We start from the raw sequence: 56,838 nt of genomic DNA on the forward strand, positions 1-56,838 counted from the left end.
TCGTGCTCTTTCTCTACGGGCCGCTCTCGGCGATCGTCATCCTCTCCTTCCAGGGGCCGGATGGCGGCCTGACCTTTCCGCTGAACGGTGTCTCGCTGCACTGGTTCTTCAATCTGTTCGAGAAACAGGCGGTCGGCGATTTCGGCGCCTCCTTCCAGCGCTCCTTCATCCTCGGCCTGATGGTGATGGTTGTCACCGTCGTCGTTTCGCTGATGGCGGGGCTTGCCTTCCGCCGGCGCTTCCGCGGCTCGTCGGTCTTGTTTTACGCGACGGTCGCAAGCCTCGTCGTGCCGTCGATCATCATCTCGCTCGGCATCGGCGTCGTCTTCCAGCAGGGCGGGCTCAGGCCCGCCTGGTATTCCTCCGCCTTCGGGGCGCATCTGACCTGGACGCTGCCTTTCGGCGTGCTGATCATGTTTGCCGTCTTCAACCGTTTTTCGCCGGCATATGAGGAGGCCGCGCGCGATCTGGGCGCAACCTCGTGGCAGACCTTCCGCCATGTCGTTCTGCCGATGATCGCGCCAAGTCTCATCGGCGTCGGCCTGTTCGGCTTCACGCTCTCCTATGACGAATTCGCCCGCACGCTGATGACGTCTGGCACCTACAATACGCTGCCGCTCGAAATCTACGGCATGACCACGAATGTCACGACGCCGGTGCTCTATGCGCTCGGCACGGTCACGACGCTCTTCTCCTTCACCATCATTCTCGTCGCGCTCGGCATCATGACGATGCTCGGCCGGCCGCAGGCAAAGACACGCTGACATGCGCATATTGATCGTCAATCCCAATACAACTGCCTCGATGACCGAGAAGGCGGCAGGTGCGGCCCGCGCGGTCGCGGCTGGCGGCACCGAGATCATCGCCGCGACCTCGCGCATGGGCCCGGTCTCCATCGAGGGGCATTATGACGGGGCGCTCGCCATTCCCGGCCTGCTGACGGAGCTGAAGGAGCGGCAGGAGGCAGGTTATGACGCGGCTGTCATCGCCTGTTTCGACGATACCGGGCTCGATGCGGCGCGCGCCTTTGCCGATGTTCCGGTTCTTGGCCTCTGCGAATCCGCCGTCGCCACCGCCGGCTTTCTTGCCCAGCGCTTCACGGTCGTGACCACGCTGGAACGCTCCCGGGTGCTGATCGACAATCTCGTGCGCCGCTATGGCATGGGCGGGCGGGCGAAGGTGCGGGCATCGGACATTCCGGTGCTGGAACTGGAGGACGCCGCATCTGGAGCGATCGGCAAGCTGAAAGCGGAAATCGAGAGAGCGCTTTCGGAGGACGGTGCCGAAGCCATCGTGCTCGGCTGTGCCGGCATGACCGATCTGGCGCGCGAGCTGCAGGAATTCTACGGCGTGCCCGTCATCGACGGGGTCGCCGCCGCCGTCAAGCAGGCGGAAGCGCTGGTTTCGCTCGGCCTTTCCACCAGCAAGCGCGGCTCCTATGCCTCGCCGCTGCCGAAGCCCTTTGCCGGGGCCATGAGCGGCTTTGCGCCGATGCGGGCGGCCGGCTGAGCATGGCCGTTTCCTTCGATTTTACCGCGCTGACCGGGCGTGAGCGCTACAAGCTGATGATCGGCACGATCATTCCGCGGCCGATCGCGCTGGTGACGACGGTGGATGAAGACGGGCGCAGCAATGCCGCACCGTTCTCCTTCTTCAACTGCCTTTCGGCCGATCCGCCGATCCTTGCCATCGGTGTCGAGAACCATCCGGACATGTCCTTCAAGGATACGGGCCACAATATCCGCATGACCGAGGTCTTCACCGTCAACATCGTTTCCTTCGCGATTGCCGAGGCCATGCATATCTGCGGCGCCAAATATCCGCGCGGGGTCGATGAACTCAAGGAAGCCGGGCTGACGGCGATGCCGGGTGTGAAGGTCGCTTCGCCCTGGATCGAAGAGGCGCCCGCCGCCTTCGAATGCCGCCGGCATGTGACGCTCGAACTCGGCAGATCGCGGCAGATCATCATGGGCGAGATCGTCTATGCGCATTACCGCGATGGGGTGGTCGATCCCGAGCGGCTGCATGTGGATCCGGCCATGGTCGATGCCATCGCGCGGCTCGGCGGCGATACCTGCTCGACCATCCGCGACCGTTTCGAGATGCTGACGCCGAAACTTTGAGCGGTGCATAGCGCCAAGTTTTGACTTTACTTTTTCCCCTCGCATGAGAATTGTCACAGCCGATCATCACGCTGAGAGGAGAGCTGCGCCATGTCGATCGAGGACGATCTGATCCGTATCGCGGAACAGGAAAAGGCGCTGAGCTTCGATGCCTTCGATCTGACAACCGCCTGGCAGCTCGGCAAGCTGCTGCAGGAACTGGCGAGCGAGCGCGGCCTCGGCATCGCGATCGATATCACCCTTCATTCCATGCCGGTCTTTTACGCGGCATTGCCGGGTGTCACGCCTGACAACGTCAATTGGGTGCGACGCAAGCGCAACATGGTCTTCCGCTATTTCCGCAGCAGCTATGCTTCCGGCCTCAAGCTGCAGAAGGAGGGCAAGACCGTTGAGGACAACGGGCTTTCACCCGCCGACTACGCCTCGCATGGCGGCAGCTTCCCGATCAACGTCAAGGGTACGGGCTGTATCGGCGCCGTTACCGTATCGGGCCTGCCGCAGCGGGACGACCACAATCTCGCGGTCGAGGCCCTTGCGCTGATGCTGGCGAAGGATCTCGATACGTTGCGGCTTGCCTGATCTGCCGCATTTTCGACAAATAAAAGCCACGAAAACCGCAAGATCGCGATCCGTTCCCGGTGACGCTTGTATTTCGTGACGATAAGGTGCGCCCGGTTTTATGACTTGCTGCCGGGACACCATGTTACGTTTGCTCTTTGCCTTTGCCGCTATCGGTTTCAGCCTTTTCCTCGCCTCCTGCAATACGCTCTCGAAGGAAGAATGCGTCGCCGCCGACTGGCGGGTGATCGGTGAGTCCGACGGCGCTGCCGGCTACGAGCCGCAGGAGCGTTTTGCCGCGCATGCCAAGTCCTGCGAGCGGGTGAAGATCGTTCCGGACCAGACCGTCTGGTACCAGGGCTACCAGGCCGGCCTCGTGCGCTATTGCACGCCGATGAGCGGCCTGATGCACGGGCAGGCAGGTCACGGCTATTCCAACGTCTGCCCGGCCGAAACGGCGCCCGGTTTCCTGCGTGGCTATACGCTCGGAAACCGCCAGCATTCGCTGCAATCCCGGCTGAATTCGCTGCAGGGCGACTATGGCACGAAGGAAGCCTATATCGACGACCTGTCGCACAAGCTCAAGGATGCTCCGGATGCCGACCGGCGGGATATCCGCCGGCGGATGGACGATCTCGAGGACGATCTGCGCCGCAATCGCCGCGAACAGCGGGACGTGCAGGACGAACTGGACAATACCAACGCCGAAGTGCAGTGGTTCCAGCAGAACCCGAACGCAGCGCCGCCGGTGCCGGGCTACTGAGGCTTTTGCCTCAGAGCTTGCCGCCGGCTTCGAGGATGCCCTTGGTCAGGCTGCCCGTTGCCGGGAAGAGCGGGATGAGGCAGGCCTGCAGGGCGTGGTAGATATCGCCCTTGCCGGGGAAGAGCGAATGCGAGGGAACGAGGTCTTCCGTCAGTTCCTCGTGCCAGCCGCCGTTCGCGTGGTCGATAAAGGCGCGCTCGATCACGTTCCAGATCTTGCGGTAGCATTCTTCGTGATAGTCGCTCGGCAGGTGCTCGTTGAGGAAGTGCGCGGCGGCCGCACCCTCGCAGGCCGGCCACCAGAGCTTGTTGCGCTTGGCCGGCTTGTCGGCCCAGTCGAGCGTGTAGAAGAAGCCGCCCTTGTTCTTGTCCCAGCCGAGCAGCATCGATTGCTCGAAGAGGGCCTTGGCAGCATCCGGCATCCATTCGATCTTCTTGCCGCCGAGCGCCCAGAGCTGCAGGATCAGCCGGGTCCATTCCAGCCAGTGGCCCGGCGTCGTGCCGGCGGGGCGGAACATTTCGTTCGGATGGTAATAGTCCTTGTCGAGCTTCCATTCTGCATCGAAATGTTCGGCGACGCGCCAGCCGACCGAGCCGGCCGAACGGCGGATGACGAGATCGGCGATGCTTTCGGCCTTGGTGAGATAGTCCCGGTCGCCGGTCGCTTCAAAGGCGGCCATCAGCGCTTCGGTCAGATGCATGTTGGAATTCTGGCCGCGATAGGTGCCGCCGTCGAGCGGCTGCCAGTCGGCGGTGAATTCTTCCGCAATCGCGCCGTGCCTGGCCTCCCAGAATTTCGTGTTCAGGACTTCGGTAATGTCGGCCAGCATGCCATCTGCCAGCGGATGACCAATTGTTTTCGCCGAGGATGCGGCGAGCAGCACGAAGGCATGGCCGTAGCCCTGCTTGTTGGAATCGACGGGGCCGTCATTGTCCAGCGACCAGAAATAACCGCCGTTCTTGCGGTCGCGGTGATGGTTCCAGATATAGTTCATGCCGTGGTCGACGACATCGGCGGCACCCGGACGGCCAAGCAGCGTGCCGATCGAGAAACAATGGACGGCGCGCGAGGCAATATGGAGCGGCCGCACCTGGCCATGGGCATCGAGCGGCTTGCCGGCATCGTCGAGATCGTAGAAACCGCCCCTCGGGTTGATGGAATTGTGCTGGAAGAAATCGAAGAGGCCGTTGGCCTGCGAGAGCAGCCAGCCGCGATGATAGGCGCGGGTGGACCAGTTGCCGAGTGCAGGTGCCATGATACTCCTCCGAATTCGTGCACAGTGCCTTTAGGAAAAGGCCTATATAGAGGTCGGGCGAGTCTGTCATCCGCCAAGGCTTGCAATGGCCTAAACCGATCGGCATATGTTGACATAAAGATATCTTTATGTGATTTGTCGTTTCCGATCTTATGATGTCAAGGAGCCTTCCCGTGTTCGATAGTCTTTTTGGTCCCGAAGGGGGCAAGCGTGATGGCAGTGAAGTGTTTGCGGCGCTGAGACAGGCCGCCAGCGAACGCATTCTCGTTCTTGACGGCGCCATGGGTACGCAGATCCAGGGCCTGGGCTTCGATGAAGACCATTTTCGCGGCGACCGCTTCATCGGTTGCGCCTGCCACCAGAAGGGCAATAACGACCTCCTGATCCTGTCGCAGCCGGACGCGATCGAGGAAATCCACTATAAATACGCCAAGGCCGGCGCCGATATCCTCGAAACCAACACCTTCTCCTCGACCCGCATCGCGCAGGCCGATTACCAGATGGAAGGCGAGGTCTATGCGCTGAACAAGGAAGGTGCCGAGATCGTGCGCCGCGCCGCCCAGCGCGCCGAGCGCGAGGACGGCAAGCGCCGCTTCGTTGCCGGCGCCATCGGCCCGACCAACCGCACGGCCTCGATCTCGCCCGATGTCAACAATCCGGGCTTCCGCGCCGTCACCTTCGACGACCTGCGCGAAGCCTATGCCGAGCAGATCGACGGCCTGATCGACGGCGGCGCCGATATCATCCTGATCGAGACGATCTTCGATACGCTGAACGCCAAGGCTGCGATCTTCGCCTGCGAGGAGCGTTTCGAGGCCAAGGGCATCCGCCTGCCGGTGATGATCTCGGGCACGATCACCGACCTTTCGGGCCGTACGCTTTCCGGCCAGACGCCGAGCGCTTTCTGGAATTCCGTGCGCCACGCCAACCCTTTCACGATCGGCCTCAACTGCGCCCTCGGCGCCAATGCGATGCGCCCGCATCTGCAGGAGCTTTCGGGAGTCGCCGACACTTTCGTCTGCGCCTATCCGAATGCCGGCCTGCCGAACGAATTCGGCCAGTATGACGAAACGCCGGAATCCATGTCGGCACAGATCGAGGGCTTTGCCCGCGATGGCCTCGTCAATATTGTCGGCGGCTGCTGCGGTTCGACGCCGGAGCATATCCGCGCGATCGCCGAGGCCGTTTCCAAGTACAAGCCGCGCCCGATCCCGGAACACAAGCCGCAGATGTCGCTGTCGGGCCTCGAGCCCTTCCAGCTCACCAAGGACATTCCCTTCGTCAATGTCGGCGAGCGCACCAACGTCACCGGCTCGGCGCGTTTCCGCAAGCTCATCACCAATGCCGATTTCACGGCAGCGCTCGATGTGGCCCGCGATCAGGTCGAGAACGGCGCGCAGGTGATCGACATCAACATGGACGAGGGCCTGATCGATTCCGAAAAGGCGATGGTCGAGTTCCTGAACCTGATCGCCGCCGAGCCCGATATCGCCCGCGTGCCCGTGATGATCGACAGTTCGAAATTCTCGATCATCGAAGCCGGCCTGAAACGCGTACAGGGCAAGCCGATCGTCAACTCGATCTCGCTGAAGGAAGGGGAGGAGAATTTCCTCGCCCAGGCCCGCCTGCTGCGCAACTACGGCGCTGCCGTCGTCGTCATGGCCTTCGACGAGACGGGGCAGGCCGACAGCTACGAGCGCAAGGTGGAGATCTGCACCCGCGCCTACAAGCTGCTGACGGAAAAGGTCGGCTTCCCGCCCGAAGACATTATCTTCGACCCGAACATTTTCGCGGTGGCGACCGGTATCGAAGAGCACAACAATTACGGCGTCGATTTCATCGAGGCGACGCGCACGATCCGCAAGACCATGCCGCTCGTCCATATTTCGGGCGGCGTATCGAACCTCTCCTTCTCCTTCCGCGGCAACGAGCCGGTGCGCGAGGCGATGCATGCCGTATTCCTCTACCACGCCATTCAGGCGGGCATGGACATGGGCATTGTCAATGCCGGCCAGCTGGCGGTCTACGACCAGATCGATCCGGATCTGCGCGAGGCCTGCGAAGACGTGGTGCTGAACCGCCGCTCCGACGCGACCGAGCGGCTGCTCGAGGTTGCAGAGCGCTTCCGCGGCGCCGGCGGCAAGGAAGCCAAGGCGCAGGATCTTTCCTGGCGCGAATGGAGCGTCGAGAAGCGTCTCGAACATGCGCTGGTCAACGGCATTACCGAATATATCGAAGCCGATACCGAGGAAGCCCGCCAGCAGGCCGCGCGCCCGCTGCATGTCATCGAAGGCCCGCTGATGGCCGGCATGAACGTGGTCGGCGACCTTTTCGGCTCGGGCAAGATGTTCCTGCCGCAGGTGGTCAAATCCGCCCGCGTCATGAAGCAGGCCGTGGCCGTTCTTCTTCCCTACATGGAAGAGGAGAAGCGGCAGAATGGCGGCGAGGAACGCAAGGCTGCCGGCAAGATCCTGATGGCGACCGTCAAGGGCGACGTGCACGATATCGGCAAGAACATCGTCGGCGTCGTGCTTGCCTGCAACAATTACGAGATCATCGATCTCGGCGTCATGGTGCCGGCCACCAAGATCCTCGAAACGGCGGTTGCCGAAAAGGTTGATGTCATCGGCCTTTCGGGCCTCATTACGCCGTCGCTTGACGAGATGGTGCATGTGGCGGCCGAAATGGAGCGGCAGGGCCTCGACCTTCCGCTGCTGATCGGCGGGGCGACGACCAGCCGCGTGCATACGGCCGTCAAGATCCATCCGGGCTACAGCAAGGGCCAGACGGTTTATGTGACCGATGCCAGCCGCGCCGTCGGCGTCGTGTCCGCGCTGCTGTCGCCGGAGGGCCGCCAGACCTATATCGACGATATCAGGGCCGAATATGCCAAGGTCGCTGCCGCACATGCGCGCAGCGAAGCCGAGAAGGTGCGCCTGCCGCTCGCCCGCGCCCGCGAGAATGCACAGAAGGTCGACTGGGCGGCCTACACGCCGACCAGGCCGAGCTTCCTCGGAACCAAGGTATTCGAAGATTACGATCTGGCCGAGCTTGCCAAGTACATCGACTGGACGCCGTTCTTCCAGACCTGGGAACTGCGCGGCCGCTACCCGGCGATCCTCGAAGACGAGAAGCAGGGCGAAGCCGCCCGCGCGCTCTGGGCCGACGCCCAGGCGATGCTGAAGAAGATCATCGACGAAAAGTGGTTCCGCCCGCGCGCCGTCATCGGCTTCTGGCCGGCCGGTACCGTCGGCGACGATATCCGCCTGTTCAAGGACGATGCGCGCAAGGAGGAGTTGGCGACCTTCTACACGCTGCGCCAGCAGCTTTCCAAGCGCGACGGCCGCCCGAATGTGGCGCTGTCGGACTTCGTGGCCCCTGTCGACAGCGGCGTGCAGGATTATGTCGGCGGTTTCGTCGTCACGGCCGGTTTCGAGGAGATCGCCATCGCCGAGCGTTTCGAGCGCTCGAACGACGACTATTCCTCGATCCTCGTCAAGGCGCTTGCCGACCGCTTCGCCGAAGCTTTCGCCGAGCGCATGCATGAGCGCGTGCGCCGCGAATATTGGGGTTACGCCAAGGACGAGCACCTGTCCAACGAGGAGCTCATCACCGAGGCCTATGCCGGCATCCGCCCGGCGCCCGGCTATCCGGCGCAGCCCGACCATACCGAGAAGAAGACGCTTTTCGGCCTTCTCGACGCGGAAAATACCGCCGGCGTGAAGCTGACGGAGAGCTACGCGATGTGGCCCGGCTCGTCGGTCTCCGGCATCTATATCGGCCACCCCGACTCCTACTATTTCGGCGTTGCCAAGGTGGAGCGCGACCAGGTGGAGGACTATGCCAAGCGCAAGGGCATGGAGATTTCCGAAGTCGAGCGCTGGCTCGGGCCGGTGCTCAACTATGTGCCGCGCAAAGCCGACGAGGATATCGAAGACGCGGCCTGAAACTTAAGTCTTTTCCATCGTTTGGAGCTGCAGACTTAGTGATTGATTCAATGAATGATAAAGCCGGGACGTGTTTCGCGTCCCGGCTTTATCCTTTTGAAATAAAAGATTATTTCCTATTGCCATGTCCGTCGTAATCTGACGGCCGCCGTAGAAAACGCCAAGGATCATAACCCTGTCGTCATTCACCTGAAAGGCGATGCTGACACGGCTTCCATATCCGATTATGCGCAGACCCTCCCGAAGCTCCGTGCGTTCGGTGCCGCGTTTTGGAAAGGTGTGAAGTTCAAGGCAGAATGTCCGGATGCCGGAAATGAAGTCCCAGGCGATAACGGGGCCGGCTTGCTCTGCGATATAGTCATAAAGCTCCGCGAGTTCGCGTTGCGCCTCGGGATGAAAGACGACGCGATATTCAGGTATCATTGATCCTTCGCAACGCGCGTTTTATGTCGGATCTCTAATTCTTCAAAGACCGTCTCCAGTGGAACGGCTTTTTCAGGCTTCTGCTTCAGATCGTCCATGCGCGGGACGATCTCATTGCGCAGCCAATGTTCCCGTGCATCTTCGTAGTCTTCAAGCATACGAAGGCCCGCTCGTACGACTTCGCTGGCATTATTGTAGCGCCCAGATTCGAGCTGCTTCTTGATGAACTGTTCGTAGCGTTCACTCAATGCGATGCTTACCATATCCGCCTCCGGATAATAAGCTCGGGCCCGGATTGTAGCAATAGATGTTACTGATGAACAATCAAGTCGCCCCGATCGTCAGTTCGGCAACGAAGTCATAGGCGTCGCCGCGATAGAGCGAACGGGTGAATTCCACCGCGCGGCCGGAGCCGAGATAGGAAATACGCTCGATGGAGAGCCCGGCCTGGCCGACGGGCACGCCAAGCAGGTGGGCGTCGGCTTCCTTCATGTTGGTTGCGGATATCCTCTGGACGGCGCGCACGGGGCGCACGCCGCGACGTTCCAGTTCGGCATAGAGCGAATTGGTGACGGCGGAGGGGTCCGGCAGGAATTCGCCCGACACGCTCGCATGCTCGATCGCCAGCGGTTCGTCGTCGGCGATGCGCAGGCGTGAGAGGCGCGAGACCTTGATGTCGGTCCCCAGGCCAAGGATCATCATCTCGTCCGGGGAGGGCGTGTGGATGCCCTTGTGCAGCCATTCGGAACGGGCGCTCATGCCGCGCCTTGCCATGTCCTCGGTAAACGAGGTCAGTTGCGACAGGCGCTGCTCGACCCTGGAAACCGGTTTGGCGACGAATGTGCCGGAGCCGTGGCGTCGCACCAAGAGCCCGTCGGCCACAAGCTCGTCGATCGCCTTGCGCACGGTGACGCGGCTGACGGCGGCGAACTCGGCAATGTCGCGTTCCGGGGGCAGGGCATCGCCATGGGCGAGCGTGCCGGTGCGCACGGCATCTTCCAGCGTGCGGCGCAGCTTGACGTAGAGCGGGCCGGTGCCGCCGGCCTGCAGGCGCTCGGGCGAGAGGATGGTGGCGAGATCGTCGGTCATGCCGCGCCTCCCGTCCGTCCGTTCACGAGCTTGACGGCGAGATCGACCGCACCCTGCAGCGCATCGGCCTTGGGTTCGGCAAGCAGCGCCTTGTGCCGCTCCGCGATCCAGGGACGATAGGCCCTGGCGAGCCCGCCAAGCAGGCAGATGGACGGGCATTCCGGCCAAAACAGCGCGTCGAGACTTTCTTCGATCGCGCAGGCGGCATCCCTGACGATTCCGAGTGCGGTCGCATCGCCAGCCGCAGCACTTTCGAAAACCATGGGCGCGTAGCGAGCGAAGTCCGCCGGACGCGCCGTATGGGCGAATTCGACGACGCGCTCGGGATCGTTGCCGTATTCGGCCATGAGCCTATCCGTCAGCGCCGAGGCGGGGCGGACCTTGTCATGGGCAAGCAGCGACTTTTCCAGGAGGTCGCGGCCGAGGCGGGCGCCGCTTGCCTGATCGCCGACGATCGAACCCCAGCCGCCGATGCCGTGCAGTCTGCCGTCCCGGCGGGCATTGTAGACGGAACCGGTGCCGAGCGCGCCGACAATGCCATCGGCGTCACCCAAGGCGCCCTGCAGCGAAATCCGCGCATCGGTGACGACCTGCCTGTTTCTGAAGGGCAGGGCCTTTTCGATACGTTTGCCGTAATCGCCGACATTGGCGCCGGCCAGGCCGATCACCACGGAGACCGTGGAAACGGTTTCACCTTCGAATCCCGCATCGCGCAGAGCCGCCTGCGCACATTGGACGATATTGACGAGAGAGTTTTCCAGATCGGAAAGGATATTGGCAGGGCCTGCCTTGCCGCGGCCGATGACATTGCCCATTCTGTCCGCAACTGCGGCCCGGCAGCTTGTTCCACCGCCATCTATGCCGATTGCAAGTTCCGTCATCGGACCTCCGGATATGCAGTTCCCTTATGTTTTTTAATACCATACCAAAAAAATACCATTTACCAAGCGGAAATGGTTCGAAAATCATCTCTTTTTATCATGTTGATTTTGTTCAATAAAATTTTTAGGTGAATTTTCTCGGGGCCAGAAGTTAATTTCGGCTGGACAATTGGTATTTTTTTGGCCTTAATTCCGGAAAAGGGAACAGCGTATCGAGGCATGTGAAAACCGGCAAAGACAAGAGCGCCGGCCAGGCTTCGAGAAAGGTGCAGACAGCAATCCGCATGGCCGGCGTGGCTGGCGGACGGCGCGGCATCTTCCCAGGCTTTCCCTCATTTTCTGGCGCCCGGTTCAGCGTATCGGGAGGGCGCAGCGTCCGGCGGCAGGCTAGCGCCTTGTCTGCCGGCAGAGCTTCGGGGCCGGCAGTCTTGGCGGCTCCAAAAGGGGCGTTGGGTGTTTCCTCAGACACGCCAACTGCTTGTTTCAGATCAAAAACAGCGCCTAACGGCGCTTAAAACAGGAGAGGGAAATGAAAAACACTGCTCTGAAAAGCTTGCTGCTGGCTTCCAGCCTGCTGTCGTCGGCGGGTCTCGTTCATGCCGCCGACGTGACGCTCACGGTCGAAAGCTGGCGCAACGACGACCTGCAGATCTGGCAGGAAAAGATCATCCCGGCTTTCGAAGCCAAGAATCCGGGCATCAAGATCGTCTTCTCGCCGACCGCTCCGACCGAATACAACGCTTCGCTGAACGCCAAGCTCGATGCCGGCTCTGCGGGCGACATCATCACCTGCCGTCCGTTCGACGCTTCGCTCGAACTCTTCAACAAGAAGCAGCTCGTCGACCTGACCAGCCTGTCCGGCATGGAAAATTTCTCGCCGGTCGCCAAGGCCGCCTGGTCGACGGACGACGGCAAGTCGACCTTCTGCGTGCCGATGGCTTCGGTCATCCACGGCTTCATCTACAACAAGGATGCCTTCGACAAGCTCGGGATCGCTGTTCCGAAGACGGAAGACGAGTTCTTCGCCGCCCTCGACAAGATCAAGGCCGACGGCACCTATATCCCGCTCGCCATGGGCACGAAGGATCTCTGGGAAGCCGCAACCATGGGCTACCAGAACATCGGCCCGAACTACTGGAAGGGCGAAGAGGGCCGCGAAGCGCTGATATCCGGCAAGCAGAAGCTGACGGATGCCGAATGGGTCAAGCCCTATGAAGAGCTTGCCAAGTGGAAGCCCTATCTCGGCGACGGTTTCGAAGCCCAGACCTACTCGGACAGCCAGAACCTCTTCACGCTCGGCCGCGCCGCCATCTATCCGGCCGGTTCCTGGGAAATCGCGCTGTTCAACACGCAGGCGCAGTTCAAGATGGGCGCCTTCCCGCCGCCGGTTCCGAAGGCCGGCGACCAGGGCTACATTTCCGACCATCCGGATATCGGCGTCGGCCTGAACGCCAAGAGCACCCACCAGGAAGAAGCCAAGAAGTTCCTCACCTGGGTCGCTTCGCCCGAGTTTGCCGATATCTATGCAAACGCACTGCCGGGCTTCTTCAGCCTGAATTCCAACCCGGTCAAGATGAGCGATCCGCTCGCTCAGGAATTCGTTTCCTGGCGCGGCCCGTACAAGTCGACCGTCCGCTCGACCTATCAGATCCTGTCGCGCGGCACGCCGAACCTCGAAAACGAGACCTGGGTTGAATCGGCAAACGTCATCAACGGCACGGATACGCCTGCCGCTGCTGCCGAGAAGCTCCAGAAGGGTCTGGACAGCTGGTACAAGCCGGCAAAGTGATGTGAAGGAAAACCCCTCCGCAACCCCTCCCCACAAGGGGGAGGGGCTTCGCGCGCCGCAGGTGTTGCGGTTCCGGCAGGGAGGGGATCGCGCCCAAAAGTCTTCTTCCCCCTTGCGGGGAAGAGGTCCGGCTGGCCGGAAGGGGTCTTTTGTCATGTCACAGGCATGGCAATTCGCTATAGCGAAGCGACACCTGAGAGATGGACAAAGTTCAGCTTTTCGGCCCCAGTTTCGATCCGTGCTGTGCTTCCATGCCAGTCAATAACAACAAGGCGAGTGCTAATGAGCGAAGCCGACAACGCAGTCGACGTGGTCCCGATCAAGCGTCCGATACGCTGGCATATCGGGATTTTCCTTCTTCCGGCCTTCATCGTCTATTCGGCGATCATGATCCTGCCGCTGATCGAAACGCTCCGGCTTTCCTTCTACAATACGGTCGATGGGGCCTCGACCTTCGTCGGGCTCGCCAATTACAAGGTTCTCTTCGGCGATCCGCGCTGGGTGCATGATTTCTGGAATGCGCTGCGCAACAACGTGATCTTCTTCATCATTCACATGTGCGTGCAGAACCCGATCGGTATTGCGCTGGCGGCACTGCTTTCGACGCCGCGCCTGCGCTTCGTCGCTTTCTACCGCACGGCGATCTTCCTGCCGACGCTGCTGTCCTTCGTCATCGTCGGCTTCATCTGGAAGCTGATCCTGTCGCCGATCTGGGGTGTCGCGCCCTGGCTGATGAGCCTCGTCGGCCTGAAATGGGCCTTTGCGCCCTGGCTCGGCCAGTCCGGCCCGGCGCTGATCGCGGTCTCGCTGATCTCCAACTGGCAATATATCGGCATCCCGATGATGCTGATCTATGCCGCACTTCTGAGCATTCCCGAGGAAGTGATCGAGGCTGCCGAATGCGACGGCATTACCGGCTGGGCGCAGTTCTGGAAGATCAAGCTGCCGCTGGTGCTGCCGGCGATCGGCATCATCTCGATCCTGACCTTCGTCGGCAATTTCAACGCCTTCGACCTGATCTATACCGTGCAGGGGGCGCTTGCCGGCCCCGATATGTCGACGGATATTCTCGGCACGCTGCTCTACCGCACCTTCTTCGGCTTCCAGCTGCAGCTCGGCGACCGGTCCATGGGGGCGACGATCGCCACTGTGATGTTCCTCATCATCCTTGCCGGCGTGTCCTTCTATCTTTTCGCCATCCAGCGGCGCATGCGTCGCTACCAGTTCTGAGGAGTGTGAGCCTATGTCGAACAGAGCGCGCACATCCCCCATCCGCACCGGCCTCGTGCATCTGGCGCTGATCGCCTATACGCTGATTGCCGTCTTCCCGGTGTTCCTGACGATCGTGAATTCCTTCAAGGACCGCAACGCGATCTTCCGCTCGCCGCTGCAGGTGCCGACACCCTCGACCTTCAGCCTGATCGGCTATCAGACCGTGCTGGGGCAGGGTGACTTCGCCACCTATTTCCAGAACAGCTTCATCGTGACGATCGTTGCGATCTTCCTCGTGCTGCTGTTCGGAGCGATGGCGGCTTTCGCGCTGTCGGAATATCGGTTCAAGGGTAACACCCTTATGGGCCTCTACATGGCGATCGGCATCATGATCCCGATCCGCCTCGGCACGGTCGCCATCCTGCAGGGCATGGTGGCAAGTGGCCTCGTCAACACGCTGACGGCGCTGATCCTCGTCTATACGGCGCAGGGCATCCCGCTTGCGATCTTCATTCTCTCGGAATTCATGCGCACCGTCTCCGACGACCTGAAGAATGCCGGGCGCATCGACGGGCTCTCGGAATATGCGATCTTCTTCCGCCTCGTGCTGCCGCTGGTGCGGCCGGCCATGGCGACGGTCGCGGTCTTCACCATGATCCCGATCTGGAACGACCTGTGGTTCCCGCTGATCCTGGCACCGTCCGAAGCGACCAAGACCGTGACGCTCGGCTCGCAGATATTCATCGGCCAGTTCGTGACCAACTGGAACGCGGTTTTGGCGGCGCTGTCGCTGGCGATCCTGCCGATCCTCGTTCTCTACGTCATCTTCTCGCGGCAGCTGATCCGCGGCATAACCTCGGGAGCCGTCAAGTGAGCCAATCCGAAAAGCCGATCCGCGTACTCGTTGCCGGCCTCGGCAATATGGGCCGCAGCCATGCGCTCGCCTATCACAACAATCCGGGCTACGAGATCGTCGGTCTCGTCAATCGCTCCAAGCCGAGCCAGCTGGCGCCCGAGCTGGAGCAGTACACGATCCATTCCGATTTCAAGACGGCGCTTGCCGAGCTGAAGCCGGATCTCTGCTCGATCAATACCTATTCCGACAGCCATGCCGATTATGCGGTTGCCGCCTTCGAGGCCGGTTGCGACGTCTTCGTCGAAAAGCCGCTGGCAACGACGGTTGCCGATGCCGAACGCGTCGTTGCAGCCGCGAAGAAGGCGAAGAAGAAGCTGGTGATCGGCTATATCCTGCGCCACCACCCCTCGTGGATCAAGCTGATCGAGGAAGCGCGCAAACTCGGCGGTCCCTATGTCTTCCGCATGAACCTCAATCAGCAGTCCAGCGGCCCGACCTGGGCGACGCACAAGTCGCTGATGCAGACGACCTCGCCGATCGTCGATTGCGGCGTCCACTATGTCGACGTCATGTGCCAGATCACCGATGCCAGGGCGGTCGAAGTGCGCGGCATGGGCCTGCGCCTGTCGAACGAGATCGCGCCCGACATGTATAATTACGGGCACCTGCAGGTGCTCTACGAAGACGGTTCCGTCGGCTGGTACGAGGCCGGCTGGGGGCCGATGATTTCGGAGACCGCCTTCTTCGTGAAGGACGTCATGTCGCCGAACGGTGCCGTTTCGATTGTCATGGACCCGAAGGCGAAGTCCGACGATATCGACACGCATACCAAGACCTCAGTCATCCGGCTGCACACGGCAGAAACGGGGCCTGACGGCAAGTTCATCCGTCCCGATCAGGACATGACCATGACGGGCGAGCCCGGCCACCAGCAGCTTTGCGACCTGGAGCAGGCCTTCGTGCTGCGCGCCGTGCGCGAGGATATCGACCTTACCCGCCATATGGAGGATGCCGTGGCTTCGCTGCGCATCTGCCTTGCCGCTGACGAAAGCGTGCGCACCGGCCGACCGGTTAGACTATAAGGAAAGACTAGTGGGATCGCTTCAACTCAAATCCATCCGCAAGGCCTACGGCACGCATGAAGTGCTGAAGGGCATCGACCTTGAGGTCAAGGACGGCGAATTCGTCATTTTCGTCGGCCCGTCCGGCTGCGGAAAATCGACCCTGTTGCGCAGCATTGCCGGCCTGGAAGACGTCACCTCGGGTGCCGTCATCATCAACGGCAAGGAGGAGACGCTGACGCCGCCGGCCAAGCGGGGCATCGCCATGGTGTTCCAGTCCTACGCGCTCTATCCGCACCTGACGGTGAAGGACAATATGGGCCTTGGCCTCAAGCAGGCGGGTACCGCCAGGGACGAGATCGAAAAGCGCGTTACCAGGGCCTCGTCGATGCTGTCGCTCGAACAGTATCTCGCCCGCCGCCCGTCCGAGCTTTCGGGCGGCCAGCGCCAGCGCGTGGCAATCGGTCGTGCGATCGTGCGCGAACCGGAACTCTTCCTGTTCGACGAGCCGCTGTCCAACCTCGATGCGGCGCTGCGCGTGCAGACGCGCCTTGAAATCGCCCGCCTGCACCGCAGCCTCAAGGCGACGATGATCTACGTCACCCACGACCAGGTCGAGGCCATGACGCTCGCCGACAAGATCGTGGTGCTGAATGCCGGCGCGATCGAGCAGATCGGCTCGCCGATGGAACTCTACAATCGCCCGGCCAATGTCTTCGTTGCCGGTTTCATCGGTTCGCCGCAGATGAACTTCATCCCCGGCGACAAGGTGGGCGACGGGCAAGCCAAGACGGTCGGCATCCGGCCGGAGCATCTGACGCTCTCGCGCGACAGCGGCACCTGGAAGGCGAAGACCGTGCATGTCGAGCATCTCGGTGCCGACACCATCGTCTACCTGGAATCCGAGCAGTGCGGGCTCATCACCGCGCGTCTCTTCGGCGAGCATAAGTATGAGCCGGACGAGATCGTCTATGCGACGCCGGATGGCACGCATATCCATCGCTTCGATGCAAACGACAGGGCGATCCGCTGATCGCTGGTCGAGTGAGGAAGCCCCGCCATCGAGCGGGGTTTTCTGTTCTTGAGACGCAAGCGCCTTCAACCGGGAACCGGGCGCATGACGCTGCGCTCGCAGCAAACGAAAAAGGCGCCGTGCGGCGGCGCCTTCATCGCGAGCCATTCTGTCCGATCAGTCGCGGATAACGAGCAGGTCGGCGGCCATGAAGCGCAGCGTTACGGTTTCGCCGGCCGACGGCGGGGTGACGCCGGGGCTGTTGAACATGTCGAAGGAGATGACGTTGCCGCCGACATCCATGCGGGTGCGGATGACCGAACCGAGGAAGTGGGCGGAGACGACCTGACCGGTGAGCGCCGTATCGCTGCGCGCGCCTTCGGCGAGCGAGCCGGCTTCCGGACGCAGCGCCAGCTGGACGGTGTCGCCGGCCTTGTAGGTCTGGACCGACTGCTTCAGCGTGACACCCTGATCGCCAATCTGGATGCGGTTGCTGTCGGGATCGACCACCTTGGCTTCGATGAGGTTCAGCGTGCCGACGAAGGAGGCGACGAAACGCGTTGCCGGCGTGTTGTAGATCTCGTAGGGCGTGCCGATCTGGTCGGCCTTGCCGGCGTTCATGACGACGATGCGGTCGGAGATCGACAGCGCTTCTTCCTGGTCGTGCGTGACGAAAACCGTGGTGATGCCGAGCGACTGCTGGATCTGGCGGATTTCCTCGCGCAGCGATACGCGGATCTTGGCGTCGAGAGCCGACAGCGGCTCGTCGAGCAGCAGGACCTGCGGCTTGACGGCCAGGGCACGGGCAAGGGCGACGCGCTGCTGCTGGCCGCCCGACATCTGGTAGGGGAAGCGGTCGGCCAGATGCTCCAGCTTGATGAGGCCGAGCATTTCCTTGACGCGCTTGTCGATTTCCGGCTTTGCGGCGCCCGCGACCTTCAGGCCGAAGGCGACGTTGTCATGCACCGTCATGTTCGGGAAGAGGGCATAGGCCTGGAAGACCATGCCGATGTTGCGCTGGTTCGGCTTCAGCGCCCGCTGGTCCTTGCCGTCGATGGTCAGCGTGCCGCCGGTCGGCGTTTCGAAACCGGCAATCATGCGCAGAACGGTCGTCTTGCCGCAGCCGGAGGGGCCGAGGAAGGAGATGAACTCCCCTTTCTCGATGTTCATGTTGAAGTTCTTGACGACCTGTGTCTGGCCGAAGGATTTCTGAATGTTGGTCAGCGTAAGAAAAGACATGAGCCAAATACCTTATGCTTTAGCCGGGCGGGCTTTGCCAAAGCGTGAAACGAGGTTGAGCAGGCCCATGCTGAGCCAGGTGATCGAGAATGCGATAACTGCGAGCGCAGACGGCTCATAGGCCTTGTTCGCACCGACGAGCTGCAGGTAGGGGCCGAAGGCCGGGCGGTTCAGAAGGGCTGCGAAGGTGAATTCGCCCATGACGATCGCGAGCGTGATGAACGCGCCCGAGAGCACGCCGCTCATGACGTTCGGGAAGATGCATTTGAACATGATCGTCGTCCAGCTGGCGCCGAGGCTTTCGGCCGCTTCCGTCAGCGTGCGCACGTCGATGGCGCGCATGGCGGTATCGACCGAGCGGTACATATAGGGCAGCGAGAGCGTGATGTAGGAGATGACGAGCAGGATGTTCGTTCCTGTCGTGAAGCCCGTCAGCGGCAGGATCGAGGACGAGTTGTACATGCGCAGATAGCCGAAGACGATGACGATCGCCGGGATGACGAGCGGCAGCAGCGTGATGAATTCGACGATCTGGCGCATCTGCGGAACGCGCAGGCGAACCCAATAGGCCGTCGGCACGACGAGCAGCATGCCGAAGACGATGGTCAGCAGCGCCATCAGCATCGAATAGCCGAAGGTTTCCTGGAACTGCGGGTCGGAGAAGACGGAGCGGTAGGCATCGAAGCTGTAGACACCGCGGCGCATACGCAGCGAGAATTCCAGCGTGCCGAGGAGCGGTACGAAGAAGTAGATCGCACCGATGATGATGGCGATCCAGGCGCCGATACGTTGTCCGGTCATTTCTGCCACCGTTCGGCGCGCATGCGCAGCATGAGATAGAGGACGTTCGAAACGCCGGTGATGACGATCATGCCGAGCGCGATCGCGTAACCGAGGTTCGCGTTGTGAAGCACGTCGCCGCGGATCTGCGCATAGAGCAGGATCGGGACGATGTTGAGCGACGAACCGGTCAGCGCGTAAGCCGTGGCGATAGCACCGAAGGCGTTGGCGAAAAGCAGCAGCGTCGTGCCGAGCAGGCTCGGCCACAGGATCGGCAGGGCGACCATGGTCCAGTACTGGCGGTTGGTGGCGCCGAGGATCTGGGAGGCTTCGCGCCATTCCTTTTTCATGCCGTCGAGAGCCGGCGTCAGGATCAGCACCATCAGCGGGATCTGAAAATACATGTAGGTGATGGTCAGGCCGAAGAAGGACAGCAGGTTGAAGCCCGTGCCGTAGAGATTGAAACCGAAATAGTCGCGCAGGATGACGGTCGCGAGACCCGTGCGGCCGAGCGTTGCCAGGAAGGAGAAGGCGAGCGGGATGCCGGCGAAGTTGGAGGCCACGCCGGAGAAGGTGAGCAGCGTCGAGCGGACCCAGGTCGGCAGGCCGCCGAGCACGACGGCCCAGGCAAGGAAGAAGCCGATCAGCGCGCCGCCGAGGGCGGAAGCCACCGAAACCTTGATACTGATCCAGTAGGCGCTGAGGATCGACGGCGTGAAAAGGTCGCCGATGTTCCTGAAAGTGAATTGTCCCTCGGGCGTAAAAAACGCGCCCACGACCAGGTAGAGCGTCGGTATGATCAGGAATAACAGCGAGAATATAATGAAAGGCGCAATGCCCAGCCAGTCGATCACTCTGTCTTTGTTGATCAAGGGCGCGGCGCTGACCATAGGCGTTGAAACTGTGCTCATGGAAAAGCTCTTCCTGGGGCCACGGAACGAGAAAGGCCTCCCCGTCGATTAGAGACGGAGAGGCCGGGTCAGTCAATTACTTGACGTTGGCGCCTACAACGCTGTCCCACTGCTTGGTGATGACGGCAGCACCGGCGTTCTGTTCTTCAACAGAGGGGAAGACGGCCTTTGCGTAGCCTTCAGCCGGCGGCAGCTTGTCGAGCAGTTCCTTCGGAACCAGGCCCTTCTGGGCGAGGTCGTTGAAGCGGATCGGGTGGCAATAGCCCTTCAGCCAGCCGATCTGGCCTTCGTCCGAGTACAGGAATTCCATCCAGAGCTTGGCAGCGTTCGGATGCGGAGCGAAAGCGGAGATTGCCTGGACGTAAACGCCGGCAACAACGCCCGTCTGCGGAACGACGACTTCGACCGGCGGGTTGCCGTTCAGGCTGTCGCGCCATGCGAGGCCGTTATAGTCCCAGCCGATGACGATCGGGGTGGAGCCCTGAGCGAGCGAGGCGGACTTGCCGATAACCGGAACGAGGTTGCCGGCCTTGTTGAGGTCGCCGAAGAACTTCAGGCCAGCTTCACCGGCCTTGGCGGCATCCTTTTCACCGGCAGCCAGGCCAGCGGCGTAAACAGCCTGGTAAGCCTGGTTGGAAACGCGCGGGTCGCCAGCGAGCGAAACGGTGTTTGCGTATTCCGGCTTCTTCAGGTCGGCCCAGTCCTTCGGGACGTTCTTGACGATGTCGGTGTTCACGATGAAGGTCAGGGCACCGTAATAGTCGCCGTACCAGTAGCCTTCGGCGTCCTTGGCGGAGTCCGGAATGGAATCCCAGGTGGAGACCTTGTAAGGCTGGATCAGGCCGTCCTTCTTGGCGGACGGACCGAAGGAGAGGCCGACGTCGACAACGTCGGGAGCCTGCGGGCCGGTGTTGCCCTTGTTGGCCTTGATGGCTTCGATTTCGTCGCCCGAACCGGCGTCCGGGTTCAGTTCGTTGACTTCGATGCCGTACTTTGCCTTGAAAGCAGCGATCAGATCGCCGTAACCGCACCAGTTGTGCGGCAGAGCGATCGTCGTCAGCGTGCCTTCCTTCTTGGCGGCAGCGATAAGATCGGCGCTCGGTTCGGCGGCTGCGATCGCAGTCGAAGCTACGATCATCGCAGTAGAAAGCGAAAGCAGTCGAGAAATGTTAGAGATCACTGTTGTTCTCCTTCGGGTTTTCAGTGTCCGATGTGCTGTTACTGTCGTTAGATGAAGCTTGTATGACAGTTGCATGACGTTAATTTTGCCATGAATAGCAGGCGCTTGCGGCAGATGTTTCGTTTGCGACAGGCTGTTCTGTTTCCGCGAAATCCGTCATTGTTTTTGCCCTTGTTTTAGTTCTCCCTCCTAACCGGGTTTGCGGAAAAGCCGGGTCTGTTCGAACAGGCCTTCCAGCGTTTTCATGCGCTCCTTCGTCTCGTCCCAGGTCGAATTCTGCACCGCTTCGATGAGCGCCTCGACGATGAAGAGCGTGACGACGGAGGAATCCCATGCCGACGGCGCCTCGATCTGCACGCGAAAGGCGTGGCGGGCGAGCTTGGCTGCGGGCGAGGCCCACTGGTCGGTAAAGACGACGATCTCGGCGCCGCGCTTGGCTGCGGCGGTGGCAAGGCTCACCATTTCCTGCTCGTAGCGGCGGATATCGAAGATGATCAGCAGGTCGCCCGGATTCATATTGAGGACATATTGCGGCCAGCTCGACGAATTGGAGGAGAGCAGGGCGGTGTTCGGGCGGATGACCTGCATATGGGTGAAGAAATATTCCGCAAGCGCGCCGGTGATGCGGCCGCCGACGAAATAGAGCGTGCGCTTGCGGTCCGAGAGCAGGGCGACGACATTGTCGAAGGTCGCGGTGTCGAGATCGCTGAGCGTCTGGCGCAGATTGCCCATGATGGCATCGGCGAAACGGTTCAATATATGCGTGCCGGGCGCGTTCTGAGCCCAGCGGTCGTGCTTGGCGATGGGGTTGGAAATCGTCGCCTCGACTTCCTGATGCAGGTGCTGCTGGAAATCGGGATAGCCCTTGTAGCCGAGCTTCTGGACCATGCGCACGACCGTCGGCGTCGATACGCCGGCATTTTCGGCGATGGTGGTGATGCTGCCGAGGCCCGAAACGGGATAGTTGTCGAGCAGGCTTTCGGCCAATTGTTTTTCAGCGCGCGTGAGCACGCCGAGATGCGAATGAATGACGTCCGAAACGGTCTTGGCCGCGACACTCACGTGATTTTGCTCCCCGGGATGGTCTGGCGCCACTTTCCCACCGAAAGTTAACAACGCTGTCACAATCCATGTCAATGACTGTCATGAAAAGAAATTTTCAGAGTGTGCTTGACACTCTCGTGAAGCTGAAGAATTCTTTTCTTATAAAGAATTTATTAAGCGATGGGGGAGGTGCCGTTGGTGCTGGCTCAGGCCCGAATTCTCAGCGAAGCGGACGGTGATTGCGTCGCAATCGAACGCGCTCACGGCCAGAGCCCGGTGCTGCTGGTCTGCGAGCATGCATCCCGCACGCTTCCTGAACATTTCGGCAATCTCGGCCTCTCCGACGAAGCGCTGTCGAGCCATATCGCCTGGGATCCGGGCGCGCTGGCCGTTGCCCGCGCCATTTCGTCCGCTCTGGATGCGACGCTGATCTACCAGCGCTTCTCCCGGCTGATCTATGACTGCAACCGGCCGCCGGACTCGCCGGGCGCCATGCCCGAGGTCAGCGAGATCTATGCGATACCCGGTAACAAGGATTTGAGCGAAGACGAGCGCAAGGCCCGCACGGAGGCGCTCTACCTGCCCTTCCATGACGGGGTGCGCGCGCTGATCCGCGACCGGCAGGCGAGGGGGCAGGATAGCGTGATCGTGACGATCCACAGCTTCACTCCGGTCTATAATGGCAGGCCGCGCGCCGTGGAGCTCGGTATCCTCCACGACGAGGACAGCCGCCTTGCCGACCGCATGCTGGGTTTTGCGGCCGAGGCGCCGCTTTACCGCACCGAACGCAACGAACCCTACGGACCGGAGGACGGCGTCACGCACACGCTGATCCTGCACGGCATTTCCAACGGGCTTCGCAATGTCATGATCGAGGTCCGCAACGACCTGATCGCAGACGATACCGGCCAAGGGGTCGTGGCCGACTATCTCACAAGGCTGCTCCAGCAAAGCCTGGACGCCTGAATAAAAAGAAGACCCCGGGGAGCAGTTTAACTGCGAACAGCCCGCAAGGCGAAAAGCCACGGGCACTATTGGCACAGGATCGCCGGCAATCCCGCGGGCGATTGTCAACAGGGGGAAGTCATGTCGGACTATTCCGAAAGTGATAAGAAGCAGGATATGCATATCCTGCATTCCATGGGCTATGCCCAGGAACTCGAACGGCGGATGAGCTCGTTCTCGAATTTCGCCGTATCCTTCTCGATCATCTGCATCCTGTCGGGCGGCATCAACTCGCTCGCGCAGGCAACGGCGGGTGCCGGCGGTGCCGCCATCGGCATCGGCTGGCCGCTCGGCTGCTTCGTTTCGCTCGTCTTTGCCGTCGCGATGGCGCAGATCAGCTCCGCCTATCCGACGGCGGGCGGCCTCTATCACTGGGGGTCGATCCTCGGCAACCGCTTCACGGGCTGGCTGACCGCCTGGTTCAACCTGCTCGGTCTCGTCACCGTTCTCGGCGCCATCAACGTCGGCACCTATTATTTCTTCATGGGGGCCTTCGGCACGAGCTATCTCGGGCTGACGGACACGACGGTGGTGCGCATCGTCTTCCTGGTAATCATCACCGGCGCGCAGGCGCTCGTGAACCATATGGGCATCGGGCTGACCGCAAAGCTTACGGACTTCTCGGGCTACCTGATCTTCGCAACCGCGATCGTGCTTGCCGCCGTATGCCTGCTTGCCGCACCGTCCTACGAGTTCGGCCGCCTCTTCACCTTCGCCAACTATTCCGGCGAGGCTGGCGGCAACGTCTGGCCGGCGACCTCGGGCGTCTGGGTGTTCCTGCTCGGCCTGCTGCTGCCGATCTACACGATCACCGGCTACGACGCCTCGGCCCATACGTCGGAAGAGACCGTCAAGGCGGCGCATTCCGTTCCGCGCGGCATGGTGTCCTCCGTGCTCTGGTCGGCGCTCTTCGGCTACATCATGCTGTGCGCCTTCGTTCTGATGCTGCCCAATATGGACGACGCGGCAAAGCAGGGCTGGAACGTGTTCTTCTGGGCGATGGACACGCAGGTCAATCCGGTCGTGAAGGACATTCTCTACCTCGCGATCCTCGTCAGCCAGTGGCTGTGCGGCCTTGCAACCGTCACCTCGGTTTCGCGCATGATCTTCGCCTTCTCGCGTGACGGCGGCCTGCCGGCCTCCAAGGCGCTGTCGAAGGTCAGCCCGAGTTACCGCACGCCGGTTGCCGCCATCTGGACGGGCTCGATCCTTTCGGTGCTGTTCGTCTGGGGTTCGTCGCTGGTTTCGATCGGCGAGACGCCGGTTTACACGATCGTCGTGTCGTGCACGGTCATCTTCCTGTTCTTCTCCTTCGCGATCCCGATCACGCTCGGCCTGTTCGCCTGGGGAACCTCGAAGTGGGACAAGATGGGGCCATGGAATCTCGGGGAGGGCATGTTCAAGCTTTTCGCCGTTCTCTCCATCCTCGCCATGGTCCTGATCTTCGTGCTCGGCATCCAGCCGCCGAACGACTGGGCGCTCTACATCACGGTCGGCTTCCTTATCCTGACGGGCATCGTGTGGTTCGGCTTTGAAAGCCGCCGCTTCAAGGGTCCGCCGATCGGCGAGGAAGTGGCAAGGCGCCAGGCCGAAATCGCAGCGGCCGAGAAGGCCGTCGGCGAAGTCTAAGAACTGAGGCTTCCCTCTCACATGGCGGGGCCGCACCGTGCGGCCCCATCACGGTTCAACGAAAAGGCATCGGGCGGGTTTGTCCCGGCGGTCGCATGCCGTTTCGCTGTCCCGATTTCCCAGGTTCAATTTCAGGCGGATACATCATGAGCAGCTACACTCTCGACGATCTCAGACAGGACGTTGCCGACGGGCGCATCGATACGGTGCTGGCCTGCCAGGTGGACATGCAGGGGCGCCTGATGGGCAAGCGTTTCCAGGCGGAATATTTTCTCGAAAGCGCCTGGAAGGAAACGCACAGCTGCAACTATCTGCAGGCGACCGACATGGAGATGGAAACCGTCTCCGGCTACAAGGCCACCAGCTGGGAAAAGGGCTACGGCGACTATACGATGAAGCCGGACCTTTCGACGCTGCGCATCATTCCCTGGCTCGAAGGCACGGCGCTCGTGCTCTGCGACGTGCTGGACCACCATACGCACGAGGAGGTTGCCCATTCGCCGCGCGCGATCCTGAAGAAGCAGGTCAAGCGCCTGGAGGCCATGGGCATGAAGGCCTACATGGCCTCGGAACTCGAATTCTTCCTGTTCGACCAGACATACGAGGCGGCGCAGGCGTCCGGCTACCGGAACCTGAAGCTCGCCAGCGCCTATAACGAGGATTACCACATCTTCCAGACGACCAAGGAAGAGGAGGTGATGCGGGCGATCCGCAAGGGGCTGCAGGGCGCCGGCATCCCGGTCGAGAATTCCAAGGGCGAGGCATCTGCCGGCCAGGAAGAAATCAACGTGCGCTACGCCGACGCGCTCACCATGGCCGACCGGCATGCGATCATCAAGAACGGCTGCAAGGAAATCGCCTGGTCCAAGGGCAGGGCAATCACCTTCCTCGCCAAGTGGCACTACAATGCCGCCGGCAGCTCCTCGCATATCCACCAGTCGCTCTGGAGCCTGGAAGAAAAGCCGCTGTTCTTCGACCATACCGGCCATCACGGCATGTCGCCGCTGATGCAGAACTATATTGCCGGCCTGCTCAGCCATGCGAGCGAGATCACCTATTTCCTCGCGCCCTATATCAATTCCTACAAGCGCTTCATGGCCGGCACTTTCGCGCCGACCAAGGCGGTCTGGAGCAAGGACAACCGGACGGCCGGCTACCGCCTCTGCGGCGAGGAAACCAAGGCGATCCGCATCGAGTGCCGCGTCGGCGGCTCCGATCTCAACCCCTATCTCGCCTTCGCGGCGCTGATCGCCGCCGGCATCGACGGTATCGAGAAGAAGCTGGACCTGGAGGCGCCCTATGTGGGCGATGCCTATTTCGGCAAGGATATCCGCGAGATCCCGCGCACGCTGCGGGCCGCCACCAAGGCGATGACGGAATCGGAGATGCTGCGCGCAGCCTTCGGCGACGAGGTGATCGACCACTATACGCGTGCGGCCGAATGGGAGCAGGAAGAATACGACCGCCGCGTGACGGATTGGGAAGTGGCGCGAGGCTTCGAGAGAGCTTAAGAACATATCCGAAGCGGAAAGCCGCGCCCCCGGATTCTCCTGATGAGGAGGGCGTGGGCGCGACATTCGCGACGGCCCAGAAGAAAACAGGATTTTTGATCATGACAATGATCCAATGCATTTCGCCGGTCGACGGCTCCGTTTATGCGGAGCGTCCGGCTCTGTCGCTCGACGCGGCCAAGGAAGCGGTAGCGCGTGCGCGCAAGGCGCAGAAGGCATGGGCCAGACGCCCGCTCGAAGATCGCGTCCAGCTGGTGCTGAAGGGTGTCGCCCGTCTCAACGAGATGTCCGATGTCGTCGTGCCCGAGCTTGCCTGGCAGATGGGCCGGCCGATCAAATACGGCGGCGAATATCGCGGCTTCAACGAGCGTTCCAACTACGTCGCCTCGATTGCCGCCGACGCTCTGGCGCCGCTCGTCGTCGAAGAGAGCGACAGGTTCGAGCGCCGCATCGAGCGCGAAGCCCATGGCGTCGTCTTCGTCGTGGCGCCCTGGAACTATCCTTACATGACGGCGATCAACACGATCGCCCCGGCGCTGATGGCCGGCAACACGGTCGTGCTCAAACATGCCTCGCAGACGCTGCTCGTCGGCGAGCGGCTGGTGCAGGCCTTCGCGGAGGCCGGGATTCCCGAGGATGTGTTCCAGAACGTCTTCCTCGACCACGAGACGACCTCGGCGCTGATTGCCGCCGGCAGCTTCAACTTCATCAATTTCACCGGCTCGGTCGAGGGCGGCCGCTCGATGGAGCGCGCCGCGGCCGGCACCTTTACCGGCCTCGGCCTGGAGCTCGGCGGCAAGGATCCGGGTTATGTGATGGAGGATGCCGATCTCGATGCCGCTGTCGATACGCTGATGGACGGGGCGACCTATAATTCCGGCCAGTGCTGCTGCGGCATCGAGCGCATCTACGTGCATGAATCGCTCTATGACGCCTTCGTCGAGAAATCGGTCGCCTGGGTGTCGAACTACAAGCTCGGCAATCCGCTCGACCCCGAAACGACGCTCGGCCCGATGGCGCACAAGCGCTTCGCCAAGGTGGTGCGCGAGCAGATCGCCGATGCGGTTGCCAAGGGCGCCAAGGCGCTGGTCGATCCCAAGCTTTTCCCGGCTGATGACGGCGGCGCCTATCTCGCGCCGCAGATCCTCGTCAATGTCGATCATTCCATGGCCTTCATGCGCGAAGAGACCTTCGGCCCGGCCGTCGGCATCATGAAGGTCAGGAACGACGATGAAGCGCTGGCGCTGATGAACGACAGCCAGTACGGCCTCACCGCCTCGCTCTGGACCAGGGATGCGGAGCGGGCAGGGCGGCTTGGCCGCGACATCGAAACCGGCACCGTCTTCATGAACCGCGCCGACTATCTCGATCCGGCGCTGTGCTGGACCGGTGTGAAGGAAACCGGCCGCGGCGGCTCGCTGTCGATCATCGGCTTCCACAACCTGACGCGCCCGAAATCCTACCACCTGAAGAAAGTCACAGCATGAGCAGCGCCAACATCACCGCCAACTGGAGCTATCCGACATCAGTCAAGCTCGGCCGCGGCCGCATCAAGGAACTGGCCGACGCCTGCAAGAGCCTCGGCATGAAGAAGCCGCTGCTCGTCACCGACCGCGGCCTCGCCGCGATGGCCATCACCCGGAACGCGCTCGACATTCTCGAAGATGCCGGCCTCGGCCGGGCGATCTTTGCCGATGTCGATCCGAACCCGAACGAGAAGAACCTCGAAGCCGGCATCAAGGCCTTCCGTGACGGCGGCCATGACGGCGTCGTCGCCTTCGGCGGCGGCTCGGGCCTCGATCTCGGCAAGTGCGTCGCCTTCATGGTCGGCCAGACGCGCCCCGTCTGGGATTTCGAGGATATCGGCGACTGGTGGACCCGCGCCAGCGTCGAAGGCATCGCGCCGATCGTTGCCGTGCCGACGACGGCCGGCACCGGCTCGGAAGTCGGCCGCGCCAGCGTCATCACCAATTCGGCGACGCATGTGAAGAAGATCATCTTCCACCCGAAGTTCCTACCGGGCGTCGTCATCTCCGATCCGGAACTGACGGTCGGCATGCCGAAGATCATCACCGCCGGTACCGGCATGGATGCCTTCGCGCATTGCCTGGAAGCCTATTCCTCGCCCTTCTACCACCCGATGTCCGCCGGCATCGCGCTGGAGGGCATGCGGCTCGTCAAGGAATTCCTGCCGCGCGCCTATAAGGAGGGCACGGATCTCGAAGCCCGCGCCAACATGATGTCGGCCGCCGCCATGGGTGCCGTCGCCTTCCAGAAAGGGCTTGGCGCCATCCACGCGCTCTCGCACCCGATCGGCGCCGTCTACAACACCCATCACGGCATGACCAATGCCGTCGTCATGCCGGCAGTATTGCGCTTCAACCGCCCGGCGATCGAAGAGAAGATCGGACGCGCCGCTGCCTATCTCGGCATATCGGGCGGTTTCGACGGTTTTTACGACTACGTGCTGAAGCTGCGCTCGGAACTCGGCGTGCCGGAAAACCTTTCTGCCATGGGAATCACCCCCGACAGGATCGACGAACTGGCGGCAATGGCGATCGAGGACCCGAGTGCGGGCGGCAATCCGGTTGCGATGACGCTGGAAAATACCAGGACTCTGTTCAAGGATTGTTTCTGAACAGACAAGAGGCGGACCTGCAAACTGGCCCGGAAAGCCTTGGCTTTCCGGGCTTTTTTGCGTTTCAGGGCGTCCGTTTTCCAGAGGATGCGAGAAATCGAGGCCGCAATTTCGGCGGGCGCGTTTAGAATTTGTTAACCACGATTGGAAAGGATGGGTTAACCGCACGATGCTCCGACAGTGCGAATAGAAAAAGAGCGATGCCGGCTCGCGCCATTCCCCTTCGAGGACTCACATATGCCAGTCATCACATTCGCAAATACCAAGGGCGGCGCCGGCAAGACCACGGCCGTATTGCTGCTTGCCACCGAGCTTGCCCGCCAGGGCTACCGCGTCACCATCCTCGATGCCGATCCGCAGCACTGGATTTCGCGCTGGCACGAAATCTCCGGCCATGTGCCCAATATCAGCGTCATCGATTTCGTCACGACGGCCTCGCTGCCGCAGCACATCAGCGAAAACAAGCAGAATACCGATTATTTCATCGTCGACCTGCCGGGCGCGCGCAATCCGCTGCTGGCGACGGCCGTCGGTCTTTCCGACCACGTGCTGATCCCGATCCAGGGCTGCGCGATGGATGCCCGCGGCGGCGCCCAGGTTCTCGAACTGCTGCAATATCTCGACGAGAAGGCGGGCATCAGGATCGGCCATTCCGTCGTGCTGACCCGCGTCAATTCCATGGTCACGACCCGCGCGCTGCAGCTCGTCAAGGCATTGCTGAACGAGCGACATGTGCCGGTTCTCGACACCGCGATCATCGAACGCTCGGCCTTCCGCGACATTTTCGATTGCGGCGGCACGCTGCACACGATGGACCCGATGCGCGTCAGCAACCTCGACAAGGCCCGCGAGAACGCTCACTGTTTCGCAGAGGAAATCATTCGCAAGGTGCCGGGCCGGCTTCCGGTGGCAGTTCGGCTGGCAAATGCGATGGGCCGCGCCGCCTGACCAGAATATCCGAGTAGAAAATTGATGCCTCGGCTTTCGCCGGGGCATTTTCTATTTGAAATTACATTTGCTCGCTGATGTAATGATTGGCAGATTGCAAGAATCCCTTCATCGGCGAAGAAATGCATGAGCATCACGCGGCAAGTCGACGACAAGCTTATCGATTCCATCTACGGAATCGTTTTCGGTGAAGAGCGATGGGATAGGTTCCTGACGGAACTGAACGGATTGCTGCCGGGCGGGGGGACCAGCCTGTTCTACCATGACGCGGCGCGGGCGGAGGGCTCGTCGCAATTCCACATCAACATGGATCAGGCCTGGATCGACACCTATTCGCGTTATTACTGCCGGCTGAACCCGTGGATATCGGGCCTGAACGCCACGCCCACCGGGCAGGGGGCGATCGGCGAGGATTTCATATCCTATGCGGAGCTTTCCAGGACCGAATTCTTCAACGACTTCTGGCACCGGCACGAGGGGCACGGCGCCGTCGGCATGGCGATCCTGCGGGAGGGGAGCCGGTCCTTCAATCTTTCGATCACCACGACCCGCTGGACCGATCCGGACGAGAGCCGGGCCTGTGCCGCACTGCTGACACGGATCGGGCCGCACCTGAAGCGCGCCTTTGTCGCGGTCGAATCCGGCGGCCGGCAAAAGAGCCCTTCGGAGATCGACGGGCGCCTGTTCGATGCCATCGGCGTCGGCGTGCTGCTGCTGAATTCGGAGCGGCGGCTGGTCTCTGCCACCGCCATCGGGGAGGCGGTGCTCGAACAGGGGCGCGGTCTGTGGCTGTCCCCGCTCGGAATCCTGCATCTTGCCGACAGGGATGCCGATGACCGCCTTACGCTGATGCTGCGGCACGGGGAGGAGGCGGAGCGCCAGCAGACGGTCATGGCCGATGGCCGGAAGATCACCCTGCTCAAGCTCGAAAAGAGCCGCCAGCCGCGATTTTTCGAGCGGCCGGTCGTCGCCATCCTGATCGAGCCGAAACAGACTGCCACAGGGCTGAGCGACGAGAAACTGCGCCGCGATTTCGGCCTCACGCCGGCCGAAATCAGGGTGGTGAGGGCGCTGATTTCGGGAGGCTCGGTTGCGGGTCTGGCGGCCGAGACCGGGCGTTCGCGGGAGACGATCCGCTCGCAGGTGCGGTCCGTCTACATGAAGACGGGCACCAGGAAGCAGGTGGAGCTCTTGCGTCTCATCCAGCTCGGCGAGCGCCCGGCCGGGACACCGGGCGAATAGATTTCCTCAATCGACGAATTCGACCGTCACGCCGGGCTTGACCATCTTGGCAAGCTCCGTCGCGTCCCAGTTCGTCAGGCGGATGCAGCCGTGGCTCTGGGTGCGGCCGATCCTGGAAGGATCGGGCGTGCCGTGAATGCCGTAGGTGGGCTTGGAAAGCGCCATCCAGACGGTGCCGACCGGGCCGTTCGGGCCGGGCGGGATCTCAAGGATCTTGTCGTTGGCGCCCTGCTGGAAATTGATCTTGGGATTGTAGGTGTAGCCCGGATTGAAGGCGACGCGCTCGACCGTCACGGTGCCGGACGGCGAAGGCGTGTCGGTGGAGCCGATCGAGGCGGGATAGGCGGCAACGAGATTGCCGGCGTCGTCATAGGCGAAGACCTGCTTGCGGCCCTTGTCGGCAAGGATCTTGGTGACGATGCCGGTCTTGTTCTCGCCGGGATTGACCACCTTGATGACGGTGCCGGGGATCGTGAAATCGACGCCGGGGTTCATTTCCTTCAGGAAGTTCTCGTCCATGTGGAAACGTTCGGCGAGCGCTTCGGTGACCGACGTATAGGCGAGCGACGGCAGCAGCGCCTTCTGCGAATAATCTTCCGGGATCTGCGCCACATAGGGGCCGGCGGCATCGGCGTCCGTGATCGTGTAATTGACGACCGGCAGGCCGCCGTTCATGCGCAGGTCTTCGAGGATCGTATCCGTATTGTTCGGATCGAGCTTGGTGCCGGTCATCTGTTCGTAGGCGTAGATCGCCTTGGTGACGTTGGAGCCCATATGGCCATCGATGACGCCGGGCGAAACGCCGGAACGGTCCAGAAAGACCTGAAGCGCGACGATCTCGGGCTTCGACTTGTCCTTGAGGGTGATTACAGGCTCCTGCGGCGCCGGGCGCGGTTCGTCGGCCGGCGGAATCTGCTGATCGGGCTCGACTGCCGCGTAATCCTCCTGGCCCTGCTGATCGCCCGGATAGGGCTGATCCTCGAGCGGCCGGCGCTCGATCGCCGCATCCTGCGGAATGGAGCCGGTGACCGGCCCGCGCTCGGAATAGCGCGTGTCGCCGTAAGGGTTCTGGTCGGGATAGTAGGGATCGTTGTTATAGGCGTCGTTATAGGCTTCGCGGGTGGTGCGCGGCGAATAATAGCCGCGGGCGCGCATTTCGGTAGCGACGATATTGCCGTAGCGGTCGATCAGCACGCGGTTGCCGCGATAGTCGTGGGCATAGACGAAGCCGCGACCGGGCGGCACGTAATCGAGGATTTCGCCGCTCGGCGTCACCAGCACGATGTCGCTTCTGTTGCGGCCATATTGCTGCGCGTCGGCCCGCGGGGCGACGGCGGCGAGCGCAAGAAGCATGGCCGAAAGGGAAAGGGCCGATTTCATAAAGCGATTCACGACTCACACCTCGATCAGTGGCTCGGCAGACACACACCTGCGAATCTTGACGCTAGTGTGGAAATTTTGAAGCCGTGCTGAACAAAACATAAAAACAGCAGTATTTCGCGTTTACTCATAAACGCTTGCGCGAAAATGACGTTCCCGTGAAGTCGCCGGTTGCGGCCTTTCCTGTTGCCGCTTTTGCCGGCCGATTGACTAGGCTGGCACCACCACCTAACCCTACGGCAGCCGAGAATCCCGGGAGGACAGACCGATGATCGAATTTGCCGCCGCGCGCGGGCCGCGCCTGATGCTGGATGAAACATCGGTTCTCGATATCGGCGGCTGCGTCGTGGAAGGCGTCGATCTCGCGCCGAAACGCGCCATTCCCGACGATGGCGATGCGCGAATCGATCACTCCCTGGAAGGCTTTCTCTTCACCTGCGGCCCCGACCATATCCGCCATCGCCAGCCGATACCGGGCGCTGACGGCAAGATCTATCCGCTGCATGGCTCGGCCTCCGGTCACGCGGCCAGGATCTTGCGGACGACGTTCGAAAACGGCAATGCCGAATGCCGTGCCGATATCGACATCACCACGGTCGAAGGCCTGCCGCAGCGCATCGAACGCCTGTGGCGGATCGACGGGGCGACGGGCGAGGTCTTTCTGGAAGACCGCGTCGTCAATACGAGCGACCGCACGGTGCCGACCTTCCTGATGTATCATATGAACATCGGCGGCAAATGGCTGGACGCGGGGACACGGCTCGAAGGCGAAATGCTGGACGGAGGCGGTTTTCCCTGGACCTTCGGCGAGGAGCCGGGCGGCATCTTCTGCGTCGAGGCGCCTGCCACGGTCGATGGTTTTGCCGAAGTGCGGCTCGGTCCGATCGCCGCCGTCAACGGCAGGACGCTGCGGGTGCGCTTTCGCGCCGATACGCTGCCGCATCTGCAGATCTGGCGGAACCAGAAGGCGCCGGCCCATATTATCGGCATCGAGCCGGTGTCGCACCGCTGGGTGCTGCGCGATGAACTGGAGGCGGCCGGCGAATTCAACTGGCTGAAGCCCGGCGAAAGCCGCAGCTACGGATTGCGTTTCGCGTTCGTCCAATGAAGGGGCGTTCGGTGAAGACGTGTTGACGCCTCCGGGTGTGCGTCGTAGACCTTCAGCCCACCATTTTCGAGGAGATTGAGACGATGGATATCCGCCAGATCGACGATGAATACTCCGTTTCCGGCCAGATCACGGTTGACGAACTCGACCAGATCAAGGCGCTCGGCTTCAAGTCCATCGTCTGCCATCGTCCGGATGGCGAAAGCCCGGACCAGACGCCCTTTGCCGTGATCGAAGCCCGCGCCAGGGAGCTCGGCCTGCAGATCACCCAGGTGCCCGTCGGCCCGATGGGCGTGACCGAAGAAGCCGTGCAGGGCATGGTGGACGCGCTCGACGAATTCGAGCGCCCGATGCTCGGCTATTGCCGCTCCGGCGCACGTTCGACGGCAATCTATCAGAAGACGCATCACATCCGCGCCTGACCCGGCTTTACCCGGAGCAATCCTGCGCCGCTTTGGTTCTTGCTCAAGCATCGGACTATCCGAAAACCGCTTCACACTTTTCGGTCCGATGCACTGACTCGGCGCTTTTATTTGATGAACAGGAGAACACGATGAGCATCAAGCGTATCGACATCGGCCCCCGCATGAGCGGCGCCGTCATTCACGGCAACACCGTCTACCTCGCAGGCCAGGTCGGCGAAGGCGAAAGCGTTGCTGATCAGTGCAAGTCGGCGCTCGGCGAGGTCGACCGGCTGCTCGCTGCTGCCGGCAGCAACAAGTCGAAGATCCTGCAGACGATCATCTATCTCTCCGATATCGCCTATTTCGCAGAGATGAACGCCGTCTGGGAAGGCTGGATCGACCCGGCAAACCCGCCGGCCCGCGCCACCAGCGAAGCCAAGCTCGCTGCGCCGAAGTACAAGGTTGAATTCATCGTTACGGCTGCGATCTGATCTGGAGAACACGGAATGTCAACGAGGCGCCTGCTGACAGTATGTTTTGCCGGTTGCCTTGTTGCTTCCGTGGCTTCTGCGAAAGAGCTTCCCCCAATTCCCAAGGGCGATGAGCTGGGGGTGGCGTCAATGAGCATGACCATCGCACTGACCTGCGACATGCATTGCAAGCGCCCGCAGCTCGTTCGAAATGCAAAAGCGCTCTTCCTTAAGTTTGCCCGAAAAGAACTGCCGGAGCCGCAAGCGGCAACAGAACGGGCGTTCAGCACGGCCCGTCGTGGTGTCTCGCAACAGTCAACCAGACAATATTCCAAAGAGAGCTGCGATCAGCTGGATAGAATGCTGAAACGCGAGCTTGCCCGCTGATATCCGGTCGGCGCGGTCCTATGTTTTCAATCAGGATTTCTCGCGGATCTGCGTCAGTGTCCGCGTCGGCGTGATCGCTTCCGGATCGAGCTTGATCTCGATGATTGCCGGCTTGCCGCTGTCGCGTGCCCGCTCGAAAGCCGGCGCGAAATCCTCCGTTTTCTCCACGCTCTCGCCGTGACCGCCATAGGCGCGGGCAAGGGCTGCAAAATCCGGATTGGTGAGATCGGTGGCGCTGACGCGGCCCGGATATTCTCGCTCCTGATGCATGCGGATCGTGCCGTAGATGCCGTTGTTGACGACGACCACGATGATCGGCAGGCCGTAGCGCACGGCGGTGGCAAACTCCTGTCCGTGCATCAGGAAGCAGCCGTCGCCGGCAAAGCAGATGACTTCCCGATCAGGAAGCAGGCGCTGGGCGGCAACGGCAGCGGGCAGGCCGTAACCCATGGAGCCCGAGGTGGGAGCGGCCTGCGTGTTGAAGCGGCGGAAACGGTGGAAACGATGCAGCCAGGTGGCATAGTTGCCGGCGCCGTTGGTGAAGATCGTGTCCGGCTTCGTATTGGCCTCCAGCCATTCCATGATCGGCCCCATATGGACCGCGCCCGGGCCTGACGCCGGCGGCTTCGACCAGGAGAGATAGGCCTGGTGCATGCGGCCGGTGCGTTCGGCCCAGCGCGGTTCGGCGGGGGCTTCGAGATCGGCGAGTGAAGCGACGAAATCGGCGGGGCTGGCGCAGATCGCGAGATCCGGGCGATAGACGCGGCCGAGTTCGGACGGGTCGGGATGGATGTGGACGAGCGACTGGGCCGGGTAGGGGATATCGATCAGCGTATAGCCCGAGGAGGGCATTTCCGACATGCGCCCGCCGAGCAGGATCAGCAGGTCGCTTTCCCGGATTTCATTGGCGAGCGCCGGATTGATGCCGATGCCGACATCGCCGGCATAGCAGGGATGCAGGTGGTCGAAGAGCATCTGGCGGCGGAAGGAGCAGCCGACCGGCAGGCCGAAGCGTTCGGCAAAGGTCTGGAAGTCTGCGACGGCATCGGCATCCCAGCGGGTGCCGCCGAGGATGACCATCGGCCGTTCGGCCTTCAGCAGGCGCAAATAGAGATCGTCGATCTGGCTGCGGCCGGGATGGGCTTCGACGCTGACGTAGCGCTTGGGCTTCGGGGCCTCGACCTCGTCGCGCAGCATATCCTCGGGCAGCGTCAAGACGACCGGCCCCGGACGGCCTGACGTGGCGACGGCAAAGGCGCGGGTGACGAATTCGGGAATGCGGGCGGCGTCGTCGATCTCGCCGACCCATTTGGCAAATTCGGTGAAGGCGCGGCGGAATTCGACTTCCTGGAAGGCTTCGCGTTCGCGCGCCTCGCGCTGGACCTGGCCGATGAAGAGGATCATCGGGATCGAATCCTGCCTGGCGATATGCAGGCCGGCGGAAGCGTTGGTCGCGCCGGGGCCGCGCGTGACCATGCAGATGCCGGGCTCGCCGGTCAGCCGGCCCCAGCAGTCCGCCATCATTGCAGCCCCGCCTTCCTGGCGGCAGACGACGACGTCGATATCGCTGTCGTGCAGGGCGTCGAGCACGGCAAGGAAGCTTTCTCCCGGTACGCAGGAGAGGCGCTTTACGCCGTTTGCCTTCAGCGCCTCGACGATCAGTTGTCCGCCAGTCCTCTTCATGGCCTCTTCCTTCTCATGGCCTGTTGCTCTCATGACGACGTCTTCTTCTCCCATTGAAGAAGCTCGGCCAGAACCTCGTCATTGTGTTCGCCCAGGCGCGGGCTCGGCCGCTCGTAGCGCAGCGGCGTTTCCGACAGCACGACCGGGGTGCGCACGCCGGGGATCACGGTTCCCGCCGCGTCCGGCAGGTCGATGCGCAGGCCGCGGGCGACGATCTGCGGATCGGCAAACATTTCCTCGATCGTGTTGATCGCGCCGGCCGGCACGGCATTGTCCTCGCAGGCTTTCAGCAGGTCGGCCTTCCGCCATTTCAGCGTTTCGGTGGAGACCATCAGGCGCACTGCATCCCTGTTGGCGACACGGGCCTTGTTGGTCGCGAAATTTTCATCGTCGCCGACGACGAGGCCGAGGATGGCGCACAGGCGGCGGAACTGCGCGTCATTGCCGACGGCGAGGATCAGATAACCGTCTGATGTCGGCACGACCTCGTAGGGCGATATGTTCGGATGGGCGTTGCCGAGGCGCACGGGCGCGCGGCCGGAAACAAGGTAATTCATGTTCTGGTTGGCAAGCACGGCCGATTGCACGTCGAGCAGCGCCATGTCGATCATCTGGCCTTCGCCCGTCTTCAGCGCATGGATGAGCGCGGCCTCGATCGCCGAGACCGCGTAGATGCCGGTAAAGATATCGGCGATCGCCACGCCCGCCTTCATCGGCTGCCCGTCCGGGTCGCCTGTGATCGACATGAAGCCGGACATGCCCTGGACGATATAATCGTAGCCGGCGAGATTGGCATAGGGGCCGGTCTGGCCGAAGCCGGTGATGGAACAATAGACGAGGCGGGGATTGATCGCTCTCAGGCTGTCATAGTCGAGACCGTACTTGACGAGGCCACCGAGCTTGAAATTCTCGATCAGCACATCGGCGGTGGCCACGAGGCGGCGCACCAGCGACTGGCCTTCCTCGCTTTTCAGGTCCGCAGTTATCGAGCGCTTGCCGCGATTGGCGGAATGGTAATAGGCGGCCGAGAGATTCTCGCCATCGGCTCCCTCGACGAAGGGCGGCCCCCAATGCCGGGTGTCGTCACCTCCGTCGGGGTTTTCCACCTTGATGACATCGGCGCCGAGATCGGCCAGCATCTGCCCGGCCCAGGGGCCGGCGAGCACGCGCGCAAGCTCGATGACCCGGATGCCCGCAAGCGGCGGCTTCTTGTTCTTGTCTTGCGTCATGTTCCTCCCGGTTTCCTCCCAAACTCCTCCTCATGGGCGGTTGCGGATGTCAGGGCGCCCGCGTTGCCTCAGATGTATCGGATACGGGTTTGGAAGCAAAGCGCCGCTCGCGCCAGATGATGTAGAGGCCGGACGCGATGACGATGAGGATGCCGAGCCATTTCAGCGCATCCGGGAAATCGCCGAAGACCAGCCAGGCAAAGACCGTGGCCGAGACGATTTCCAGATATTGCAGGGGAGCGAGCGTCGAGGCGGGTGCCGCACGATAGGCGTAGGCGGCGAGAATGCCTGTGACCGCGGCGGCAATGCCGGTGCCGAGCAGGTAGGCGAAGGCCGGCAGGTCGGGCATGGCCGTATCGATGATGTCGGAGCCGCTGCCGTAACCGACGAAAAGGATGACGGCGCAGAAGAAGATGCCCCAGAGCCCGGTCTGGAACTGCATGGCCCAGGGGTCTTCGCGGTGCGACAGAACCCGCGTCATCAGCGCGAAGACGGCGATGCAGAAGGCGCTGACCACGGGCAGCAAGGCGATATAGCCGACTTCTTCGAAACTCGGCTGGATGATCAGCATGGCGCCGAGAAAACCGACGGCGCAGGCGCTGTAGCGCCGCCAGCCGATGGTCTCCTTCAGGAAAATGCTGCCGAGGATCGTCAGGATGATCGGCTCGACGAAGAAGATGGCGATGGCATCGGCAACGGCCATGACCTTCAGCGTGGTGACGAAGCAGATCATCGAGGTCGTGACCATGGCGCCGCGGATCGCATGATACCAGCTCTGCTTCAGCGTGAACTGGATTTTCGCGCCGCGCAGGAAGACGAAGGGCAGCATGGTCAGCGACTGGATGACGAAGCGGAAACCGGCGACTTCGGTAGACGAGATCGTTGCGGTCGCAAGCTTGGAGAAAATGTCGATCAGCGGCGAGATCAGCACCGAGAGCAGCATGAACAGCAGGCCGAACGTCACCTCCGAGGAGGCGGGAAGGCGGGTGGAAGTCATGCTCGTCATCTCAGGTCCTTTCACTCGGGACCGTGCGGACGGCGGCGTCGCACCAGCGGGCGAAATCCGCGATCGGCTTTTCCGCGCCGATTTCGTTCAGCGTTTCATGTCGCAGGTCCTGATATATCTCAGTGCTGATACGGGAGAAGCCCTGGCTTTTCAAACGCTTTGACAGCCAGAAAACGGCTTTTCCCTTGGATGTTGCCGGATCCTGGCCGCCGCCGACCAGATGGATCGGCAGGTCCTTCGGCAGCCTTTCAAGCCGCTCCTTGGCGATGCCGCGGAAGGTGAGGGCGAAGACGTCGAGCCAGAGCGATACCGAAGCATCGAAGCCGCAGAGCGGATCGGCAATATAGGCATCGACCTCGGCCGGATCGCGCGACAGCCAGTCGAATCCCGTCCGGTGGCCGGGAATGGATTTGCCCCAGGCGGAAAATGTCAGCCGCGGCAGCATGTCGCTCGGCACGTCGGAGCCCTTGAGCATGCGCTCGGCCAGCAGGATCGCCTGCGCGACCCGGCCGGAAAGACCGACGGCGAAATTCGAGTTCCAGACGGCAAGTGCTGCGAAGCGGCCGGCGAGATCTTCCGCGGCATTGAGCGCAATCAGGCCGCCCATCGAGTGGCCGAAGAGAATGACGGGCAGGCCCGGGTGACGGCCGGTGGCAAGGCTGTGGACGGCGGCGATATCGTCGACGACGTGTTCGATGCCGCCGCGTTTCGAAAAACGGCCGAGCGGCGCATCCGGTGCGGTCGTCTCGCCATGGCCGCGATGGTCGTGGGCATAGACGTGGCAGCCTCTGGCGGCCATGGCCCCGGCGAAGCGCCGGTAGCGGCGCGAATGTTCGGCAAGCCCGTGTGAAATCATCAGGATAGCGCGAGGCTGCCCTTCTGCGGGCTGGTGATGGCAGGCAAGCGAAGCCCCGGCATTATCAAGCCGTATCGTCTCGGAAAACATGCATTCCTCCCCCCGCACAACAGACCAGATATCGGGGCAAATGCAATATTGCGTTCCCGCCCATACATGAGAAAGCATGTGTCGCCTTGCGATTCAGGGTTGCGCAAACTTCGGCTTCGTGCTTGTTTGTTCCTGTAATGTTCTTTGTCGGGGCTATCAATGGGCAAGTTTCTTTTTTCGGTTTCCATCCTGTTCCTCTCGCTTTCGTCGGTCGGGTCGGTCTGCGCGCAGGAAAGCGGACGCACGCGTTTCATCCTTGCGGCAAGCTGGCAGCCGGCATTCTGCCAGACCAACCAGAAGAAGGCGGAATGCGCCAGCCAGAGCGGCGAGCGCTACGACGCCACCAATTTCTCCCTCCACGGCCTGTGGCCGATGCGCCAGGACTATTGCGGCGTACCGGCCGACCAGAAGGTCGCCGACAAGGATGGCCAGTGGACGAGCCTGCCGGCCGTGAACCTCTCGACCGAGACGAAGGCAGCACTCGACAAGGCGATGCCCGGCACGCAATCGGGGCTCGAGCGGCATGAATGGATCAAACACGGCACCTGCACGAAGATGAGCGCCGACGATTATTTCGCCACCGCCGTCGACCTGATGGGCGACCTCAACGCCTCTGCCGTGCGCGAGCTCTTCGCCGCCAATGTCGGCAAGGTGCTGAAGGCGGAGGCGATCAAGGCGGCCTTCGACAAGAGTTTCGGCGCCGGCGCCAGCGACCGGGTGAAGATGAGCTGCCGGCGCGTCGGCAACACGCGCGTGATCAGCGAACTGACGATCGGGCTTTCGCAGGATGCCGTTTCGGCTCAGGCCAAGGAAAAGGGCCTCGGCGGTCTTATCCAGGCAGCCGGGAAGACCTCGTTCGGCTGTGACGAAGGCCTTGTGGATGCAGCCGGCTTCTGACGGAAACATGCCGAAATCCTGACGAAACAGGGTTTCGGCGTTGCTCGCGGGCGTGGTTTCGCCTACATAGCGGCCACGATTTCAAGTTTCCGTCCGGAGCATCCCAGCATGGCACGCCAGTTCATCTATCATATGTCCGGCCTCAACAAGGCCTATGGCAACAAGAAGATCCTCGAGAACATCCATCTTTCCTTCTATCCCGATGCCAAGATCGGTATTCTCGGTCCGAACGGCGCCGGTAAATCGACCGTGCTGCGCATCATTGCCGGCCGGGACAAGGAATATACCGGCGAGGCCTGGCTCGCCGAAGGGGCGACGGTCGGCTACCTGGAGCAGGAGCCGCAGCTCGATCCGAACAAGACGGTGTTCGAAAACGTCATGGAAGGCGTCGCCTCCAAGACGGCGATCGTCGATCGCTATAACGAGCTGATGATGAACTATTCCGACGAGACGGCGGAAGAGGGCGCGAAGCTTCAGGACATTATCGACAGCCAGAATCTCTGGGATCTGGAAAGCCAGGTCGAAATGGCGATGGAAGCGCTGCGCTGCCCGCCGCGCGATTCCGATGTCACGACGCTGTCGGGTGGCGAGCGCCGCCGTGTTGCGCTTTGCCGCCTGCTGCTGTCGCAGCCGGACCTGCTGCTGCTCGACGAACCGACCAACCATCTGGATGCCGAAACCATCGCCTGGCTCGAAAAGCACCTGCGCGACTATCCGGGCGCCGTGATGATGATTACCCACGACCGCTACTTCCTGGACAACGTCACCGGCTGGATCCTCGAACTCGACCGCGGCCGCGGCATCCCCTACGAAGGCAACTACTCGGCCTACCTGCAGGCCAAGGCCAAGCGCATGCTGCAGGAAAACCGCGAGGAAGCATCGCGCCAGAAGGCGATCAGCCGCGAACAGGAATGGATCGCATCCAGCCCGAAGGCCCGTCAGGCCAAGTCCAAGGCCCGTATCAAGTCCTATGAACAGCTGGTGGAAGCCGCCGAAAAGCAGCGTCCCGGCGACGCGCAGATCATCATTCCGGTCAGCGAGCGTCTCGGCCAGGTGGTCATCGAGATGGAGGGCATCACCAAGGGCTTCGAGGGCCGCACGCTGATCAACGACCTGTCGATCAAGCTGCCGCCGGGCGGTATCGTCGGCATTATCGGCCCGAACGGCGCCGGCAAGACGACGCTGTTCAAGATGATTACCGGCCAGGAAAAGCCCGACGGCGGTTCGATCCGCATCGGCGAGACGGTGCAGCTCGGCTATGTCGACCAGAGCCGCGACGCGCTCGACGGCAACAAGACCGTCTGGGAGGAAATTTCCGGCGGCGCCGAAGTCATCAAGCTCGGCAAGTTCGACATGAACTCGCGCGCCTATTGCGGCGCCTTCAACTTCAAGGGCGGCGACCAGCAGCAGAAGGTCGCCAATCTTTCGGGCGGCCAGCGCAACCGCGTTCATCTTGCCAAGATGCTCAAGGCCGGCGGCAACGTGCTGCTGCTCGACGAACCGACCAACGACCTCGATACGGAAACGCTGGGTGCGCTCGAAAGCGCGCTGGAAAATTTTGCCGGCTGCGCCATCATCATCAGCCACGACCGCATGTTCCTCGACCGTCTGGCGACCCACATCCTCGCCTTTGAAGGCGAGGGCCATGTCGAATGGTTCGAAGGCAATTTCGAAGATTACGAGCAGGACAAGATCCGTCGCCTCGGCCCCGATGCGCTGAACCCGGGCAGCCAGGCCCACAAGCGCCTGACGCGCTGATCGGTTCTTCACGCGTTGCGAGAGCCCCGGCTGGTCCGGGGCTTTTTCATGCCCGCCGTCGCTGTCGCCACAGGCAAGTTCGCAAATCGGCAAAATGCCGCTTGCCTCCGCTATCCAAATCACATAAAGATATCTTTATATGTTGATTGGGTAGGATATGAGCGAACCCTTAAGGCTTGGACTGGATGCGCTGGTGGACGTCTTGAAGGCGGCCGGCGAACCGACGCGCCTGCGGCTTCTGGCGCTGCTGGCGGCGGGCGATCTCACCGTGACCGATCTTACGGAAATTCTCGGCCAATCCCAGCCCCGCATCTCCCGGCACCTGAAGCTGCTCGGGGAGGCGGAACTTATCGACCGCTATCAGGAAGGGGCATGGGCCTATTTCCGGCTGGCCCATGAAGGCAAGGCTGCCGCTCTGGTGCGCAATCTCCTGAAGCACGTCTCGGAAAACGATCCGGTCGTGCAGCGTGACGGGGAGCGCCTGGCCGCCGTCAAGCGCCAGCGCGCCGAGCGGGCGCAGGCCTATTTCAGCCGCAACGCCGCCGAATGGGACGAGCTTCGCCGCCTGCACGCCGCCGACGAAGAGGTGGATGCGGCCGTCATCAAGCTGCTTGGTGCAAACCCGATCGATTCGCTGCTCGACCTCGGCACCGGCACCGGCCGCATGCTCGAACTGCTTGCCGGCCGCTATCGCCGGGCCATCGGCGTCGATGCCAGCCGCGACATGCTGAGCGTCGCGCGCGCCAATCTCGACAAGTCCCGCATCACCACCGCTTCGGTGCGCCACGCCGATATCCTGAACCTTCCGTTCGAGGGACAGGATTTCGATCTGGTGACGATCCATCAGGTGCTGCACTTCTTCGATCAGCCCGAGATCGCGATCACGGAGGCCGCGCGCATGCTGCGGCCGGGCGGGCGTCTCGTCATCATCGACCTGGCGCCCCACAATCTCGAATATCTTCGTGACGAACATGCCCATGTCCGCCTCGGCTTCTCGCACCAGGCCATGTCGGACTGGGTGCGCAAGGCGGGCCTCGATGTGGAGCAGGTCGTCGATCTTCATCCGGGTCAGCAGGGCGAGAAGGGCCTCACGGTTACGATCTGGCTCGCGCGCGATCCGAGGCGCCTCGTGGCTTCGCTGGAGAGCGAAGGCGCCGTACCTACATTTGCCGGGAGAGAATGAATGACCCAGAAAAACGACGCCCGCCGCGATATCAGGATCTCCTTCGAGTTCTTCCCGCCGAAGTCCGAGGAGATGGAGGGCCAGCTCTGGAGCACGGTGCGCGACCTGCAGGACTGGAACCCGGAATTCGTGTCCGTCACCTACGGTGCCGGCGGCACGACCAAGGCGCCGACGCTTTCCACGGTCACGCGTTTCCTGACCGACACGCCGCTTGCGACCGCCTCGCACCTGACCTGCGTCAGCGCCACGAAGGAGGAGACGCATCAGGTCGTCGACAGTTTCCGCAAGGCGGGCGTCACGCATTTCGTGGCGCTGCGCGGCGATGCGCCGGGCGGCGTCGGTGCGCCCTACCAGCCGCATCCGGGCGGTTATGCCAATGCGGCCGAGCTGGTGGCCGGCCTCAAGCAGATCGGCGATTTCGAAATCTCCGTCTCGGCCTATCCGGAAAAGCACCCGGAGAGCCGCGACCAGGCGGCCGATATCGACATGCTGAAGCGCAAGGCCGATAACGGCGCCGACCGGGCGCTCACGCAGTTCTTCTTCGACAACGACAATTTCGAGCGCTATCTCGAGAAGGTGCGCGCGGCCGGCGTCAAGATCCCGATCGTTCCCGGCATCATGCCGATCCAGAACCTGACGCAGCTGAAGCGGTTTGCGGGCGCCTGCGGCACGGTCATCCCGGCCTTTCTCGACGAGCGTTTCGCCGGATATGACGACAGGCCGGACGAGCGCGCCAAGGTGGCTGCCGATGTCGCAGCCGAACAGATCGAGGATCTCATCCGCCGCGGCCTGCACGAGTTCCATCTCTACACGATGAACCGCGCTCCGCTGGTTTCCGCCGTTCTCGACAATCTCGGCCTTTCGCGCCGGCCGGCAAGAGCCGCGGGCGCTGCAGCCTGAGATCCGGATGCCACAGACAGAGGAAAAGCGCATGCCGGGCGGGGCATGCGCTTTTCAATATCTGGGGCTGATTGTTTCAGGAGTTCGGTATTTCAGTCTTTACGCCTCGCACCAGCTCAGATGAAGAGCATGGATACGACGAATGCGAACGCTGCACTGACCAACAGGACATTCAAGGATTGTGTAAGTCCCATGTCTGCCTCCTCGCGTTAACCGGCTAATAATATGTCGGAAATGTGTTGGTTGGGAAGCGCTTCTTGTGCTGCACTGCCGAAGGGGGCGGTGGATAAGTCTAATAACGATCAGCCAAGATACTGAAACATAATAGGAAAACAAAACTCGCAAATTTTAACGCTTCGTTACAAAGCGCTAGCGGCGATTCATGCTTTTGGCGGAAGAATGGCGCGCCGCAGCATAATCCTTTCAGGCGATGGCGCGCGAGCGGCGATGGAGGCGGCCATCGAGTATGACAAGTCCGGCGCCGATCAGCGCCATGCCGGCGATGTCAGTCATTTCCAGCCGCTCGCCCAGAAACAGGAAGCCGAGAAGGATCGCGCCCGGCGGCACGAGCAGCGTCACCAGCGACGCGTTGGTGGCGCCAGCCGCGGCCATGATACGGAAGTAGAGAATATATCCGAAGGCGGTGGACAGAAGCGCAATTGCCAGAATGGCCGCAACGGCATTGACCGACGGCATGGCAAGCGTCCAGGGGTGATCCATGACGAGCGACAGCGGCAGGGCGACGAGCGAGGAGGCCGTCAGCTGGCCGGCGGCGATGACGGGCGGTGCGACGCTCCGGAAACGCTTGCCGTAGGTGGCGGCAAATCCGTAGGAAACGGCTGCGATAACCGGCAGCAGGAGCGCCCAGAGGGGCACGCCGCCGCCAGCGGTGACGCCGGGGCCGATGAGGATGACCGTGCCGAGCAGGCCGGTAAGGCAGCCGACGATCTTGGCGGTGGAGAGCTTCTCGTCCGATGTCAGGTAATTGGCGATCAGCACAGTCCAGATCGGCGTCGTGGCGTTGAGAATGGCGGCGAGGCCGGCGCCGATCCGCGTCTGGCCGAAGAAGATCAGGGCATGGGGCAGGGCATTGTTGAGGATGCCGAGAACGAGGAATTCGCGCCAGCGGCTCTTCAGCAGCGGATAGATGCCGAAACGTCCGCCGATATAGACATGCAGCGCAAGGGCGGCGATCGAGAGGCGCAGGAAGACGAGGGTCAGCGGCGGCACTTCTCCAACCGCGATGCGCGCGAAGAAGAAGGAGCCGCCCCAGATCAGGCCGAGAAGGACAAGTAGCCCCCAGGTCAGAGCACCCATTTTCTGTTCCACGCCGATTCCTCCCGTTTCGGGCAGGTTTAGCCGATCGGCGGCAGGCCGCCACCCGATTCATGCGCTCGCGTGGCGACAGGGATCTTCAGCGCTCAGAGCGCGCCGAGGAGGGCAGGGGTCGCCCAGCCGTCGGCCGGCATGCCGAGGCGCAGCTGCTCCTTCTGGATCGCGACACGGGTGCCGGAGCCGAGGATGCCGTCGATTTCGCCGACATCGTGGCCGAGCGAGTCGAGCTTCGTCTGCAGCTGTTTCATCTGGTCGTTGGAAAGGCCCTGCTCAGGCGTGCCCTTCTGGTAGGTCGGGGCGCCGGAAAGGCGGGTCGCGAAATAGGCGGCGGAGGTCGTGTAGATGAACGACTTGTTCCATTCCAGATAGATCTTGAAGTTCGGGTAGGCGATGAAGGCCGGCCCGAGACGGCCCTGCGGCAGAACGAGATCGCCTTCGAGATTGGCGAAGGCTGTATTGCCGTCGCGCGGCTTGACGCCGAGGCTGAACCATTCGCCTGCCGTCATCGTGCCGCCGAGGCCGGATTTTTCCCAGGGCAGGTCATCCGGCACGGTGACTTCCTGCAGCCAGGGCTGGCCGCGCTCGAAGCCCAGGTGCTGGATGAACTTGGCCGCCGTCAGGATCGCATCCGGGCCGCTCTGCTTGAGGCGCACGTGGCCATCGCCATCGCCGTCCATGCCATAGGCGACGATATCGCGCGGCAGCATCTGCACCTGGCCGATTTCGCCGGCCCAGGCGCCGGTATTGGTCTGCGGGTCGAGGTCGCCGTGCTGGACCATCTCGATGAGGGCGATCAGCTGCGGGCGGAAGAGTTCCGGGCGGCGGCAGTCATGCGAGAGCGTCACCAGCGCGTTGCGCGTGTTGAAATCGCCCTGAACGGCGCCGAAATCCGTCTCCATCGCCCAGAAGGCGGTGATGACGCCGGCGGGAACGCCGAATTCCTGCTCGGCGCGGGCGAAGACATCGGCATATTGCTTCATCTTCTGGCGGCCGATGTCGAGGCGGGCCTGGCTGACGGTGCGCTGCGAGAATTCCAGGAAGGTCTGGCGGAAGACGCCCTGGGCGCGGTCGCGGCTCAGAACCTTGGGGTCGATCTCGGCACCGGCGAGTGCCTTGTCGGCCGCCTCGGCGCTGGCGCCGGCTGCGATCGCGTCCTTCTTGACGCCGTCGAGGAAGGCGGAGAGATCGCCGCCGCAGGGGGCAGCCGGGGCTGGAGCTGCCGCATCCGGCGCCTGCTGGGCGGCAGCGCCTGTCGCTAGCGCGCAGGCAAACAGAAGGGCAAGTGCAGAGCGGCCTTTAAGCGAGCGGTGCATGAAACGATCCTCGTGAAATCACATAGAATCCCGTCGCTTTCCCAGAGGAATGTGACGGAAGCAAGAAAGACGGTGCACGTTACTAAGAATTTCTATCCTTGGAAACGTCCGCCACCCAGTTGTTCCAGTTTTTCGCGGAACCGGCAAAGACATTGATGTCGGTCGGCCCCTTGATGCCGGGGATGACGCCTGTCGACGTATATTGCCAGAAGGCCCAGCGGCGATCGGCATAGGTCACTTCGGGGTGTTTGGCGGTCGAGCGCACCCAGAAGTGATAGTCCTGGAAGTATCCGGCGAGATTGTCGCGGTGGAAATCCACCGAAGTATAGATGATCGGCCGCTTGCCGTAATAGGCCTCCAGGCGATCCATGAAGCGCTGCATTTCCGAGCGGACGGTTGCCGGATCCGGGCGGAAGCGGCAGGTCTTCGATTCCGCGTTCCATTCCACATCGAGCACCGGCGGCAGGCGCATGGATTGCTTCGGCACGTTGCGGATGAACCAGTCGGCCTGGTCGTCGGCGGAAGAGCAGAAATAGTAGAAGTGATAGGGCGCGTGCGGAATGCCGGCGGAAGCGGCCTCGCGCCAATATTCGTCAAAACGTGGGTCGAGCCTGTCCTTGCCTTCGGTCGCCTTGATGAAGGCGAAGGCGACGCCGGATTTGCGCACCGTCTGCCAGTCGATATCGCCCTGCCATTTGGAGATGTCGATGCCGTGGATGGGGTTCTGCTGCGGGCGCTTGGCGCCGAAATCCTGGGGATCGGTATCCTTGAAGCGCGTCTTGGGCTTTATGGAAGCGGTTTCGAGATAGTCGTAACCCGTGGAGCTGCAACCGGCGAGCAGCAGGGCAAGCGGCAGGACGCAAAACAGAAGCCGACGCATGAATATTCCGTCGTGATGATGGATCTGCCCCACAGCCTGACCTTCGAAAACACGCGCCCAGCAGAGGGAATAACCCTCTTTTCCAATATCAACGTAAAAAATTGGTTATTTACAAGCGAATTATGAGCGCTTGCTGATAATCGCCGCACGCCAGGCGTAACCGCCGCCGATCGTCTCGAACGACAGGCGTGCGCCGTTTTCGGCCGCTTGCGCTTCCAGAACCTGGCGCAGGTTGGCGCGCGGCGTGACATGGAACTTGGCGAGCCAGGCCTGCAGAAGCTTGCGAAACCAGGCCGGCAGGCCTTCCTGCTGACCGAAATCGACGATGTGGAGCTGCCCGCCGGGATTGAGCGCCGCGATCGAGGCGTCCACCGCGCGTTCCCAATCCGGGATCATCGAGAGCGCGTAGGATATCAGGATACGGTCGAAACCGCTGGCACCGAATTCGCGCGGCGTATAGGCGGTCGCATCCGCCACACGGAAATCCGGGATGGTCGCCTTGGTGGCGAAGGTCTTGCGCGCCGAGATCAGCATTTCCTGGGAAATGTCGAGACCGTAGAGCCTGGCCGTCGGGAAGTGCCTGTGGGCGAGCGCCATGTTGCGGCCGGTGCCGCAGCCGACTTCGAGCAGCGTGCCGCCTTCGGGAACGTCGAGGTTACGGATCGTGCGGTCGCGGCCGAGAAGGTAATATTTGCGGGTGAGATCGTAGAAATGGCGCTGGTAGCGGTACATGCCGTCCATCAGATCGGCATGTTCCTCGCTCTTGACGGTCAGTTCGCTCGCTTCGCTCACGCCTTCTTCCCGTAGATATGGAAGCCGCCGTAGATTGCCGAGCGGTCCTGGGTGGTCATCTCACGCGACTGTTCTTCGAAATAGTGCCACTGCTCGCGGATTTCAGGGGCGAGGCGGCCTTCGATGATGCTCTTTTCGGCGGCCGTGCGGAAGATCACGCGCGCGCCTTCGCGGGCGGTGCGGGTGATCTCGCGCCAGACATCGTTGAGCTGCTGGTCGGTCATCCAGTCCTGCGCGTCGAGCAGGATATAACGGTCGCGCGATGCGGCGGGCTCGCCGGCCAGCAGTTCGGTGAAGCTTGCATGGTGGACGTTGACGCGATCGACATTGGCGCGGATCACGTCATAGTGCTCCGGCTTCAGGTAGGTCGGCAGCGGGCCTTCGTCGCCGTCTGCATAGCGGCGCGCGAAAGCCTGCCAGGCGAAATAGTTGTCGCGCATCGGGAAATGGCAGGCGAGCTTTTCCAGGCGATGCTTGAGAACCGGCGCGATGGAATTGTCGGCGGCAAGGCTGGCGAGCTCGTCATATTGCTGCGGCGGGATGCCGAGGCCGAAAAGCGAGCTCTTGCGGTTGGTGATCCAGCGCACGACCGGCTTTTCGAAGAGGGGAGCGATCTGATCGTCGAAGAACTGGCGCTGCTCGCGGATGGAGCGGGCCTTGGTCATTTCCTGCAGCTTCACGCCATGCAGGCGGGCCAGCAGATGGGCGGCGCCGATGAAGCGGCCGAGCAGGCCGGTTTCATAGATGTTGCGGTCGAAGACGGTGACGCGACGGCGGCCGAACTTGCGGGTGTTCCAGTAGGCGCGGGTCGTATTGTCGAGATTGGGCGACAGATAGCGGTCGAAAACCCGGCTGTTCGACTTCTCGTTCGGCATGGCCAGGAAGCGCACGAGATCGGCATGGCTCGGCAGGTTCCTGAAGGCGGCAAGCTTCAGCCTGTTCAGCGCGATATGGTGCGGATTGAGATCGACCACGTCGATCGAAGCCGGCGCCTTGGAGAGGTAGGCGAGCATGTTGCAGCCGCCGGAACCGATCGTGACGATGCGGTGATTGGGCTTCAGCTCCATCGCCTGCATGTCGAGATCGGGGTCCTCCCAGATCTGCGGGTAGACAAGGCCGGAGAAGAGAAGGCCGAAGAGACGCTCGGAGAAGCCGTCCTTGGAAAAAGCCTTGTGGCGGAGAAGCGCTGCCTTGAGTTTCCGGTTCTTGCGGAAGCCGGTATCCGGTGCAAATTCCGACATGAGTCTGTCACCTTTTTAGCGTTCAGGGCGTGTAACCCGGCTCTGCTACAGTTTGATGACGAGCCCTGTGGGCCAGGGCCCGCATCGATATCAGCGCGGAGTTCCGCGAAATTTGAAGTCGATTGAAGCACTTCTTTTCGCTTCGCTCTTTTCGCGGGCCGGGTTTCCTGCTTCTCTCCGCACTCGTGGAGGATTGCATGCGAGTTGTTCTGCGTATCGTCAGGGGCCTTGCCCTGCTTGTCGTTCTCATCGTCATCGGCGGGGGCGCGTGGCTTGCCGTCAGCCCGCCGGAGCTTTTGAAGGTGGGCAACGGTTATGCCGCCAAGATCGTCTGCTCCACCGTCTTCATTGCCGGCCGCGATCCCGACGCCGTGCTCTATGACGACGTGCAGGCGCCGGGAAACCCGCTGCTCAGGCTGATGCGCGTCGAGGTCGACCGGGACAGCGGGCGGGTGACATCGCGGTTCATGGGCATGTTTGCGCCGAGCTATGCGCTCTATCGCGGCGCGCTCGGCTGCACGAGCGTGCCGGACGGCGACTTCGATGCCGCCGCCCGTGCCGCGCCGCTGGTGCCGGCACCGCAGACGGGCGAAAACGATGCGGTCTGGCCGGAGGGCGAGCGCGTCGACGCCGCGGACGGCAATGCCGGGGTCGCTGCCCTTCTTTCCGATCCCGAACTTGCCGGGCCTGCCATGCGGGCGATGGTTGTCGTGCACGACGGCCGCATCATTGCCGAGCGCTACGGGCCGGGCTTTTCCGCCGGCACGCCGCTGATCGGCTGGTCGATGACGAAGACGGTGAATGCCGCGCTGATCGGCCGGCTGATGCTGTCGGGCAAGATCTCCTTCGACGATACGCATCTTTTGCCGCAATGGGCCAAGGATGCGCGCGGCGATATCAAGCTCTCCGATCTGCTGGGCATGGAAAGCGGGCTTGCCTTCAACGAGGATTATGGCGCCGTCGCCGATGTGACGCGCATGCTCTATCTCGATCCCGACATGGTTTCCCTGCCGGCCGGCTCGCCTCTGCTGGCGGCTCCCGGCACGGATTTCCACTATTCCAGCGGCACGGCCGTGCTTCTGTCGCGTATCTGGATGAACAAGGTCGGCGATCCGCAAGCCGCCTTCGACTATCCGCGCGACGCGCTGTTTTCTCCGCTCGGCATGACGAGCGCCGTTTTCGAGGCCGACGAACGCGGCACCTTCGCCGGCAGTTCCTATCTCTATGCCACGGGACATGACTGGGCGCGTTTCGGCCAGTTCCTGCTGCAGGACGGCGTGTGGAACGGCCAGAGGCTTCTGCCGGAGGGCTTCGTTGCGATGATGCGCACGCCGACGGCAAGTTCTAACGGCAAATATACCCAGGGCCAGGCCTGGCTTGCGGGGCCGGGCGGCGGGACGAGCGCCGAATTCGGCCTGCCGCAGGATACGTTCTGGCTGCAGGGCCATGACGGCCAGACGGTGGCGATCGTTCCGTCGGCCAATCTCGTCTTCGTGCGCATGGGACTGACGCCGAGCTGGCTGCGCTACAGGCCGCAGATCGTGCTGAAGGAAATTCTCAACGCGCTTCAATCGGCCAAAGCCGGCTGAAGCCTGTCACTGACGATATTGTATCAGTAATTGCCCTGGGCGATGTCGGTCATGCCCTTGCGCTTGGCGTCGTAATAATAACCGCGCGCATAAAGACGAACGGCGTCGTCTTCCTTCTTGTCGGCCACCTGCCAGGCGCCCTGCAGGTACTTGCCCGCATATTTGATATTGGTCTCGGCGTCGAAGAGGCCGGCAGGGTTGCCGTCGTAACCCATCGATTTTGCGGTATTGTACTTGATCTGCATGAGACCGAAGTAGCCGCGCTTGTTGTAGGCCTTGGAATTGTAGCGGCTCTCGCGGTGAACGACGCGGTGGAGCAGCGATTCCGGAATCTCGTAAAGCTTGGAATATTTGGTGATGAGCTTGCTGATGATGCTCTTTTCGACGGTCGGCGCATCGTCGCTGTCGTCATCGCTGAACATCGGCGGAGCGGCCGGCGGGTCGATCGGGCCGGATTCGTCGAAGCCGTAGTCCATGGTGAAGCGCGGCGTGGTATCGACGGCGGCGAGGGCCGCGAGCGCGCCGTTCTGCGGCGTCGTGGCCGCGAAGGCAAGCTGCGTCGACGGGCTGGCGGGAGAAGCCGGGCGCGGCGTCGGGATGACGGACTGGATCGCCGTCATTTCCGGTGTGAGCGGAATGGGCGCGTAGCCGTTGGCGGCAACCTGCTGGACAGCGCCCTGCACGGCGAAATCGCCGGCCTGCTGCTGGACCGGGGAGACGACATTCGGCATGGCGGCTGCGGCAAGCACGGGCGCGCCGGCCATTGCCTGCGGATCGAGGGTGGCGACGGCCGGGCCGTTTGCGCCTTCGGCGGTCGGGATGGCGGCAAGCGTCGCATCCTCGCCCGGTTTCGGCATCGGAATGACGGTCTGTTCGGCGGTCAGCTCGGCCTGAGAGGTGTATTCGACGCTCGCGCATCCGGAAATGACGCCGCAGAGCATGGTGGAGACCACGAGGCTGCGTTTCAGGCCGGAAAATCCGATCGCTACCATTCTCTCACTTTCGTGAACCGCGCCGCCCCGGCAGCGTCTTAAAACTTATCAAATACCTTAAGCCCAAGGACAGGCATTAACCTATTCGTGGCTTTCCGGCAACCGCCGAATATTACTGGAGCCTTTCCCGGCAGAATGCTGCAATCTGACCGGGAAAGGCCCTAAGCTGCAATACGGCGATACCCGGCCGTTACGGCGCCGGCTGCGATGAGCAGAGTGCCGCCGGTACGGTTGACGGCGCGCTGCACGTTGGCCTTGCGAATCAGGCCGCGGGCCGCATGGGCGGCGAGCGCGTAGCAGGAGGCGTTGATGGTGGCGAGCACGAGGAATGTCGCTTCCATGACCAGCATCTGATTGAAGAAGGGGAGGGTCGGGTTGAGGAACTGCGGCACGAAGGCCACGAAGAAGACGATGCTCTTGGGGTTCAGCGCCGTCACCACATAGGCGTGCAGGAAGATCCGCAACGACTTTTCTTCCGGCAGGTTGTCGTTGTCGGCAATGTGTTCGCCGACGATCGGCGCCCGCCAGAGCTTGATTCCCAGCCAGATCAGATAGGCGCCGCCGATCCATTTCAACACGGTGAACAGCGTCGCGGATGCGGCAAGCAGGGCGCCCAGTCCGAAAAGCGACGCCGTCATGGCGGTGAAATCGCCAAGCGCCACGCCCGAAACGGTCGCCAGCGCCGTTTTCCGGCCATGACCAAGCGCATAGGAAACGACCAGCAGAATGGTCGGTCCCGGTATGGCGAGCATGATGGCGGATGCGGCCGCAAAGGCGAACCAGGCTTCAAGCGACATGGAATCTCCTCCTATTCCTGGAGAACAAGCAAAGACACCATATTAGCCATCCGTCAATCATGCCGCCCTGTATTTTTGCCCGACCTGGTTCATTACTTCGCCAAACCATGCGGTCGAAAGATCAAACGGCTTGCCGCCCTTGATGCGGGGAAATTCTATTGTGCGCAACTTGCCGTTCTGCCCTTCGTCATGGCCGGTTACACCCGAAACCCTGTTGAGAGCGCTTTCGACGGCGAGGTCGACCATGCTCTGGATCAGGCGCAGATCTTCGCGGTTTGCCGGCGCGGAGCGGGCGAAATAACCGGATTTCTGGACCAGCGAACGCTCGGCGTCTAGCAGGCTTGCAAACTGTTTCTGGAACCAGGCGCCGACATTGATCGTATCGATCTTCACATGGCCGAAGGCGTCACGCTTGACCGTCTCGCCGGCGGCTTCGCGCTCAGTGACGATGGCGTCGAGGCAGGCGCCTTCCGATACGAAGATCGTGGCATGGCCGGTGCGGTCCATGATCTCCTTCAGGCGCGCGGCCTCGGCATCGAGGTCGAAGGCCATTTCCGGCAGGTAGACGGCGTCGATGCCTTTCATGCGCGCATTCATCATCAGGCCGTCGACATATTCGTTGCCCTTGGTGCGCTGGAGATAGGCGCGGGCCGTGGCTGCCGTCAGCCAGCCGCAGTGGCGGCCCATGACCTCGTGAATGACGAGCGTGCGCGGGGCGGCGGTCTGTTCGTTGCTGACATTGTCGAAGAAGTGGGCGCCGACTTCGGCAGCCGTCCAGGCGCCGAGCGACTGGCGGATGGGCACGACGTCGTTGTCGACGGTTTTCGGCAGGCCGACGACGGTGAGGTCATAACCGTTTGCCGCGAGATAGGCCGCCAGATCCGCGGCGGTCGTATTCGTGTCGTCGCCGCCGATCGTGTGCAGGACGGTGACGCCGTCATTGGCGAGGCGTTCTGCCGCGACCCGCAGCGGATTTTCGCCTTCCTTGACGAGGCCGCGCTTCACGCAGTCGGCGGCATTGGTGAGCTTGACCCGGCTGTTGCCGATCGGCGAGCCGCCATAACGGTGAAGCAGCGGCGCCTTTTCGCGCATCTGGCTGCTGATGGTGATGCTGTCGCCGAGCAGCACGCCCTGATAGCCGGACTTGTAGGCGATGAGGTCGATGTCGGGTGCGACGTCGCTATAGCGTTCGATGAGGCCGCCGACGGCGGATGAGAGGCAGGGTGCGAGGCCTCCGGCGGTCAGCATTGCGACTTTCTGTTTGGCCATAATCCCTCCTTTGGCGCCTGATGCGCGACTGCCTGCCGCTTGAAGCGGTCGCGATCCGTCCGATCCGCACTGGCGCGCTCCAAGCCGTCCTTTTCCATACGCGTTCCGGCAAGACCGCTGCCGGTTCTGCGTGACCTGCTTCAGGTAACGCATGGATGCGGCAGAGAAACTGGCCTGTAAAGTAAAGAATTTACGAAAAACGCGCCTTTCTGCAGGGGCGGCGCCGGAAGCGGCGATATAATCGGTTCAATGCCCGTCCACCTATCCATAAGTGTTGTGGAAATCGCCGGCCGTTGTGCCGATAATGCAGAAAACGGGGACACAGCGGACGGTCGCGGCACCGGCGACAATTACCGAATTGTGAAAACTGTTTTCGGGCCTACGACCAATAGCCGCCTTGCAATGGCAACGATTATTTGGTCAAGGTGTTTCTTCCAAAACTTGCTGCATTGCGAGAAGATGACGATGTCTTTCTGGGAAAAACTGGTGAATGCCATTGGCAATACCGCGGGCAATGCGCTCTCAGCGGTCGTCGAGGCTATTCGCACGGTTTTCGAGGGCGACCCGGAGACGCGCCGCAAGGTCGCTTTCTCGGTTGCCGTCATCGCGCTCTCGGCCAAGATGGCGAAAGCCGACGGTATCGTCAGCGAGAAGGAAGTGCAGGCCTTCCGCGATATTTTCGAGTTTCCTCCGAGCGAGGCGAAGAATGTCGCGCGCCTCTATAATCTCGCCCGCCAGGACGTTGCCGGTTACGAGGCCTATGCGGCGAAGCTGTCCACGCTCTGCTCGACCTGCGCTGCCAATTGCCCGGTTCTGGAGGACGTGCTCGATGGCCTGTTCCATATCGCCAAGGCGGATGGGCTGATCCACGAGAACGAAATGAATTTCCTGCGCCATATCGCCGAAATCTTCCAGATGAGCGATGCCCGCTTCGAGCAGATCGCGGCGCGCCACGTCTCGGACGGGCGCGACCCCTACAAGGTGCTCGGGGTTTCGCCGGCAGACGATTTCCCGACGATCCGCCGCCACTACCACGTTCTCGTCAGCGAACATCATCCGGACCGGCTGATTTCGCGCGGCGTGCCGGAAGAATTCCATGCGATCGCCAATGAACGCATGGCGGCGCTGAACGACGCCTATGCGGCGATCGAAAAGGAACGCCGCGCCGCATGACCTCATTCGAGGCCGATTACAGGAAAGCCCGCGTCCAGCCTTCGCCGAACCACGGCGAACGTGCCGATGGCCGCAAGCCGGATATGATCCTGCTGCACTATACCGGCATGCCGAGCCCGGAAGGGGCGCTCGACTGGCTCTGTCGCGACGAAAGCCAGGTCTCCAGCCATTATTTCGTGCATATGGACGGCGAGGTCGTGCAGCTGGTGCCGGAAAGCCGGCGTGCATGGCATGCGGGAAAGAGCTTCTGGCAGGGCGAGACCGACATCAACTCGATGTCGATCGGCATCGAAATCGCCAATGCCGGCCATCCGGGCGGGCTCCCGGACTACCCGAAAGAGCAGATCGCGGCGGTGATCGAATTATGTCGCGATTGCGGCGAACGCTGGTCAATCGCGCCGGAAAGGGTGCTCGGCCACTCCGATGTCGCCCCGGTGCGCAAGGTCGATCCGGGCGAAAAATTCCCCTGGCGGGAGCTGTATCGGGCCGGCGTCGGCCATTGGGTGGAGCCGGCCGCCATTACCGGCGGGCGCTTCTTCCAGCGGGGCGACCGCGGGCAGCCGATCGAAGCGCTGCAGTCCATGCTGTCGCTTTATGGCTACGGAACTGAAATTTCGGGTGAATTCACCGACAAGACGGCCGGAGACGTGGAAGCGTTCCAGCGGCATTTCCGCCCGGAACGGGTGGATGGTATCGCCGATTTCTCGACGATCGACACGCTGCACCGCCTGCTGTCGGCGCTGCCGCGATATTCCTGATTTCCGACGGCCGGGCGGGCGGCGGGTTTTCGGCGTTCAGCCGGGAAAATCGGGCTGCCACATCATTTCCCTATTATCTCCTCATTGCGATGGTCTAAGAATTTCCGCTAAGCGGCGCCGATGGTTGTTCCCAAGCTAAATCGAAGGCGTCATGTGAAACGATAAGAATTGCCGCGGATCCTGATCATTTCTTGATCTTGTATTCCCCGTGACCGCGTGGCGCGCCGTCCGGAAATTCTTTGGGTCGGAGTG

At 62.1% G+C, this 56,838-nt stretch carries 52 protein-coding genes (1 of these 52 running past the window's edge); 29 read left to right on the forward strand and 23 right to left on the reverse strand.

What is annotated here, in order from left to right; genetic code table 11:
- From ACFPWW_RS04090 to ACFPWW_RS04110, 5 genes are all read left to right on the forward strand, one after another.
- Nucleotides 1-764: the 3' portion of an ABC transporter permease gene (locus ACFPWW_RS04090; protein ID WP_377310550.1), read on the forward strand. Its footprint begins 58 nt before the window's first position; 764 of the gene's 822 nt are visible here — the last part of the coding sequence; its start codon lies beyond the left edge, outside the window; its stop codon occupies nt 762-764.
- Between the two features lies 1 nt (nt 765).
- Complete coding sequence (locus ACFPWW_RS04095; protein WP_112757427.1) at nt 766-1,509, forward strand: aspartate/glutamate racemase family protein; 744 nt, start codon at nt 766-768, stop codon at nt 1,507-1,509.
- Nucleotides 1,510-1,511: 2 nt separating this feature from the next.
- Entirely contained in the window at nt 1,512-2,123 is a 612-nt protein-coding gene (locus ACFPWW_RS04100) for a flavin reductase family protein (RefSeq protein ID WP_112757425.1), read from the forward strand.
- A gap of 90 nt (nt 2,124-2,213) precedes the next feature.
- Nucleotides 2,214-2,702: a heme-degrading domain-containing protein gene (locus tag ACFPWW_RS04105; protein ID WP_112757423.1), complete on the forward strand. Its 489-nt coding sequence runs from the start codon at nt 2,214-2,216 to the stop codon at nt 2,700-2,702.
- Between the two features lie 121 nt (nt 2,703-2,823).
- A complete protein-coding gene (locus ACFPWW_RS04110; RefSeq protein WP_112564658.1) occupies nt 2,824-3,444 on the forward strand; it encodes a DUF2799 domain-containing protein in 621 nt (206 codons plus the stop codon).
- A 10-nt stretch (nt 3,445-3,454) separates the two neighbouring features.
- Here the strand turns inward: ACFPWW_RS04110 and ACFPWW_RS04115 are convergent, their stop codons facing one another.
- Nucleotides 3,455-4,699 (reverse strand): AGE family epimerase/isomerase, encoded by a 1,245-nt coding sequence (locus ACFPWW_RS04115; RefSeq protein WP_377310554.1) that lies wholly within the window; start codon nt 4,697-4,699, stop codon nt 3,455-3,457.
- Between the two features lie 173 nt (nt 4,700-4,872).
- On the opposite strand from ACFPWW_RS04115, the gene metH reads away from it, so the two are divergent.
- On the forward strand, nt 4,873-8,646 hold the full coding sequence (metH, locus tag ACFPWW_RS04120; protein WP_112757419.1) for a methionine synthase: 3,774 nt from the start codon (nt 4,873-4,875) through the stop codon (nt 8,644-8,646).
- Between the two features lie 3 nt (nt 8,647-8,649).
- Here metH and ACFPWW_RS04125 read toward each other — a convergent pair whose 3' ends face one another.
- The 4 genes from ACFPWW_RS04125 to ACFPWW_RS04140 form a co-directional block, all read right to left on the reverse strand.
- A complete protein-coding gene (locus tag ACFPWW_RS04125) occupies nt 8,650-9,069 on the reverse strand; it encodes a type II toxin-antitoxin system RelE/ParE family toxin (protein ID WP_377310556.1) in 420 nt (139 codons plus the stop codon).
- Nucleotides 9,066-9,332, reverse strand: coding sequence for a type II toxin-antitoxin system ParD family antitoxin (locus ACFPWW_RS04130; protein WP_112757415.1), 267 nt, complete (start codon nt 9,330-9,332; stop codon nt 9,066-9,068). Before ACFPWW_RS04130 ends, ACFPWW_RS04125 begins: the two co-directional genes overlap by 4 nt.
- Before the next feature lie 61 nt (nt 9,333-9,393).
- Nucleotides 9,394-10,158, reverse strand: a complete 765-nt coding sequence (locus ACFPWW_RS04135; protein WP_112564665.1) for a GntR family transcriptional regulator — start codon at nt 10,156-10,158, stop codon at nt 9,394-9,396.
- The gene (locus ACFPWW_RS04140; RefSeq protein WP_377310559.1) at nt 10,155-11,039 is read right to left on the reverse strand and encodes a BadF/BadG/BcrA/BcrD ATPase family protein; all 885 of its coding nucleotides are present in this window, start codon (nt 11,037-11,039) and stop codon (nt 10,155-10,157) included. Before ACFPWW_RS04140 ends, ACFPWW_RS04135 begins: the two co-directional genes overlap by 4 nt.
- 529 nt (nt 11,040-11,568) lie before the next feature.
- Here ACFPWW_RS04140 and ACFPWW_RS04145 point away from each other — a divergent pair.
- From ACFPWW_RS04145 to ACFPWW_RS04165, 5 genes are all read left to right on the forward strand, one after another.
- Complete coding sequence (locus tag ACFPWW_RS04145) at nt 11,569-12,828, forward strand: ABC transporter substrate-binding protein (RefSeq protein WP_112564669.1); 1,260 nt, start codon at nt 11,569-11,571, stop codon at nt 12,826-12,828.
- 282 nt (nt 12,829-13,110) lie between these two features.
- Complete coding sequence (locus tag ACFPWW_RS04150; protein WP_112564671.1) at nt 13,111-14,058, forward strand: carbohydrate ABC transporter permease; 948 nt, start codon at nt 13,111-13,113, stop codon at nt 14,056-14,058.
- A gap of 13 nt (nt 14,059-14,071) precedes the next feature.
- Complete coding sequence (locus tag ACFPWW_RS04155; protein ID WP_112564673.1) at nt 14,072-14,914, forward strand: carbohydrate ABC transporter permease; 843 nt, start codon at nt 14,072-14,074, stop codon at nt 14,912-14,914.
- Nucleotides 14,911-15,978 carry a Gfo/Idh/MocA family protein gene (locus ACFPWW_RS04160; RefSeq protein WP_377310563.1) on the forward strand — a complete coding sequence of 356 codons (1,068 nt, stop codon included), beginning with the start codon at nt 14,911-14,913 and terminating at the stop codon, nt 15,976-15,978. Before ACFPWW_RS04155 ends, ACFPWW_RS04160 begins: the two co-directional genes overlap by 4 nt.
- A gap of 10 nt (nt 15,979-15,988) precedes the next feature.
- Nucleotides 15,989-16,990: an ABC transporter ATP-binding protein gene (locus ACFPWW_RS04165; protein WP_112703144.1), complete on the forward strand. Its 1,002-nt coding sequence runs from the start codon at nt 15,989-15,991 to the stop codon at nt 16,988-16,990.
- Between the two features lie 156 nt (nt 16,991-17,146).
- On the opposite strand, the gene ACFPWW_RS04170 is transcribed toward ACFPWW_RS04165, so the two are convergent.
- The 5 genes from ACFPWW_RS04170 to ACFPWW_RS04190 all read right to left on the reverse strand — a co-directional run bounded on the left by ACFPWW_RS04170 (nt 17,147) and on the right by ACFPWW_RS04190 (nt 22,141).
- A complete protein-coding gene (locus tag ACFPWW_RS04170) occupies nt 17,147-18,208 on the reverse strand; it encodes an ABC transporter ATP-binding protein (protein WP_112703145.1) in 1,062 nt (353 codons plus the stop codon).
- A 12-nt stretch (nt 18,209-18,220) separates the two neighbouring features.
- Nucleotides 18,221-19,009, reverse strand: a complete 789-nt coding sequence (locus ACFPWW_RS04175; protein WP_112564681.1) for an ABC transporter permease — start codon at nt 19,007-19,009, stop codon at nt 18,221-18,223.
- On the reverse strand, nt 19,006-19,899 hold the full coding sequence (locus ACFPWW_RS04180) for an ABC transporter permease (RefSeq protein ID WP_377310566.1): 894 nt from the start codon (nt 19,897-19,899) through the stop codon (nt 19,006-19,008). Before ACFPWW_RS04180 ends, ACFPWW_RS04175 begins: the two co-directional genes overlap by 4 nt.
- Before the next feature lie 76 nt (nt 19,900-19,975).
- A complete protein-coding gene (locus tag ACFPWW_RS04185) occupies nt 19,976-21,079 on the reverse strand; it encodes an ABC transporter substrate-binding protein (RefSeq protein WP_112564685.1) in 1,104 nt (367 codons plus the stop codon).
- A gap of 189 nt (nt 21,080-21,268) precedes the next feature.
- Nucleotides 21,269-22,141 (reverse strand): MurR/RpiR family transcriptional regulator, encoded by an 873-nt coding sequence (locus tag ACFPWW_RS04190; RefSeq protein ID WP_377310569.1) that lies wholly within the window; start codon nt 22,139-22,141, stop codon nt 21,269-21,271.
- A 177-nt stretch (nt 22,142-22,318) separates the two neighbouring features.
- On the opposite strand from ACFPWW_RS04190, the gene ACFPWW_RS04195 reads away from it, so the two are divergent.
- The 7 genes from ACFPWW_RS04195 to ACFPWW_RS04225 all read left to right on the forward strand — a co-directional run bounded on the left by ACFPWW_RS04195 (nt 22,319) and on the right by ACFPWW_RS04225 (nt 31,096).
- A complete protein-coding gene (locus tag ACFPWW_RS04195) occupies nt 22,319-23,089 on the forward strand; it encodes an N-formylglutamate amidohydrolase (RefSeq protein ID WP_377310570.1) in 771 nt (256 codons plus the stop codon).
- Nucleotides 23,090-23,209: 120 nt separating this feature from the next.
- Entirely contained in the window at nt 23,210-24,757 is a 1,548-nt protein-coding gene (locus tag ACFPWW_RS04200; protein WP_112703147.1) for an amino acid permease, read from the forward strand.
- A gap of 146 nt (nt 24,758-24,903) precedes the next feature.
- Complete coding sequence (locus tag ACFPWW_RS04205; RefSeq protein ID WP_377310572.1) at nt 24,904-26,268, forward strand: glutamine synthetase family protein; 1,365 nt, start codon at nt 24,904-24,906, stop codon at nt 26,266-26,268.
- A gap of 101 nt (nt 26,269-26,369) precedes the next feature.
- A complete protein-coding gene (locus ACFPWW_RS04210) occupies nt 26,370-27,755 on the forward strand; it encodes an aldehyde dehydrogenase family protein (RefSeq protein WP_377310574.1) in 1,386 nt (461 codons plus the stop codon).
- Nucleotides 27,752-28,906: an iron-containing alcohol dehydrogenase gene (locus tag ACFPWW_RS04215; RefSeq protein ID WP_112564695.1), complete on the forward strand. Its 1,155-nt coding sequence runs from the start codon at nt 27,752-27,754 to the stop codon at nt 28,904-28,906. Before ACFPWW_RS04210 ends, ACFPWW_RS04215 begins: the two co-directional genes overlap by 4 nt.
- Before the next feature lie 237 nt (nt 28,907-29,143).
- On the forward strand, nt 29,144-29,854 hold the full coding sequence (locus ACFPWW_RS04220) for an AAA family ATPase (RefSeq protein WP_112703150.1): 711 nt from the start codon (nt 29,144-29,146) through the stop codon (nt 29,852-29,854).
- Nucleotides 29,855-29,980: 126 nt separating this feature from the next.
- On the forward strand, nt 29,981-31,096 hold the full coding sequence (locus tag ACFPWW_RS04225) for a helix-turn-helix transcriptional regulator (protein WP_112753296.1): 1,116 nt from the start codon (nt 29,981-29,983) through the stop codon (nt 31,094-31,096).
- Between the two features lie 6 nt (nt 31,097-31,102).
- Here ACFPWW_RS04225 and ACFPWW_RS04230 read toward each other — a convergent pair whose 3' ends face one another.
- Complete coding sequence (locus ACFPWW_RS04230) at nt 31,103-32,488, reverse strand: L,D-transpeptidase (protein WP_377310577.1); 1,386 nt, start codon at nt 32,486-32,488, stop codon at nt 31,103-31,105.
- Nucleotides 32,489-32,744: 256 nt separating this feature from the next.
- On the opposite strand from ACFPWW_RS04230, the gene ACFPWW_RS04235 reads away from it, so the two are divergent.
- From ACFPWW_RS04235 to ACFPWW_RS04250, 4 genes are all read left to right on the forward strand, one after another.
- Nucleotides 32,745-33,584: a DUF4432 family protein gene (locus tag ACFPWW_RS04235; protein WP_377310579.1), complete on the forward strand. Its 840-nt coding sequence runs from the start codon at nt 32,745-32,747 to the stop codon at nt 33,582-33,584.
- A gap of 83 nt (nt 33,585-33,667) precedes the next feature.
- Complete coding sequence (locus tag ACFPWW_RS04240; protein ID WP_112564702.1) at nt 33,668-34,006, forward strand: TIGR01244 family sulfur transferase; 339 nt, start codon at nt 33,668-33,670, stop codon at nt 34,004-34,006.
- 131 nt (nt 34,007-34,137) lie between these two features.
- Entirely contained in the window at nt 34,138-34,479 is a 342-nt protein-coding gene (locus tag ACFPWW_RS04245) for a RidA family protein (protein ID WP_377310582.1), read from the forward strand.
- A 15-nt stretch (nt 34,480-34,494) separates the two neighbouring features.
- Nucleotides 34,495-34,845, forward strand: coding sequence for a hypothetical protein (locus ACFPWW_RS04250; RefSeq protein ID WP_377310584.1), 351 nt, complete (start codon nt 34,495-34,497; stop codon nt 34,843-34,845).
- Between the two features lie 30 nt (nt 34,846-34,875).
- Here the strand turns inward: ACFPWW_RS04250 and ACFPWW_RS04255 are convergent, their stop codons facing one another.
- From ACFPWW_RS04255 to ACFPWW_RS04270, 4 genes are read right to left on the reverse strand one after another with little or no spacing between them, the layout of a single operon-like run.
- A complete protein-coding gene (locus ACFPWW_RS04255; protein WP_377310586.1) occupies nt 34,876-36,528 on the reverse strand; it encodes a thiamine pyrophosphate-binding protein in 1,653 nt (550 codons plus the stop codon).
- A gap of 29 nt (nt 36,529-36,557) precedes the next feature.
- Complete coding sequence (locus tag ACFPWW_RS04260) at nt 36,558-37,757, reverse strand: CaiB/BaiF CoA transferase family protein (protein ID WP_112564708.1); 1,200 nt, start codon at nt 37,755-37,757, stop codon at nt 36,558-36,560.
- A 49-nt stretch (nt 37,758-37,806) separates the two neighbouring features.
- Complete coding sequence (locus tag ACFPWW_RS04265) at nt 37,807-38,763, reverse strand: DMT family transporter (protein WP_112757395.1); 957 nt, start codon at nt 38,761-38,763, stop codon at nt 37,807-37,809.
- Between the two features lies 1 nt (nt 38,764).
- The gene (locus ACFPWW_RS04270) at nt 38,765-39,709 is read right to left on the reverse strand and encodes an alpha/beta fold hydrolase (RefSeq protein WP_377310589.1); all 945 of its coding nucleotides are present in this window, start codon (nt 39,707-39,709) and stop codon (nt 38,765-38,767) included.
- A gap of 159 nt (nt 39,710-39,868) precedes the next feature.
- Here ACFPWW_RS04270 and ACFPWW_RS04275 point away from each other — a divergent pair, with 159 nt between their 5' ends.
- The 4 genes from ACFPWW_RS04275 to metF all read left to right on the forward strand — a co-directional run bounded on the left by ACFPWW_RS04275 (nt 39,869) and on the right by metF (nt 44,447).
- The gene (locus ACFPWW_RS04275; RefSeq protein ID WP_377310591.1) at nt 39,869-40,606 is read left to right on the forward strand and encodes a ribonuclease T2 family protein; all 738 of its coding nucleotides are present in this window, start codon (nt 39,869-39,871) and stop codon (nt 40,604-40,606) included.
- A gap of 108 nt (nt 40,607-40,714) precedes the next feature.
- A complete protein-coding gene (gene ettA, locus ACFPWW_RS04280) occupies nt 40,715-42,364 on the forward strand; it encodes an energy-dependent translational throttle protein EttA (RefSeq protein ID WP_112564717.1) in 1,650 nt (549 codons plus the stop codon).
- A gap of 157 nt (nt 42,365-42,521) precedes the next feature.
- Complete coding sequence (locus tag ACFPWW_RS04285; protein ID WP_112753304.1) at nt 42,522-43,547, forward strand: ArsR/SmtB family transcription factor; 1,026 nt, start codon at nt 42,522-42,524, stop codon at nt 43,545-43,547.
- Nucleotides 43,548-44,447, forward strand: a complete 900-nt coding sequence (metF, locus tag ACFPWW_RS04290) for a methylenetetrahydrofolate reductase [NAD(P)H] (RefSeq protein ID WP_112564720.1) — start codon at nt 43,548-43,550, stop codon at nt 44,445-44,447.
- 423 nt (nt 44,448-44,870) lie between these two features.
- On the opposite strand, the gene ACFPWW_RS04295 is transcribed toward metF, so the two are convergent.
- From ACFPWW_RS04295 to ACFPWW_RS04315, 5 genes are all read right to left on the reverse strand, one after another.
- Complete coding sequence (locus tag ACFPWW_RS04295) at nt 44,871-45,764, reverse strand: DMT family transporter (protein ID WP_377310640.1); 894 nt, start codon at nt 45,762-45,764, stop codon at nt 44,871-44,873.
- 104 nt (nt 45,765-45,868) lie between these two features.
- Nucleotides 45,869-47,095 (reverse strand): lytic murein transglycosylase, encoded by a 1,227-nt coding sequence (locus ACFPWW_RS04300; RefSeq protein WP_377310594.1) that lies wholly within the window; start codon nt 47,093-47,095, stop codon nt 45,869-45,871.
- Nucleotides 47,096-47,177: 82 nt separating this feature from the next.
- Nucleotides 47,178-47,975, reverse strand: coding sequence for a GH25 family lysozyme (locus ACFPWW_RS04305; protein ID WP_112564726.1), 798 nt, complete (start codon nt 47,973-47,975; stop codon nt 47,178-47,180).
- A gap of 120 nt (nt 47,976-48,095) precedes the next feature.
- Nucleotides 48,096-48,716 (reverse strand): class I SAM-dependent methyltransferase, encoded by a 621-nt coding sequence (locus tag ACFPWW_RS04310; protein WP_377310642.1) that lies wholly within the window; start codon nt 48,714-48,716, stop codon nt 48,096-48,098.
- Nucleotides 48,717-48,763: 47 nt separating this feature from the next.
- Entirely contained in the window at nt 48,764-50,008 is a 1,245-nt protein-coding gene (locus ACFPWW_RS04315) for a DUF3419 family protein (protein ID WP_112564729.1), read from the reverse strand.
- 197 nt (nt 50,009-50,205) lie between these two features.
- On the opposite strand from ACFPWW_RS04315, the gene ACFPWW_RS04320 reads away from it, so the two are divergent.
- Nucleotides 50,206-51,597, forward strand: a complete 1,392-nt coding sequence (locus ACFPWW_RS04320; RefSeq protein ID WP_377310597.1) for a serine hydrolase domain-containing protein — start codon at nt 50,206-50,208, stop codon at nt 51,595-51,597.
- Between the two features lie 23 nt (nt 51,598-51,620).
- Here the strand turns inward: ACFPWW_RS04320 and ACFPWW_RS04325 are convergent, their stop codons facing one another.
- From ACFPWW_RS04325 to ACFPWW_RS04335, 3 genes are all read right to left on the reverse strand, one after another.
- The gene (locus ACFPWW_RS04325; protein WP_112564733.1) at nt 51,621-52,589 is read right to left on the reverse strand and encodes a transglycosylase SLT domain-containing protein; all 969 of its coding nucleotides are present in this window, start codon (nt 52,587-52,589) and stop codon (nt 51,621-51,623) included.
- Between the two features lie 161 nt (nt 52,590-52,750).
- Nucleotides 52,751-53,386, reverse strand: coding sequence for a LysE family translocator (locus ACFPWW_RS04330; protein WP_377310599.1), 636 nt, complete (start codon nt 53,384-53,386; stop codon nt 52,751-52,753).
- A gap of 57 nt (nt 53,387-53,443) precedes the next feature.
- Nucleotides 53,444-54,655 carry a pyrophosphate--fructose-6-phosphate 1-phosphotransferase gene (locus ACFPWW_RS04335; RefSeq protein WP_377310601.1) on the reverse strand — a complete coding sequence of 404 codons (1,212 nt, stop codon included), beginning with the start codon at nt 54,653-54,655 and terminating at the stop codon, nt 53,444-53,446.
- 465 nt (nt 54,656-55,120) lie between these two features.
- On the opposite strand from ACFPWW_RS04335, the gene ACFPWW_RS04340 reads away from it, so the two are divergent.
- A complete protein-coding gene (locus ACFPWW_RS04340) occupies nt 55,121-55,828 on the forward strand; it encodes a TerB family tellurite resistance protein (RefSeq protein ID WP_112564739.1) in 708 nt (235 codons plus the stop codon).
- Nucleotides 55,825-56,586, forward strand: coding sequence for an N-acetylmuramoyl-L-alanine amidase (locus ACFPWW_RS04345; protein ID WP_112703170.1), 762 nt, complete (start codon nt 55,825-55,827; stop codon nt 56,584-56,586). The genes ACFPWW_RS04340 and ACFPWW_RS04345 overlap by 4 nt, the downstream gene beginning before the upstream one ends.
- The last annotated feature ends 252 nt before the right edge of the window (nt 56,587-56,838 follow it).

The organism is Rhizobium sp. GCM10022189, assembly GCF_042656325.1.
GTDB lineage: Bacteria > Pseudomonadota > Alphaproteobacteria > Rhizobiales > Rhizobiaceae > Rhizobium.

Coding starts and splice junctions, on each gene's coding strand:
- ACFPWW_RS04095 (WP_112757427.1), top strand. CDS start 766: ATGCGCATATTGATCGTCAATCCCAATACAACTGCCTCGATGACCGAG.
- ACFPWW_RS04100 (WP_112757425.1), top strand. CDS start 1,512: ATGGCCGTTTCCTTCGATTTTACCGCGCTGACCGGGCGTGAGCGCTAC.
- ACFPWW_RS04105 (WP_112757423.1), top strand. CDS start 2,214: ATGTCGATCGAGGACGATCTGATCCGTATCGCGGAACAGGAAAAGGCG.
- ACFPWW_RS04110 (WP_112564658.1), top strand. CDS start 2,824: ATGTTACGTTTGCTCTTTGCCTTTGCCGCTATCGGTTTCAGCCTTTTC.
- ACFPWW_RS04115 (WP_377310554.1), bottom strand. CDS start 4,699: ATGGCACCTGCACTCGGCAACTGGTCCACCCGCGCCTATCATCGCGGC.
- ACFPWW_RS04125 (WP_377310556.1), bottom strand. CDS start 9,069: ATGATACCTGAATATCGCGTCGTCTTTCATCCCGAGGCGCAACGCGAA.
- ACFPWW_RS04130 (WP_112757415.1), bottom strand. CDS start 9,332: ATGGTAAGCATCGCATTGAGTGAACGCTACGAACAGTTCATCAAGAAG.
- ACFPWW_RS04135 (WP_112564665.1), bottom strand. CDS start 10,158: ATGACCGACGATCTCGCCACCATCCTCTCGCCCGAGCGCCTGCAGGCC.
- ACFPWW_RS04140 (WP_377310559.1), bottom strand. CDS start 11,039: ATGACGGAACTTGCAATCGGCATAGATGGCGGTGGAACAAGCTGCCGG.
- ACFPWW_RS04145 (WP_112564669.1), top strand. CDS start 11,569: ATGAAAAACACTGCTCTGAAAAGCTTGCTGCTGGCTTCCAGCCTGCTG.
- ACFPWW_RS04150 (WP_112564671.1), top strand. CDS start 13,111: ATGAGCGAAGCCGACAACGCAGTCGACGTGGTCCCGATCAAGCGTCCG.
- ACFPWW_RS04155 (WP_112564673.1), top strand. CDS start 14,072: ATGTCGAACAGAGCGCGCACATCCCCCATCCGCACCGGCCTCGTGCAT.
- ACFPWW_RS04170 (WP_112703145.1), bottom strand. CDS start 18,208: ATGTCTTTTCTTACGCTGACCAACATTCAGAAATCCTTCGGCCAGACA.
- ACFPWW_RS04175 (WP_112564681.1), bottom strand. CDS start 19,009: ATGACCGGACAACGTATCGGCGCCTGGATCGCCATCATCATCGGTGCG.
- ACFPWW_RS04180 (WP_377310566.1), bottom strand. CDS start 19,899: ATGAGCACAGTTTCAACGCCTATGGTCAGCGCCGCGCCCTTGATCAAC.
- ACFPWW_RS04200 (WP_112703147.1), top strand. CDS start 23,210: ATGTCGGACTATTCCGAAAGTGATAAGAAGCAGGATATGCATATCCTG.
- ACFPWW_RS04205 (WP_377310572.1), top strand. CDS start 24,904: ATGAGCAGCTACACTCTCGACGATCTCAGACAGGACGTTGCCGACGGG.
- ACFPWW_RS04210 (WP_377310574.1), top strand. CDS start 26,370: ATGACAATGATCCAATGCATTTCGCCGGTCGACGGCTCCGTTTATGCG.
- ACFPWW_RS04215 (WP_112564695.1), top strand. CDS start 27,752: ATGAGCAGCGCCAACATCACCGCCAACTGGAGCTATCCGACATCAGTC.
- ACFPWW_RS04220 (WP_112703150.1), top strand. CDS start 29,144: ATGCCAGTCATCACATTCGCAAATACCAAGGGCGGCGCCGGCAAGACC.
- ACFPWW_RS04225 (WP_112753296.1), top strand. CDS start 29,981: ATGAGCATCACGCGGCAAGTCGACGACAAGCTTATCGATTCCATCTAC.
- ACFPWW_RS04235 (WP_377310579.1), top strand. CDS start 32,745: ATGATCGAATTTGCCGCCGCGCGCGGGCCGCGCCTGATGCTGGATGAA.
- ACFPWW_RS04240 (WP_112564702.1), top strand. CDS start 33,668: ATGGATATCCGCCAGATCGACGATGAATACTCCGTTTCCGGCCAGATC.
- ACFPWW_RS04245 (WP_377310582.1), top strand. CDS start 34,138: ATGAGCATCAAGCGTATCGACATCGGCCCCCGCATGAGCGGCGCCGTC.
- ACFPWW_RS04250 (WP_377310584.1), top strand. CDS start 34,495: ATGTCAACGAGGCGCCTGCTGACAGTATGTTTTGCCGGTTGCCTTGTT.
- ACFPWW_RS04255 (WP_377310586.1), bottom strand. CDS start 36,528: ATGAAGAGGACTGGCGGACAACTGATCGTCGAGGCGCTGAAGGCAAAC.
- ACFPWW_RS04260 (WP_112564708.1), bottom strand. CDS start 37,757: ATGACGCAAGACAAGAACAAGAAGCCGCCGCTTGCGGGCATCCGGGTC.
- ACFPWW_RS04265 (WP_112757395.1), bottom strand. CDS start 38,763: ATGACGAGCATGACTTCCACCCGCCTTCCCGCCTCCTCGGAGGTGACG.
- ACFPWW_RS04270 (WP_377310589.1), bottom strand. CDS start 39,709: ATGTTTTCCGAGACGATACGGCTTGATAATGCCGGGGCTTCGCTTGCC.
- ACFPWW_RS04275 (WP_377310591.1), top strand. CDS start 39,869: ATGGGCAAGTTTCTTTTTTCGGTTTCCATCCTGTTCCTCTCGCTTTCG.
- ettA (WP_112564717.1), top strand. CDS start 40,715: ATGGCACGCCAGTTCATCTATCATATGTCCGGCCTCAACAAGGCCTAT.
- ACFPWW_RS04285 (WP_112753304.1), top strand. CDS start 42,522: ATGAGCGAACCCTTAAGGCTTGGACTGGATGCGCTGGTGGACGTCTTG.
- metF (WP_112564720.1), top strand. CDS start 43,548: ATGACCCAGAAAAACGACGCCCGCCGCGATATCAGGATCTCCTTCGAG.
- ACFPWW_RS04295 (WP_377310640.1), bottom strand. CDS start 45,764: ATGGGTGCTCTGACCTGGGGGCTACTTGTCCTTCTCGGCCTGATCTGG.
- ACFPWW_RS04300 (WP_377310594.1), bottom strand. CDS start 47,095: ATGCACCGCTCGCTTAAAGGCCGCTCTGCACTTGCCCTTCTGTTTGCC.
- ACFPWW_RS04305 (WP_112564726.1), bottom strand. CDS start 47,975: ATGCGTCGGCTTCTGTTTTGCGTCCTGCCGCTTGCCCTGCTGCTCGCC.
- ACFPWW_RS04310 (WP_377310642.1), bottom strand. CDS start 48,716: ATGGACGGCATGTACCGCTACCAGCGCCATTTCTACGATCTCACCCGC.
- ACFPWW_RS04315 (WP_112564729.1), bottom strand. CDS start 50,008: ATGTCGGAATTTGCACCGGATACCGGCTTCCGCAAGAACCGGAAACTC.
- ACFPWW_RS04320 (WP_377310597.1), top strand. CDS start 50,206: ATGCGAGTTGTTCTGCGTATCGTCAGGGGCCTTGCCCTGCTTGTCGTT.
- ACFPWW_RS04325 (WP_112564733.1), bottom strand. CDS start 52,589: ATGGTAGCGATCGGATTTTCCGGCCTGAAACGCAGCCTCGTGGTCTCC.
- ACFPWW_RS04330 (WP_377310599.1), bottom strand. CDS start 53,386: ATGTCGCTTGAAGCCTGGTTCGCCTTTGCGGCCGCATCCGCCATCATG.
- ACFPWW_RS04335 (WP_377310601.1), bottom strand. CDS start 54,655: ATGGCCAAACAGAAAGTCGCAATGCTGACCGCCGGAGGCCTCGCACCC.
- ACFPWW_RS04340 (WP_112564739.1), top strand. CDS start 55,121: ATGTCTTTCTGGGAAAAACTGGTGAATGCCATTGGCAATACCGCGGGC.
- ACFPWW_RS04345 (WP_112703170.1), top strand. CDS start 55,825: ATGACCTCATTCGAGGCCGATTACAGGAAAGCCCGCGTCCAGCCTTCG.